This window comes from Pedobacter folensis (assembly GCF_056490665.1).
Genome location: NZ_JBWJIF010000005.1, coordinates 1 through 57,671 on the forward strand (window position 1 = coordinate 1; position 57,671 = coordinate 57,671).

Consider the following 57,671-nt stretch of genomic DNA (forward strand, 5'->3'; position numbering starts at 1 on the left):
CTCTCCCGCAATATTTATTTTAAAATAAATATTGGCTCACTCGCCCTAATGCCATCCTTATCTAAAACCCTTCCTCCGAAGCGGGATGCAAAAGTAGGAAAAATTAATGCTTCTGCAAAGCTTTTCTGCCGATTAACCAAAGGCTTGAGGTAACTCCATGGTTTTCAACAGGAAAAAATGTTGTGACGGGCAAAACTTTTTAAGGAAACAAGTGTTTATTGGTGCCATACCCAGACAATCCTGAAGTTTTCCCCGCACCCAACCACTTGAAACTTCGGAAGTCAGTGCCATATAAACCCGATAGCAGCGGGCATCCCGACGTAAGGTCGGGATAAAGCGGATAGCGGGGACATACCTATATAGTAGCACTAAACCTGCTTTGCTAAAAAACAAGAAACATACACTATATAGTATAGGAGTAGATCAGCGTGGCCTTAATAGACTTTCTATCCATCTATAATTACAGTATAATACTTTACAAACAAATCCGAACAGTTATATATGTTAAAAATTGTTAACTGTTATATGGTACTGAATTGCTTTGCATAGCTTAGCGGCCAATTGTTTTTATTGATGTTATCGTATTATTAATTATCTTTGCAGAATGTTTAAAGTTAAACACTTAATTATTTTAGTATTTGTTGCCGCTTTGGGTATTGCGGGTTGTAAGAGTCGTTTCGAGAAATTGAGAGCGAGTAATGACGTTGCAAAAAAATATCAGGAGGCTCTTCGTTTGTACAATAAACGCGATTACAGCAAAGCATTGGTGCTTTTTGAAGACCTTTCTCAAAAATACCGCGGCCGTGCTGAAGCCGAAGGATTGAACTTTTATTATGCTTATACTTTATATAGATTAAGTGATTATACTACTGCAAGATACCAGTTTAAAAGTTTTGCAGAAACCTATCCAGCCAGTAAAGATGCGGAAGAAGCCCGCTACATGGCCGCTTATTGTTTCTATTTAGAATCTCCAAATTTCTCTTTGGATCAGGAAAATACTTATAAAGCTATTGATGCATTACAATTATTCATTAACTTATATCCTACCAGCGATCGTGCTGCAGCAGCCGGTAAATATATTGCCACGCTAAGGGGTAAGCTAGAGGATAAAGCTTTTGAAAACGCTAAAATGTACTTAACCACCGGACCAAGTAATGTAGATAATTACAGAGCGGCGGTTATTGCCTTAAAAAATGCGCAAAGAGATTACCCGGATATTAAGTATGCTGAGGAAATGGATTTCTTAATGATTAAAGCGCAGTATTTATACGCTAAAAACAGTTATGTTGTTCGTCAGGAAGACCGTTATAATGAAGCGCTTGCTTTATATACTGAATTTACTGAAAACCACCCTGACAGTAAATATACTAAAGACGCAAAAGTACTTAAGGAAGATGTTGAGGCTGGAATTGCGGCTACAAAACAAGAATTGGCATTATATGCTGCTGATCAGGAAAAATACAAGCAGATGCTGATCAGAACCGGAAAGTTAAAAGATACTTCTGCTACAATTAATAAAACGGATATTAAAAACAAGTAATACATGAATACTAACAAACCTGCTGTACCAAATACTACAGTAACCAGAAACGTACACGATTTAGATAAAACTACAGATAACTTATACGAATCTTTAGTGGTGATTGCTAAAAGAGCAAATCAGATTTCGAACAACGTTAAAGAGGAGTTACACGGTAAATTGGCAGAATTTGCTTCAAGCAACGATAATTTAGAAGAAATTTTCGAAAACCGCGAGCAGATTGAAATCAGCAAGCACTACGAGCGCATGCCGAAGCCTGTTTTGGTTGCTATTGATGAATTTTTGAACGAGAAAATTTATCACAGAAATCCTGCTAAAGAACAAAAGTAACTGGCATAGCGCATAGCGTTTAGGGCAAAGCGTTTAGCACTACGCTCTATGCTCCATGCCTTATGTACTCTGCGCATTATGCTAAAAAATAAAAATATAATCCTTGGCGTTTGCGGTAGCATCGCAGCATATAAGTCGGCTTTTTTGGTTCGGCTGCTTGTAAAAGCTGGTGCAAACGTAAAGGTTATTCTTACCCCTGATGGTGCTAATTTCATTACACCACTTACCCTTGCTACGCTTTCTAAAAACCCTGTTTATACCCAATACTTCGAAGAAGAAACTGGCGTATGGAGCAACCATGTTGAGCTGGGCCTATGGGCCGATCTCATGATCATTGCGCCGATCAGTGCCAACACACTGGCTAAACTGGCAACAGGCATCTGCGATAATTTATTAACGGCTGTTTATCTTTCGGCCAAGTGCCCGGTTTATGTAGCCCCGGCTATGGACCTGGACATGTGGAAACACGAAACTACCCAGGGCAATATCGAGCGCATTATTAGCTATGGCAATACCGTTATAGCACCTGCCAATGGCGAACTTGCCAGCGGACTCTGGGGCGAAGGCCGAATGGCCGAACCGGAAGAAATTGTCTCCTTTCTGAACGATACCATTAAAAAATCGATGCCGCTATTTGGCAAAAAAGTAATGGTTACTGCCGGGCCAACTTACGAAGCCATTGATCCGGTACGTTTTATAGGCAATCATTCATCCGGTAAAATGGGTTTTGCCCTTGCTGACGAACTTGCCAGGCTTGGAGCTGATGTTACTTTAGTTGCAGGACCAACCGCACAAAAATCTATACAAACCTTAAAAAGGATTGATGTAATTAGTGCCCAGGATATGTTCAATGCCTGTTCATCGTTATTCCCCGAAACCGATATAACCGTAATGTGTGCCGCCGTAGCCGATTACCGCCCCAAACAAGTTGCCTCTCAAAAAATTAAAAAGCAAGACAAGGGCTTGGTTTTGGAACTGGAAAAAACAACTGACATACTCGCTTCTTTAGGTACAACAAAAAAAGCACACCAGGTTTTGGTGGGTTTTGCCTTAGAAACCAATGATGAGGAGAATTACGCCAAAGGCAAACTAGATAAGAAAAACCTGGATCTGGTGGTTTTAAATTCTTTAAATGATAAGGGTGCCGGTTTTAAATCAGATACCAATAAAATTACTATTTTTAACAAAGCTTTAGAACGCACTGTATTTGAAATGAAATCGAAAACGGATGTGGCTAAAGATATTTGTGCGGCCATTTTAAAAATTGCGAAATGATAAAAAAGATTGTTTGGATATTGTTATTGCTTGGTTTCGGGAAACTGCAGGCGCAGGAGTTAAATGCAAGGGTAACTTTGCTGGCTCCCCAGGTTTCGAACATCAGTAAGCCCACTTTAGATGCTTTGCAAAAAACAATCCGCGATTTTTTAAACAATAACAAGTTTAGCAACGAAAGTTATAAACCCCAGGAACGGATTGAATGTAGTTTTGTCATTACCATCAACTCATGGGATGGTGGCTCTGGATATACCGCCGAAGCACAGATTCAAAGCAGTCGCCCGGTTTTTAACAGCTCTTACAACAGCACTTTGTTAAACATGAGCGATAAGAATTTCGATTTTAACTTTAACGATGGTTCTACAATCGATTTTTCTGATCAGAATTACATTTCCAATATCAGTGCCCTCCTCACCTATTATGCTTATACCATTATCGGAATGGATAAAGATAGCTTCAGCAAAATGGGTGGAACACCTTACTATAAAAAAGCACAGAACATCATTAACCTGGCGCAAGCTTCGGGCAATACCGGCTGGAAAGCAGCTGATGGTTTACGCAATCGCTTTTGGTTTAACGAAAACGTTTTGAATCCTATTTTTAGCGAACTGCGCAATTTCATCTACAGCTACCATTTAAGTGGCCTGGATCAGCTTACTGATAATGATAAAGGCCTTACGCAAATTGTTGCTGCCCTGCCTGCCCTCCAGCAAATGGATAAGCAGAAACTGGGTTCAATTTTCCCTAATGTTTACTTTGCATCAAAGGCCGAAGAAGTAACCAATGTACTTTCTAAACTAAACGGTCAGGAACGCATGAAAGCTTACAATATGCTTGCAGAAATCGATCCGGCGAATATTGGCAAATACGAGGGGCTGAAGAAAAATTAGTTTTTTGGGTCAACTGTTTAATTGTTTAAATCGGTTAATCGTAAAATAACTTTCAGTTACCAGTTCTCAACGTTAACACTTAAGTAGTTTCTTTATTTGTGGTGATTAATTGTTTAGAAAAGCAATCTCAGCATTTCAATTAAAGCCAGTCCTGCTTTTGTTCATACCTGCCCGATGGTTCAGCCGGGCGCCTACAGACCTTACACACGGGCCGATATCCACATCAATCAGGTTTATTAACGTAAATCAGTTTTTCATAGCTGGGGTTTTCTTTTCCAAAGCTAGTCATGCCACATTTTCCCTTACCCTGCATCCTGTATCGCAGTAACCGATTAACCAGTTTTACAATTAACCTTCATAGGCATGCCACATTTTCCCTTACCCTGCATCCTGTATCGCAGTTAACCGATTAACCACTTTTAACAATTAACCTTCTTCGCAGATGCAACATTCTACCTGCTCATGCGTCTTATAGCACAGTTAACCGGTTAAGCAGTTCAAACAGTTAAGCCAAAAGTTAAAAATTTGTTAAAATATTTTGATCTTACGAATATCTTCGTACATTTGAATACGAAATAATTCGTACAACTTGTAACATATGACTAATCATAACATCAAACCAACAGAAGGTGAAATGGAAATCCTCCAGGTGCTTTGGCAAAAGGGGAATGCAACGGTAAGAGAAGTTCATGAGGCATTAAATAAAAAAGACTCCGGGTATACCACAACTTTAAAACTGATGCAGATTCTACACGAAAAAGGAATGGTAGAAAGAGATACCAATCAAAAAACGCACATCTATAAAGCACTTGTAAGTCAGGATAAAACTGAAAAACAATTGGTAAATAAAATGATCGATAACGTATTTAACGGATCGGCAGCGAGATTGGTGATGCAGGCTTTGGGTAACCACAGTGCAAGTGCAGATGAGATTGACGAAATAAAAAAATATTTAGATAGCCTAAAGTAAGGTTAGTGTTGAAGGTTGAAAGGTGTAGGGTTTAGATCCCTAATTAACAGTAACATTTTCGGATTGTCCCCGTATAAAAAATTAAAACCACCGTTATGGAAACTTTATTACAACAGTTCATCAAAGCATTTGGCTGGAGCATTTTAAACTCACTCTGGCAAAGCGCCATTATTTATGGCGTCCTATTTATCGTAATGTTAAGCATTCCGAAGCTGGCGGCAAAACATAAGCACAACCTTGCTTTTGGTGCCATCATTTTAATGTTTATTGGCTTTGGCTATAATTTCATTCATCAGTTAACATTGAATATTAATAGCCAGGCACCGGCTATCAATGCTCAAAATATTCAGGTTTACCAATATTTTAACAACCTACCGCCAAGTTTTAGCAGCAAGGCAGAGCAATATTTCCCTGTTGTAGTGATATTTTACGCGATTGGTATTTTGCTTCAGTTATTCGTTATTGTTAAAGGTTATGGTCAGCTTTCAAAACTGAAAAAAGAAAGTTTAAGTGCTGTTCCAGATAGCTGGAAAGCCATTTTCGAGCAGGTAACCGCTCATCTTAAAATCAATAAAGTTACCCAGTTCCATTTGTCTTCCATTGTTAATGTGCCTTTGGTTATCGGTTATTTAAAACCAGTGGTATTATTTCCATTGGCGCTGGTAAACCAGTTAGATAACGATCAGGTTGAAGCCATATTAATCCATGAGTTATCGCATATCAGAAGAAATGACTTCTTATTGAACCTGATTAAAACAGCCATAGAAACATTGTTATTCTATAACCCATTTGTGTGGATGGCCGGTAGATTTATACATATTGAGCGCGAGCATGCCTGCGATGACCTGGTATTAAAAATTACCGGAAAACCACTCAACTATGCCCATGCCCTACTTAAACTCGAACTGTTAAAAGACAAAAACAGTCCGGCTTATGCACTGGCAGCAACAGGCAAAACCCAGAATTTATATCAACGCATTAAAAGAATAACCAACATGAAAACAAATTATTTAAACGCCAAACAACAAATGGCAGCCTTAACTTTAGGGGTAGCCTGCTTGTTTTCTATTGCCTGGATCAACCCAACAGAAAAGAAAAAAGAAACTAAAAAAACGCCTAAAATTGAAGTTTTGAGTATCATCGATCACCACGACGTGAAAACCATGGTTTGCACTGATACCACCAAGAAACGTAAAATTAAAATTGTAACGATCGATGCAGATGGTAAAAAAACCGAATACAACTCAGTAAAAGATATGCCTGATAGCCTAAGAAAAGATTTTTACAGAGATGAACTTTTTGCAGGAAAAAACATCTACAGACTGCATGCCGATAGTAGCTTTAGATTTAAGTTCAACGATTCGTCATTGTTGTCGAAAATACATAAAGAATACAATTCACCGGAAGCACAGGCCAAATGGAAAAAATTTGGCGAAGAGATGGCCCAAAAATACAATTCGCCAGAAGCACAAGCCAAATGGAAAAAATTTGGTGAAGATATTGCCAAACAATACAATTCGCCGGAAGCACAAGCCAAATGGAAAAAATTTGGAGAGGAGATGCAAAAGAAAATGAACTCTCCTGAAGCCCAGGCAAAATGGAAAAAAATGGGTGAAGATATGGCTAAAGAATTCGGTTCGCCAGAGGCACAAGCCAAATGGAAAAAAATGGGCGAAGATATGGCCGCTAAAGTGAATTCACCAGAGTTTAGGGCTCAAATAGAGAATATTAGGGCACATGCTTTAAAATCTGGGGAGATTGCAAGATTATCTGCATTGAGTAGGTTAAATTCAGATTCGCTATTTAAAGGAAACAGACATATGCTTACCGGTCCGGATGGTGCAGTATTCTATTTCGATAATAATAGTAAGGTAAAACAGACCGAAGAATATAAAAAACTGAAAGAAAAATTCGATAACGAAGTGAAGGAACTGAAAGAGAAAATGGAGAAGAAAGAGAAAAAGGAGAAAGTAGAAGGTGGAAATAAAGGCGCACAAATAAGCCCGGCTGTTATGCTTTATAACAATCAGGATTTTACCAGTGCTGTTAAAGCCCTGAACACCCTAAACGCTGTAGTAACGTATAAAAAATCTGATTTTACCCATGCTGATCAGTTGGCCCTAAAAAGTTATGTTCAGGCAGCCAACTTAAAAATTGTTGATGATCATACCATTAACATTTCGATAAAATAAACACCATATAAACCAAACAATTGATGAACAGCGAAGATTATTCTTCGCTGTTTTTGTTTTGTATTCACCTGTTGAATAAATTTTGATATTTTTGCTTAGCTATGCTACAAAAACTTTCTATACGTAATTACGCATTAATTGATAGTCTCGATATCGAATTTGATAAAGGCTTAAATATTATAACAGGTGAAACTGGCGCTGGTAAATCCATCATTTTAGGGGCATTATCGCTAATTTTAGGCCAGCGGGCAGAAAGCAAATATTTTTTTAACCAGGATAAAAAATGTGTTATTGAAGGAAGTTTTGCATTGGCAGATGAAAACCTGAAAGAACTTTTTGAAGAAAATGATTTAGATTTCTCTAATGAAAGTATACTACGCAGAGAGATATCCATTGACGGTAAAACCAGGTCGTTTATTAACGATACGCCCGTTAATTTATCCATTCTTAAACAGATTGGCGAAAAGCTGATCGACATCCACTCCCAGCATGCCACGCAGGAGATTAACGATGCCGATTTTCAACTGCTAATTGTCGATTCACTCGCTAATCATCAGTCCCTCCTGTTTAATTACCGCAGTGGATTTAAAAAATTAAGACAAGATACCAACCTGTTGAAAAAATTGGTGAGTGAAGCAGACGAAGCGAGAAATAAGCAGGATTATGAGCAGTTTCTATTTAACGAGCTCGAGCAGGCAAAATTACAGGAAGGCGAACAACAGGAGCTGGAACAGGAACTAGAACGCTTAACACATGCCGAAACCATAAAAAGAGCTTTACTTACCGCATCAGGTTTAATTAACGAAAGTGAACCTTCTGCTCTGCAAATTTTAAAAGAAGCATCGTTACAGTTGCAGAGTATAGAAAAGTTCGACCCGGCAATTAATGTGCTGTACGAACGTTTACGCTCATCGATTATCGAAATAAAAGACATTACCGATGAGGTTTCTGGCATTGAAGAAAATACCATACACAGCGCCGATCGTTTAGAGCTGGTTAATCAACGACTGGATCTTTTTTATTCACTCCAGCAGAAACACCGCGTTGCTGATAATACTGAGTTGCTGGCCGTTCAAAAACAATTGGAAGAGAATCTGAATAAACTCCTATCTTCTGATGAGCATATCGGGAAACTACAACAAGAAATAGAGCAATTGAAAAATGAATTGCACAAACAAGCCGATCAATTAAGTGCCAACCGCAAAAAAGCAATTAAGGTTGTAGAAGAACAAACCAGTATTACCTTGAAAAAAGTGGGCATGTTAAATGCTAAATTGCTTTTAGATCAAAAAGTATTGGGCGAATTGAATAAAGATGGCTTAGATGAAATCAATCTTCTTTTTACGGCCAATGCTGGTCAGGCGCCTGCACCGGTAAATAAAGTAGCATCTGGTGGTGAGTTATCGCGATTAATGTTGGCCATAAAAGCTTTATTGGCCAAACACACTTCGTTACCAACCATTATTTTCGACGAGATTGATACCGGAATTTCTGGCGAAACCGCCTTAAAAGTTGGTGAAGTAATTGCCGATTTAGGACAAAACATGCAGGTAATTTCGATTACACACTTACCACAAATTGCAGCCAAAGGCATTTCGCATTACTTTGTTCATAAAAATGAAGACCGTGGAAAAACGACAACCGGAATTCGCAAACTTAAACAAGAAGAACGTATTGGTGTAATTGCCGAAATGTTAAGTGGCAAAAATCCAGGCGCATCTGCCATGGAAAATGCAAGGGAGTTGCTCGCCTAATTCTTATATTAAGTCATCTCGAGCGGAGTGCAACGTAGTCGAGAGATCTATCTAGTCAGATCTCTCCGTTCCACTGCGTTTCAGTCGAGATGACGACTTTTCTTATGGATCTGTTAATGGTAGGGAAATGTTGTTGTGCTGTCGGATGTTCCCACCTGACTAAGCTTATATCTGTAGAATTTATAAAAGATAAATAGTATATTGATTTGATTCAGTATCAGATCGTAATATCTGACACTATGAAGAAAAGCACCAATAATTTTACAGCTACAGCTTACTAAAACTAAATAATTAGTTTATATTTAATTAATGAAATCTTTTATACTTCTACTTTCATTATTAACCATAGGCAAATTTTGTTTCGCTCAGCAAAGTTATACCCTCTCGGGTATGGTTAAAGATAAACGTGGTGAGGCTTTACCTGGTGCAGGCGTATATGTAAGTGGTTATAAAATTGCAACCATTTCGAACAATGACGGAAGCTATACATTAACCTTAAAACCCGGCAACTATGATATTTTAGTCCAGCTCGTTGGTTATAAAGCTTTAAATAAAAACATTGTGATTGCGGATAAGGCTATAAAAGTCGATCTGGTTTTAGAAGAAAATATAACGCAGTTAAAGGAAGTAACCATTAAACCAGATCCGAACAGGGCTTATTATATTGCCATGTTCAAAGATTTTTTCATTGGTACAACACCCAATGCCGCGCAATGTAAAATGATTAATCCAAATGTGCTGATTATCGATTACGATAATGAGGAGGGGAAACTTACCGTAAAAACAAATCAATTTTTAGTGATCGAGAACCAGGCACTGGGATACCGGATAAAATACCAGGTAAATAATTTTGAGTACAGCAGCCGATCGAAAATTATGTATTATGAGGGCTTCCCTTATTACGAAGACTTGAAAGGATCATCCAGAAAAAAGAAGGTGTGGGAAAAGAAACGTTTAACTGCCTACCTGGGTTCTCCACAGCACTTTTTTAAATCAATTTATCATGGCAAGGCCACTGAAGAGGGTTTTATCATTAATAAATTAATTACCCGGCCAAATCCGGATAAACCTTCAGATAGTACGATAAAGGCAAATATTAAACGTTTAGCAAAGGTGCAGAATGGCTTATTAGGCAAAACGATAACCATAAACAATAACGATTCGCTCAGTTACTGGTTCAGGAAGAAAAACCTCCCCGATGGTATTTCCATTTTAAGCCGTAGCCCGATTGCGCAAGATACCTTAGTGCACATTAAAAATGAGAGCATTAAAAGTATCAACTTTACCGATAAACTCTACATCGTTTACACCAAAGAAAAAGAAGATCCATTATTTGCTAATAAAATAGGTTTATCCATCAGCAGACCTTTAGACATGCCCGACTATCAGGTATCAACCATTACCTTACAGATAAAACCGGTATATTTTTATGAGAATGGTGGCATATACAATCCCCGGTCGATGCTGTATACAGGCTATTGGGCCTGGGAGAAAATAGCCGATAGCGTTCCGATGGATTATTTACCTCCTGCTAATGTAGCGGAAGAAAAGTAGAAATATCATTAATATTTAAGAGAAATAACCACCAGACTGCATTTTTTCTTTTTTTGAAAAGCAAATACACCGCTTTTCGGTTTCAGTAGCCCCGCCCTTTGTTATAGATCCTCGCCCTCATGCTTCAGGCTGTGGGTTTTACACTGCGGTCGGGTTTAGCTGGCTAGGCTGGTATTACTATTTAGATTTTTTGGAACTAAGAAGTACCTGTCTATGTTAAATAAACCCGACAGAGCGGGTAGCCCAACAGTGAAGCGTAGCGTAGCGAGGACTACAAGCGATGGCGGGGCTACCGCTGCCATGGAAAACAGACCTATCGTTTTCAAAGCAAAAAAAATCACTATTCACCTGGCTTATTTTAATATACTTAATATCTAAGAGAGATAACCACCAGACTGCATTTTTCCTTTTTTTGAAAAGCAAATGCACCGCTTTTCGGTTTCAGCAGCCCCGCCCTTCGTTCAAATCCTCGCCCTCATGCTTCGGGCTGTGGGTTTTACACTGCGGTCGGGTTTAGCTGGCTAGGCTGGTAGTAATATTTAGTTTTTTTGGAACCAAGAATCACCTGCCTATGTTAAATAAACGCGACAGAGCGGGTAGCCCGCAGCCCGATTTTTCATCGGGAGAGGACTACAAGCGATGGCGGGGCTACCGTTGCCATAGAAAACAGACCCCTCGTTTTCAAAGAAAAAAAAATCAGTATTCACCAGGCCTATTTTGAATAATGCTCCTCTTAAAGACCATCGCTTAACAGGATGAGCAATTTTACTAAGGCGCCCCCAGCCCGAAATAACGATAGGATCAAATGTTAAATTTGTTAAAAATCTTTTCTGTTTTTAATAAATATTACGCCTTTTGGTTACATTCGTCTCCATGATTAAAAGCCTTTTAGTAGCCCTTTTACTGATGATGTTGGGTACTAATGCCATTGCTCAAAACACCTTCTCGATTAGTGGTTTGGTTAGGGATCAAAAAGATGGATTACCTGGCGCAAGTATCTATTTAAGTGGCTATAAGATTGCAACAGTGGCCGATAACGACGGGCGGTTTAAACTATCCAATCTGAAACCTGGAAGTTACGATCTGCTGGTTCAGCTGGTTGGTTATCTCCCCTACTCTAAAAGTGTAATCATTTCCGATAAATCAGTGCAGGTAGAACTGGTTTTGAAAGAAAATGTTGCGCAGCTGGAAGAAGTTGTAATCAGGGCCGATCCTAACCGTCAGAAATATATCAATCAGTTTAAAGATTTTTTTATCGGGAAAACCCCTAATGCCTTACAGTGCAAAATATTAAATCCACAGGTGTTAAATGTAGATTTCGATATTACTAAAAGTACCCTAACGGTTTCTACCACTGAATTTTTGATTGTAGAGAATAAAGCTTTAGGCTATCGGCTAAAATACATGCTCGATCGTTTCGAATATAATTCCAGAACGCACATTATTTACTATTCTGGGCATCCCTTTTTTGAAGAGTTAAAAGCATCGGCAGCCAAAAAGAAAAAGTATATCGCCGCCAGAGAGGTGGCCTATTATGGTTCGTCGCAACATTTCTTCCGCTCGCTGTATGCCAATAAAACACAGGAAGAGGGATTTATCATTAATAAAATGGTTAAGGTGCCCAACCCTAACCGCTATCCGGAATATTTAATTAATGCCAATTTAGAAAAGATTAAGGCCGTACCTGAGAAAACGGGCATCAGGCAAAATAAAGGTAAAATAGATACCGCACTGCTTGCCTTTTGGACCAAACAAAAAGAAATGCCCCGAACCATTGATAAATTTTCGAGAGCGGAGGTACTTACCGATACCCTGGTGCACTACTTTAACCCGAATTTAAAATACCTGAGTTATACTGATGCGCTACTGATCCAGTATACCAAAGAAAAGGAATCTCTGGCTTATTCTAACACCGGATTTTGGATCTTCAGACCTTTGGATGTACCTGAAAATGAAATTTCTGTGGCCAACCTCACTGGTGAAGGTGTTCGTTTCTATGAAAATGGTGGCATTTACGATTCCCGATCGCTCCTATACGAAGGTTTCTGGGCTTACGAAAAAGTGGCCGATATGGTCCCGATGGATTATGTACCGCTACCGAAGAGCAAGTAATGGAAAATGTGAGATAGATGATGGATGAGGCGATTGATCTAAAAAAAAATGTTGAAAAGTAGCCTTTTTTAGAAAGTTAAATTACTAAAAATATTAGTAATTTTAATCTATGATTGGCGAAGAAGAAAAACAATATTTTAAAGGACGGGGCGCTCAGGTTAATCCACATAACAAATTTTTAAAGGACGTTTATGTAAAGGAACATGATGAAGGCATAGACGATTGGGAGGAAAGCGATCCTAAAACCTCCTTTATTTTTGAAAATTCGAAAACCATTGTGAACAAAGTTGACAGCCCCGATGTTGGCATGGCTTATTCTTTAAACCCCTATCAAGGTTGCGAACATGGTTGTACCTATTGTTATGCCCGCAATTCACACCAATATTGGGGTTATAGCGCAGGGATAGAATTTGAGCGGAAAATAATTGTTAAAAAAGAAGCGCCGGCATTATTTAAAAAATTTTTAGAGAAAAAAGGATGGGATGCCACCACCATTTCCCTTTCTGGCAATACCGATTGCTACCAACCTGCCGAAAGAAAGTTTAAACTTACCAGACAGCTGCTTGAAATTGCATTGGCCTACAAACAGCCTATTGGTATGATTACCAAAAATTCGCTTATTCTTCGCGACCGGGATATTCTGCAAGAAATGGCTAAGCTAAATCTCTGCATGGTTTATGTTTCCATCAATAGCTTAAATGAAGATTTGCGACAGGTAATGGAACCCCGCACCACAACAGCTAAGCAACGCTTAAAGGTGGTAGAAGAACTGAGTAAAGACGGAATCCCTATGGGCGTAATGGTTGCCCCGCTTGTGCCCGGTTTAAGCGACCATGAAATTCCTAAAATTTTAAAAGCCGTAGCCAATGCCGGCGCCATTAAAGCCGGTTACACCGTGGTGAGGCTAAACGGAGCCATTGGACAGATATTTGAAGATTGGTTGCAGAAAAATTTTCCAGACCGTTTTGATAAGGTTTGGCACATGATTCAAAGTTGCCATGGAGGCAATGTAAATGATAGCCGATTCGGAGATAGGATGCGTGGAGATGGAAATATTTCTCAAATGATCAGGGATAATTTCAGGCTGCATTGCCGCTTAAATGGCTTGAATGTAAAAGATATTATTTTAGACCACACTTTGTTCAAAATCCCGAGTAACCAGGTCAGTCTGTTTTAAAGTTTTTATGTGCGCTGGCCCCGATTGATAATACTACCGTGTTGACACATCTTTTTCAAGAATAGTTTAAGCATCACGCTAAGGGAAGTACAGGCTATACCGAAGAACGCCGTCAATTTTGCAATCGGGATCTGTGAGAGGTGGATTTGTAATCCACTATTATAAAACTTAGTTTTAACGCTATGAATATTGCACTAGTAACCTATCTGGATAAAGGCGCTTATGATAGCACCACAGTTGAAAGCGAGGATGATAAACTCTTACATTTCCTGAAAAAAAAGGGATTGAACATTGAAAAAGTAATCTGGAATGATCCGAATATTAACTGGGAAGATTATTCGCTTGCCATTTTAAAATCGCCATGGGACTATTTTGACCTGATTGAAGAATTTTACAGCTGGCTTGATCAACTGGAAGCAAAAAAAGTAAAATTGCTTAACCCTGTTGAGACAGTAAGGTGGAATGCAAATAAACTGTATCTGCAGGAAATCGAAGCCGCAGGCTTAAAGATTACACCTAGTTTTTTTATTCAAAATCAAAAAAGTATAAGTCTTGAGGATTTCTTTGAAAAATTTAATACCGATAAGTTAATTGTAAAACCTTGTGTGAGTGGCGGTGCAAAAAATACATTCAAGGTCACCATTGATAATGTGAAAGAGGTGAATCAAAAGTTAAATCACCTTATTCAATATGAAGATTTTATCATTCAGCCATTTCTATCTGAGATCCTGGAAAGCGGTGAATGGTCTTTCATTTTTTTTAATGGCGGGTATAGTCATTCGTTAATCAAACAGGCAAAACCTGGCGACTTTAGGGTACAACCTGCCCATGGCGGATCTGTTCATCCCCAAAAACCCGGTGAAGAGCTGGTGGCTACTGCACAGCAATATGTAACCTTATTTGCTAAAGATTGCCTTTATGCGCGGGTTGATGGTACTTTTGTTAATGGCGAATTTTTACTGATGGAATTGGAGCTCATCGAACCTTTTTTATTCCTGAATACCAATCCTCAAAATTATGACAGGTATTATCAAGCGTTAAAGGAGTTGGTGTAAAAAAGAGCATTCCCATAAGAAAGTCGTCATCTCGACTGAAACGTAGTCCCGAATGTCTGGAAGAGAGATCTATTATAGATTTCTCGCCTGCGTTGCACTCCGCTCGAAATGACGAAATAATTTATTTAGCTGCAAAATCCTGAACCCAGTAATTATCTGTTTTAGCTGCTCCCATTTCTTTAAAGGCGGCATTCATGATATTTTTGCAGTGATCTTCACTTTTAATCCAGTCGTTAAAAACCTGCACTTCGGTGGTTTGGCCAACAGCAATATTTTCACCGACTGTTGTCCAGTTGTAACCTGTTGCTTTAACCCGGGCACCCACATTATCACCATTGGCAGAGCTATGGGTTAAGCTTTTTATCGATGCGATGTACTTACTGTGGCCAATAGCTGCAGCGCCTAAATTTATGTTCCAGGTGAGTGCAGCAACCGGAGGCATAACAGTTGTTCCACAATTACAACCAGCTAAACGGGTATCGTTTACTAATTTTAGCAAGGCTTCGTTATTAATATTAGTTGTTGTAGAAAGTACAGGCGGGTCATTTGTTCCGGCCGAATCATCAGCTCCTTTTTTACAGGATAATGCGCAACATAGCGCTAAACACACTAAGGGAAAGGCAATTAGTTTCATTAATCAGGATAGTTTAAGGAAAGATACAAGGATTTTCTTTAAAAAGAAATAATTTATACCCTCTTTTTCACACTCCAGAAGCAAGAAATAGCAGGATAAACCTAAAACAAAAAACTCCCGATTTTCATCGGGAGTTTCCTATTTATTTACTGGAAGAATCTTCTTCTTGTTTCGGCTCTTCTTTTTTCTTTTCACCTTTTTTGTGGTTGATCGAAATCAGCTCTGTCGTTTTATCGTAATCAATTTCTAAAACATCACCTTCAGCCAGCTCGCCTTTAAGAATCTCTTCTGCAATTGGATCTTCTAAATATTTCTGGATGGCCCTTTTTAACGGACGGGCACCAAAATTACTGTCAAAACCTTTCTCAGCAATGTATTCTTTAGCATTCTCGGTTAATGCAATTTCATAACCAAGGGTATGAACGCGACCGAATAAAGCTTTTAATTCGATATCGATAATTCTGAAGATTTCATCTTTACCTAAGCTATTGAATACCACTACATCATCAACACGGTTTAAGAACTCAGGAGCAAAAGCACGTTTTAATGCGCTTTCTATTACACCACGACTGTGAGAATCGGCCTGGTTTGTTTTCGCTGCTGTAGAGAAACCAACGCCTTGTCCAAAATCTTTAAGTTGACGGGCACCAATATTAGAAGTCATGATGATGATTGTATTTCTAAAATCAACTTTACGACCCAAACTATCGGTTAACTGTCCTTCATCCAAAACCTGCAATAAGATATTGAATACATCAGGGTGTGCTTTTTCAATCTCATCCAATAAGATTACAGCATAAGGTTTTCTTCTAACTTTTTCAGTTAATTGTCCACCTTCTTCGTAACCTACGTATCCCGGAGGCGCTCCCACTAAACGTGAAACCGCAAATTTCTCCATGTACTCACTCATATCGATCTGGATCAGAGAATCATCACTATCGAACATGAAACGAGCCAGTTCTTTTGCCAGTTCTGTTTTACCTACGCCTGTTGGACCTAAGAAAATAAATGAACCAATTGGCTTTTTAGGATCTTTTAATCCAGCTCTTGTACGTTGGATAGCTTTGGTTAACTTTTTAATCGCATCATCCTGACCGATAATTTTCTCGGCCACTTTATCGTACATGTTCAACAGTTTGGCACTGTCTGTTTGTCCAACACGTTGTACCGGAATACCTGTCATCATCGAAACCACTTCGGCTACATTATCTTCTGAGACTTCGTAACGTTTAGTTTTGGTTTCAGCTTCCCACTCCGCTTTAGCTTTATCTAATTCTTCAATTAAATTTTTCTCTGTATCGCGTAGTTTTGCCGCTTCCTCATATTTCTGGCTACGTACAACTTTGTTTTTCTCTAATTTGATATCTTCAATTTTAGCTTCGATATCAATAATATTCTGCGGAACGTGAATGTTGGTTAAGTGAACACGCGAACCTGCTTCATCTAAAGCATCAATTGCTTTGTCTGGTAAGAAACGATCAGAAATATAACGCGATGTTAAGGTAACACAAGCTAAAATCGCTTCATCAGTATAGGTTACACCGTGGTGTTCTTCGTACTTATCTTTAATACGTGTTAAAATCTCTACTGTTTCATCCGGCGTAGCGGGTTCTACCATCACTTTTTGGAAACGACGGTCTAAAGCACCATCTTTTTCAATATACTGACGGTACTCATCTAAGGTTGTGGCACCAATACATTGAATCTCGCCCCTCGCCAAAGCAGGTTTGAACATATTGGATGCATCTAATGAACCTGATGCACCACCGGCACCAACAATGGTGTGGATCTCATCAATAAATAAAATTACATCAGTAGATTTTTCAAGCTCGTTCATCACGGCTTTCATACGTTCTTCGAACTGGCCACGGTATTTTGTACCGGCCACTAAAGAAGCCAAATCTAATGTCACTACACGCTTGCCAAAAAGCACACGCGAAACTTTACGTTGTACAATGCGTAAGGCCAAACCTTCTGCAATTGCCGACTTACCTACACCTGGCTCTCCAATTAAAATTGGATTGTTCTTTTTTCTACGTGATAAAATCTGCGATACACGTTCAATTTCTTTCTCGCGTCCTACAATTGGGTCTAAGCGACCTTCTTCTGCAGCTTTTGTTAAATCACGACCGAAATTATCCAAAACAGGGGTTTTAGATTTTATATCTGAAACCTTTTTTGGCGTACTAAAGCTTTCCTCTTCGCGATAATCATCATCGCCTCCTGTGGAAGCACTATTTGAGATATCATCTCTGAAACCATTTTTATTCACTTCAACCTCCTGTTTAAAAACATCGTAAGTAACGCCATACTGTAATAAGATTTGTGAGGCGATGTTATCATCATCTCTCAAAACCGATAACAACAAATGTTCGGTGCCAATTAAATCGCTTTTAAATATTTTGGCCTCTAAGTAAGTGATTTTTAAAACTTTTTCTGCCTGTTTTGTTAATGGAATATTGCCTAAGTTTACTGTAACACTCGAAGTACCGCGAACGGCATCTTCAATTGAGCGGCGCAATTTACCGGTATCAACTCCTAACGATCGTAAAATTTTTATAGCCATGCCATCGCCTTCGCGGATGAGGCCCAATAATAAATGCTCGGTTCCGATGTAATCGTGCCCTAAGCGGAGCGCTTCCTCCCTACTAAAAGAGATTACATCTTTAACCTGTGGTGAAAATTTTGCTTCCATAATACCTTTCTTAACAGCTACGTCCCTAAACTATAAAATAACTTTATAAAAACGAACGTACTGTTTTCTTTATTTTATCAACAATTGCGCCATATGGGTGGATAAAGAGGCTTTTGAATGCCTGAGAACCCAAAATTCAATGTAAGATTATCGTTTAGATAAATATTATTTTATTTATATCTATCTACGTAATAAGTGTTATATAGGTTTTAAAGGGACATTTGCCAAAAACATCCGGTTACAGATATTTTATTGTCGGTTTATTGTAAGTATTTTTTCGCCATCAAAAACTGACAATTTGTATCTTTTTACTTAGGCAATTTACAAGTTTTGACAGAAAAATAAAAAGAACGTGACATCATTTAACAATTTCATTAGATAAAAATCAACAAACTAATTTCAATTAGCCATACCTATTATAACGTTAATACGAAGTTAACTGTAATTAGGTTGTTTTTGTTTTTGAAGTCAGTAGTTTATTGTAATTCATTTATCATAAATAATAAGCTGTCCTTTATTCAGAAATCAACATCAATTGCCTTAACCATTTTAACCATATAGTGCTTCGGTAAGCTGCTCTTTATGGTTTGAAGATAACTTCTGCAAAAAATGCAACGGAACATCGGTAACACCAAGTTTATCGCATTGTGAAACGACCTCATTTAAATCGAAATGGCCTGATAGCGATTGATAAAGCTCTCCATCGGCCTGCTCAAATCCCATACTCCAATCTGTAAAACAGCGCCGCTCATATTTACCTATTTGCAGCAAAACAACTGATTCATGACGTTCGTCGTTTACGATTTTGTTAAAAAGCCTGCGGATAATGCGTTCATCTCCTTCAAGCAGTTGCATAAACCTACCTTTACTCTTTGTGATTTGCAAACCTCTTACATATAATAATATCCCGGTAATATTATTCCGGTTATTAAAATCTCTACACTGATTAAGCAAGGCTCTAAGTTCTCCATTATTAAACAAGCTGCTCGCAATGCTTGTATAAATTAAATAAAAAACGGGGGTTAAAAGTTCATTTTCTAATTCCATAGGGTAATTAACGCTAAATTTTCTGTTTTTTCATAAAACGCGCTTATTATCTGATTATTCTCATAAAAAACAAACGAAACCCAACCACAACTGCTAAAATTCGATTAAAAAGCACCAACAAATCTATCATTTATCTGCATTCATGAGTAATCCAAAAGAATGATAAGCATATTTCATCCCATCAAAAAATTCATTTCTTCCTTTTTTTAATCTGCAATTAAGCCGGCAGAGGCAAACGTTTGCGTTTAATAATATCAGAAGTACCAAGCCGCATAGGCTTTATCCCACCCAAAAAAGGCTTAAATAACCATCCATCCCGCTTTACCAGGATATTTCAAGCAAACGTTTGCGCTGCATTCGCGATTTGATATTGCCTTTTATGGTTATAGTTTAGTAATAATCATTTTACAAAAAGTATATTATTAATGAACCTGAGAATAACTTTTAGCCCGCCGTAATCTGATTAATGCTCCTCAACAGAAAAACAATATAACAACAATCTAACCTAAAAAACATGAAGAGATTTCTTTTAATGATTTCCTTTATTGCGTGTATTTTGGCAGTAAAGGCACAAAACCGTACTATTTCAGGTACGGTAACTGACAGTAAAAAACTCCCGCTTCCCGGGATAACCGTAACCGTGCTGGGGACCAAAACGGCTGTACAAACAGATGCAAATGGAAAATATGCCATTAGCGCAGACAATGAAAGTACCCTGGAGTTTAAAGCCCTGGGGTTTACTACCCAAACCATTAAAGTAGGCGCAAATACTTCCGTTAATGTTTCCTTAGTAGATCAAACAACTGAACTGGATGCTGTAACCGTTGTGGGTTATACAGCAAAGAAGAAATCAGAAATTTCGAGTGCCGTAACGACCGTAAGCGGCTCGAAGCTTAACGATGTAACCTCTGTAAACCTCGGAAACCTGTTACAGGGTAAAGCGCCCGGTGTAGTGGCGAGTTCTGCCTCCGGCGATCCAACTGCTGGCTCAACCGTGGTGGTTCGTGGTGTGGGTACGATAAATGCAGGGATTGGTCCGCTCGTTGTAGTTGACGGAAATATTGGCGGAACCTACAACCCTGCCGATGTAGATAATATTACCATATTGAGAGATGCCGCAGCCACAGGTTTATATGGATCGAGAGCGGCCAACGGTGTTATTATTGTAACGACTAAAAAAGGGAAATCAGGAGAAACCCGATTTAGCCTAAACTCGACCATTGGTATTGCAAAAGCGACTACTGGGAACTTTAAGCTAATGGATGCCCAACAACTTTACGATTACCAGAAATCTTTCTTTACCACCCCACCAGCTGCTTCGGTACTAAACACCAATACCGATTGGTGGAATGAGGCATTTAGAACAGCTATGATAAATAACCATACCCTAACCGCATCAGGAGGGAGTGAGAAAACTCAATTTTATATTTCAGGCAATTATTTTAAAGAAGAAGGAACTTTAATCAACAACGATAAAACACAATATAGTTTGAGGGCTAACCTTACTTCGCAGTTAACTAAAAAACTAAAATTAACAGCCTTGTTAAGTGGAATTGTAATTAACGATAACCTTAATCCTGAAAGTGCCGTTTACCAGGCTTATTTAAATATGCCATACGATCCGGCTTACAATGCGGATGGCAGCCCAACTGACCCACGTAATATTCCTTCCTGGAAAGGCAGAGACCGCTCAAATTTTTTACAGAGTTTACAGTACAATTACTCAAAAGCAAGAAGTTTTACCACAACCGGCGATGTAAACCTGGATTATGACCTCCTTAAAAACCTAACCGTTTCCAGTTACAACAGAGCCACCATTGCCAATGGCAGATCGAACAATTATTATGATAGAAGAAGTCAGAGTGGCGCTACAAACCTAGGTACCGCATCTTTAAGCAATACCTTTTCTACTACACTTTTATCATCGAACAGAATTAAGTATAATGTAAATCTAGGTAACCATAACCTAAGTGTTTTAGGTGTTGCAGAAATAGAAACTTATCAATACGATGCCAGTGGAATTACCGCTAAGGGTCTTCCTGCAGGAATGGACGCGATTAGTACGGCCACTGACATTACAAATAAACCCACAGGCACTTACGATGGTTATAGAAATATAAAATACCTGGCACAGGCCGATTACAGTTTCCAAAGCAAGTATTATCTGGTAGCATCTGTTGTAAATGAATATGCCTCCAGATTTGGAAAAAACAATCCGGCCGCAACTTTCTACCAGTTCGGAACCTCGTGGATTTTATCTAACGAAAATTTCTTAAAAGACAATAAAACCATCACCTTCCTTAAGCTAAGAGCCAGTGCAGGTACTACGGGTAACCAAGGTGGTATTGATTACTACCAGTCGTTTGGATTGTATAATTTAAATGCGACCGCCTCTTATAATGGCCAAACTGGTGCTTTCCCTAATCAAATTGTCAACCCGGATTTAACCTGGGAGAAATCAAGAACCTACAATGTGGGCTTAGATTTTGGTTTATTTAAACGCATTGATATTACCGTTGATGCTTACGACAAACGTAACTCTGATTTATTATTTGCAGTACCACTTCCTACAACTGTTGGTTATCAGAATATCAGAAGAAATATTGGTGCCATAAGAAACAGAGGTATTGAGTTTACGATCAACTCTAAAAATATTCAGCAGAAAGACTTTAACTGGGAAACCAGTTTTAACATGTCTTTTAACCGCAACAAAGTTATGGAACTAAACCAGGGTTTATTGGTGGTAAATACCAGTACACAACCCATCGCTTTGGGCCAAGATATGGATGAATGGTACATGCAAAAATGGGCTGGCGTAAATCCGGCTGATGGCAAACCCCTTTGGGAAAAATTAGATGATCCTACAGGTGTAACCAGCACTTACAATCAGGCGACCAGACAATATACAGGTAAATCATCAGCACCAAAATTTAGCGGTGGATTAACCAATACACTGGAATATAAAAACTTTACCCTCTCGGCCTTTTTAAATTTTGTATATGGCAACTGGGTATATAATGATAGCCGTTTCTATTTCGATAACGATGGCGTTTACGAAAGTTATAATCAGCAGGTATTACCTAAAGGTTCGGTAAGGTGGACAACCCCTGGCCAAACCGATGCAACCCATCCTCAGGCTAAATTTGGCGGCAATCTTCAATCGCACCAAAGCTCTACCCGCTTCTTAGAAGATGGAAGTTATTTAAGATTGAGGAATGTAACTGTAGGGTATAACTTACCCACAAACTGGTTAAAAAAGGCTTCGATAAATGCTGCCCGTTTATACGTGAGTGGAGACAACTTGTTTACGGCAACCAAATTTTCAGGCGTAGATCCTGAGGTTGATTTAACCGGAGGTATATCTTCTTTCAGATATCCAACCAGCAGAAGATTTGTTTTTGGCGTTAACCTAACATTCTAACCATTAATAAGATTACCATGAAAATATATCATAATCACATCATAAAAATCGCCATTGCAGCCAGTATTCTTTTTACCGCATCTGCTTGTCGTAAAACTTATCTTCCTTCTGACAGAGTGGAAGATACCGATCTTTTAAATACGATTGACGGTATGCGAACAGCCACCTTAGGTAACTATGCTACCCTAAAATCGCTAAATTATGAAAACAACTACCATTGGTTAGCTGAGCTCCCTTCTGATGAAGTGGCTCAAGGCCAGAACTCTTCAAGCGATGTGACTAACCTGTATAAGTATACACATTTGGTAAATTCTGCCAATGCCACTACTTATTTCCAGCAAGCCTATTATGTGGCATCGGCAACCAATAAAATCATCAGCCGCATTCCAGATGCTTCGTCAGCAGAATTATTGCAGGTAAAAGGAGAAAACCTGTTTCTCAGAGCGATGTTACATTTTAATTTAGTACGGATGTTTGGAAGGCCTTATCAGCAAAATCCGACAACCAATCCTGGAGTTCCAATTTTAAGCGAAACAGTAAGCGAAGCTGATGCTTATGTCATCAAAAGGAGTACCGTAGCTCAGGTTTACGATTTTGTAATTGCCGATCTTTTAAAAGCAGCACAGTTGATAAAGGATGAAAAAGGCAATAGTTTTGCTTCTAAAATGGCTGCTTATGCACTTCTATCGAGGGTTTATCTGTACATGGATAACAATGCCAAAGCAATAGAATATGCCAACCTGGTAATTAGTTCAAATAAATATCAGTTACTTCAAAATGCCGAATACCAGACCTATTTTAGGGTGGCACCCGAAACCAACAAGGAAAGCATTTTTGCCATCAAACACACCAAAACTGAAAACTACGATTATTCGGCTATTGGTTCGTTATACTATAGCGGCGATGCCAATGGTAATGCGCTGGGTCAGGGAGAAAGCGGATGGGGAGAAATATATGCTTCTGTAAAGTATTATAATTTCCTTAATAAATATCCTCAGGATAAAAGAAAAAGCTTTATTTCGCCGCTAATCGTAAATGGTGTACAACAGTTAAACACAAAATTAACACCGGCTGCGCCTATCTATTACGTGAATAAAAATAACCTGCAGGAAGGTGTGATCAACTTAACATCGCCGGTATACCTTCGTTTGGCAGAAATGTACCTGAACAGAGCAGAAGCTAATGCCAAACTGAACAACACACAACTGGCATTAGATGATGTGAATGTAATTAGAACCCGTGCCGGAATTCCGACATATACGTTAGCTGATGTGACACCAGCACATAGTATTTTAGATATTGTATTGGAAGAAAGATGGCTAGAATTAGCTTTTGAATGTCAGCGGGCTTATGATCTGTTTAGGAATAACCGTCCGGTAGTAAGAGATTATCCTGGTACACATTCTACCATTAATGGCTCAGTTAATCAAACCATTAACCCAACTGATGCGCGGGTAATTTATTTTATTCCACAAACTGAAAGAGATAAAAATCCTAATTTATCTCAAAACCCTTAGCAAGGGCAAATCATATGATCAAAATGCAAAAGCCTTTCAATCCTGAAAGGCTTTTGTTTTAACTAATGTTTACGGTATCTACTAAGAATTAATCCGCTGGTTAAATGTAAAACTTTTGTATTTCGTTATACAACATGATTTATTTTATGAGCGAATAATGATAATTACATTAAAACGAGATTAGAATTGTAGTTTATTCGTTCATTAGGCATTGATTTATTAGTTAGCGTGATGCAGAAAACCATTCCCTGTTTACCTGTGCTTCTGTGGCTAAAAGTTTATTAAAGTATAATCATAAAGCACTTTGTAATGGGCTTGTTGTTCTTATCTTTGTAAGCAATTTTGGCTTTGCCATTATTTGGTTGGGTAAAATCAGTCTGTAAGAAAAACGGTTGACCTTCCTTTAATATCATAGCATTAAACTACTTTAAAAACAATACATTATAATGTCAGACGAGAAAATCATATTTTCAATGGCAGGTGTAAATAAAATTTACCCTCCACAAAAACAGGTTTTAAAAAATATTTACCTTTCTTTCTTTTACGGTGCCAAAATCGGGGTTATCGGCTTAAACGGTTCTGGTAAGTCATCACTTTTAAAAATTATTGCCGGTTTAGATAAGTCTTATCAGGGCGAAGTGGTTTTCTCACCAGGCTATTCAGTGGGTTATTTAGCTCAGGAGCCGATCTTAGATCCGGAAAAAACCGTTCGCGAAGTAGTTGAAGAAGGCGTTGCCGAAGTAACGGCTATTTTAAAAGAATACGAAGAGGTAAACGAAGCTTTCGGCTTAGAAGAAAACTACTCCGATCCCGATGCCATGGATAAACTGATGGCCAGACAAGGCGAACTTCAGGATAAAATTGATGCTTTAGGTGCCTGGGAAATCGATTCGAAATTAGAAAGAGCCATGGATGCCTTACGTTGTCCTGATCCTGACACTAAAATCGGTGTATTATCAGGTGGTGAGCGCCGTCGTGTGGCCATGTGTCGTTTATTGCTTCAACACCCTGATGTTTTACTATTGGATGAGCCTACCAACCACCTGGATGCCGAAAGTATCGATTGGTTAGAGCAGTTCTTACAAAATTACGAAGGAACTGTTATTGCCGTTACCCACGATAGGTATTTCTTAGACAACGTTGCCGGATGGATTTTAGAGTTAGACCGCGGTGAAGGTATTCCATGGAAAGGAAATTACAGCAGCTGGTTAGATCAAAAAGCAAAACGTTTATCACAAGAGGAGAAAACAGAAAGCAAACGCCAGAAAACTTTAGAGCGTGAATTAGAATGGGTACGTATGGCGCCCAAAGCACGTCATGCAAAATCTAAAGCACGTTTAGCCAACTACGATAAATTAGCTTCAGAAGACGGCAGAGAAAGAGAAGATAAATTAGAGCTTTTCATCCCTGCAGGACCTCGTTTGGGTAATGTGGTGATTGAAGCAACAAACGTTACCAAAGCTTATGGCGATAAAGTATTATTTGATAATTTAAATTTCTCGCTTCCTCCCGCAGGTATTGTGGGCATTATTGGCCCCAATGGAGCGGGTAAAACCACTTTATTCCGTTTAATTACCGGACAGGAAGAAGCTGATGCCGGCACTTTCCGTGTAGGTGAAACGGTAGAACTGGGTTATGTAGATCAGATGCACAACGATTTAGATGCCGATAAAACCGTTTACGAAAACATTACTGATGGATTAGACAATATCCAGTTGGGAACGAAAGCCGTTAACGGACGTGCGTATGTTTCAAAGTTCAACTTTAATGGCGGCGATCAGCAGAAAAAAGTTGGCATTCTATCCGGTGGTGAGCGTAACCGCGTACACCTGGCCATTACCCTGAAAAAAGGAGCAAACGTATTATTGCTGGATGAGCCAACCAACGATATCGACGTAAACACTTTACGTGCGCTGGAAGAAGCTTTAGAAAACTTTGGTGGCTGTGCCGTTGTAATCAGTCACGATAGGTGGTTCTTAGATAGGATTTGTACACACATCCTGGCTTTCGAAGGTAACTCTGAAGTTTATTTCTTTGAAGGTAACTACTCAGATTACGAAGAAAACCGTAAAAAACGTTTGGGTGATGTTACCCCAAAACGCATCAGATATAAAAAACTTAACTAATGCAAAGTCCCGATGAAAATCGGGACTTTTTTGTTTGAGGCGCAATTTGGAAGTATTTTAGCACAAATTCGGGATTGGAAAAAGATAATTTCAAAAGTAAGAGGCTGTCTTAATTTAATTTTCTTTCAAAAATGTCACGTTGAGCCTGTCGAAACGCTTACGATAAATCTATGTAGGTCCTTCGACAGGCTCAGGATGACAATTTTTTTCATAATCTATGCAGGTTGAAAAGGCGCAGGTCTTTGATTTTCCTTCGCTTTGCGTTTCCCTCTAAAAAAGAAGTACAGGTTGATAAAGAGCATTAAACCGAGATAAATTGCAAAGCCACCAATCTTAGAACTTAATGCTTCAATTAAGTTGCGGTAATCATTAGTGTAAATCGTAATCTTCATAATCATGAGTGCAAAACCTATATTCAACAGGTAAAAACCCGTTTCGAAAAGTTTGTTCGTTGCATTGGCAATCTCTTCTCTTCCTTTAAAAATATCTAACATATATACCTTACTGTTTTTAAACAGCGTTTTTGAAACATAAAAAGTCAAAAAAAGTGCAACTGGTAAATAAACTGCATAGCCGATTAAAATTTTGGTCGTTTCCATAATTGAAAATTTTAGATTGTTATTTTATTAATTTATGAATGGTATTGGTAAGCAAATAGATATTTAAATAATGGAGAACAGATAGGATGCTAACAATGGTGGCCACTTTTACAGCCATCACTTCTATTAATTGCTGCAGGGAAGTAATCGTCTCCCACCCCACCAACGTCATGGCACAGTACCCGATATTCACCAGGTAATAAGAAACCAGCAGTGATTTATTGATTTGCTGACAGAGATCCAAATGGTCGGGAATAAGTTCAGCCACAAAGATATTTCCGTTCCGGTAGCAGATTTTGCCAACCACTACAATAATAAATACGATAACGGTAATAAAGATGCCATATCCGAGTATATTGTAATCCATAACCAGTAGTTTTTATTATTTAACTTTCAGGAAAAACTGAAAGAATAAAAGCAAAAAAAACAGACTCCAAAGCCCTTTCTTAACTGTTTTATCTTTCATGTTCCCTTTCACGATGTAAAGCTAAATAAACATTATTAAACTTTCAAATATTATTGAAAGTTTATAAACAAAAAAATATATTATAAAACCTTCTATCTTGAGCGATGATTTTATAGTATAGCACTATATTAATGACAAGGAAATTTGAAAAAGAACCGCCATTAAGCATCGTTATCCGATGGCTTTTTCAGCCGACAATCTGCCCCCGACCTTTCCTATCGTGCAGACACATCTCTAATTTACATTTGTTTTTAGCGTCGTTGGCTAGATCAATCAGCATACTGATACCGAAGCTTCTGTATCAGCACCTTTCCTGTTATTGAGAATTCCCTGATTCTAAAATAAATATTAAATATTGACATCAATATTTATTTATTTTTCCGCTCTATGCCGCGGTGGCATGGTACTTTGGAGCGCCAAAGTACCCAAAACGCTTTGTCAATCCAGCAATGAGCCTTTTTGCACAATCCCATTCACATCAAAAAAACAGCGGCACTTTGTTTTGTGTTCAATATTTTTTTTAAAATTAAATCATCGTTATGAACACAAAACCACTGCGTTTCAGGTTTGTTAATGCCAATTGACCTAGACAGCACCTGTTTTTTTGATTTTTCCGGCTCTTGGGATTGACGGCGTACTTCGTTAAAATCAGTGCTTTTATTAAAGTTGGCTAGCATTATGCATAAACTATTCTTAAAAAAAGATGTGCATTCAAGATAGGACCTTACAGGGAAGCAATGACGACCCTTCTATTGAAGTTTATCAATGATAGCGCGATTTAAGGGCTTTATCGATCTAATGCCGATTCCTCAAAGCCTTTTTTACCGCAACATCCGTCACTTCTTCCATTATTTTATAACCTGCCAGGTTTGGATGAACGCCATCAACGGTGAGTTCGGCACGCTGCCCTCTCCTTTCGTCTACCAGAGGTGTCCAATAATCTAAAATGGTATAATTTCTTGCTTCAGCGTAGGCCACAATCTTTTCGTTTAAGTTCACGATGCTATCGGCTGCTTTAACGCTTCTGTTCCATGGATATTCGTAAACAGGCAGGTATTTACAGAGTATCACTTTAATATGGTGCAACCTTGCCAGTTCGGCCATCGATTTAATGTTATCCATAATTTTATCGTTGGTAACATGGCCGGTATTGCCCGCAATATCATTACTCCCGGCCAAAATAATCACCACTTTTGGTTTAAGGTTAATTACATCCTGCCGAAAACGGATAAGCAGTTGTGGTGAAATCTGTCCGCTGATCCCCCTATCCAAATAAGGATTATGATTAAAATATTCAGGATCTTTCTGTTTCCAGAATTCGAATATCGAGCTCCCTAAAAAAACAACCCTTTTTTCTTTTCTGCCCGGCGGCGGTAAAAGTTCATTTTCTTTCTGATACTTGCTTAGCGCAGCCCAGTCATCAGCAAAATTCTCTTTTTTCGGTTTATTACTTAACGAATCTGTCTTCAGCTGTGCAAATGAAACATTTACAAAGACTATTAAAAACAGGATCAGGATTTTACTTTTCATGGGATAATCGGTTTGTACGAAACGCTAAACTAATTAATTCCCGATTAATTAAATTCAACTCCACTTAAATTTACATTAGTTCTGTTTCTTTTGTTTCCAAACTGGCTCAGATTATAACCTAAGGTTGCCTGCACAAAGCGGCTGATAAAGCGTGTCCTGTTTTCAGATATGGAATTATTGCTAATACTGGTACTAAAGAGGGCTCCCTGATTAAACAGATCGTTGGCCTGAATAGAAAAGAGGAGTTTATTATCCTTCAAAAAGGAGGTATTTAATCCCATGTTCACCAATAAAGGGTTACCGGAATATAGATTGTATCCAAAATTTAAACTTTTAGAGGCTGATGCATTTACCCTAAAACGTTTATTGGGAATCCAGCTGGCACTGCCATTTAAAGCCAGCACCTGGATATTCTTAATATTCTGGTTCATTACAGAATAGGTATTTGAACTAAAGCTATACGAAACGCTGGTATTAAAAGAATATTTTTTCTCATTCAGGTTAAACCTAAAAGCGTTCGAAACGTTAATTCCACTACTCCGGTTTAATACATTTTCGGTATAAAAAACATTACGGCTATAGGCAATATTTCCATTGACAGAGAGCGATAGTTTATTGGTTAACAACCTTTTATTTAAGGAATAATTACCACCCACATTATAAATACCATTTACATTCTCATAGGTCGTTTGCTGTTTTAAACTGTTGAGCGTATCTCTCAGAAAAACCGTATTACTCACGACGCTATTAAAAGCAAAAGTTCCTGATAAACCTGCCATAATACTCAATCCCGATTTAAGGCCAAATTGATTGTAGCTTAAATCGGCGGTATGGCTCGATGTTGCCTTCAGGTCTGGATTACCGATAATCAGGTTCTGTACATCGTTATTATTTCTAACGGGTTGCAGTTTATTAAAGTCGGGCGAACTCGTGTAACCATTGTAGCCAAAACTCAAATTCCCGTTGTCTTTAATCTGATAACTTAAATTGGCAGAGGGCGAAAAATTTAACTGGTAGTTTTTTAGCTCCTGCCCCGTATTCTGGTATTTCCCGATAATGATGCTGGGCGAAAAATTAAGTCCTAAATTATAACTGATCCGCTTTGCATTGGTATTAAAGCCAATACCGAAATTCTGATTAATAAAATTAGATACATAATCCTGCCCCAACGAATCGACAACAAAATCGTTCCCCACCGGATTAGTTACCGTTGTAGTTTGCAAATTTTGGCTCCTGCTTACTGAAAAACGGTAAGATAAATTAATAAAACTATATCCTGTACTGTCGTTTGGCTTTTTTAATGAATTGGAAAACTGGAAATTACCCCCAAAATTAGAATTCGAGGTATTATTATCAACCAATCTGTTTAGCAATGAATCTTTAACCAGTATGTTAGTGGTTTCGTTGTAGTACCTGATAATGTCGTTAATTCTACTGTTCGAATTTCCTTCGCTTGTGCCAAAATTAAATCCCATAGATAGCGAGCGCTTATTATTAGCCAGCCGGCGAGACCAATTGATGCTTCCATTAACATTAGGATTGCTATTCCGCGAACCTGAATTGGACAGAAGATCCTGTTTGATAAACCCTGTTTTATTGGAAGTTGAAAACGCATCGTTACGGGTATTGGCCAAAGCCCCACTAAGCGAAATATTGAAATAATTCTTCTTTGTGGCGCCATTTAAACCCAAGTTGATGTTATTATTTAGCGATTTGGAATTATTTGCACTTTCTCTCAAATCGAATATGGTTCCCTGCGGATTAAACGTTTCGAGGTAATTGCTCTGAATGGATTTATTAATTCCATTACTAAAATGATAAGCACCGTTAAAGCTAAATTCCTTCGAAATTTTGTCCCTGATATTACCGTTTAAACCTCCGTTGTTCATTTTGGTAAACTCGTTATTGGTTATCCCATAACGGCTTCCAAAACCAATCTGCTTCGTTTTTTTCCATATACTCCCGTTACCGCCGAGGTTATGTGCATTATTGGTGGCAGAACTCATATTTACGCCGCCAAAAACACCTTTATCCATACCGGGTTTAGTAACCAGGTTTAACATTTTTTGTGGCGTACCCACTTTTATGCCGGTAAAATTAGCTTCGTCTCCATAATCATCAATTACCTGAAGTTTAGCAATAATATCGGCAGGCAACTGCCTGATGTAATCTTCTACGTTACTGGTAAAAAAATCTTCACCATTTACCCGCAGCTTGGTCATTTTTTTACCCATTGCCGTAACAGCACCTTTTTCGTCGACCTCAACGCCCTGTAGTTGTTTGAGCAGATCCTCCACCTTATCATTTTCTCTGATGGTGTAGGCAGCAGCATTATACTCAATGGTATCTTTTTTGATTTTAATGGGATCTACCTTTACTTTAACCTCTACATCTTCGAGACGGATGGTTTCCATTTTGAGCATAATGGGTTCTAAAACGGCGTTTTTTTTCGACGACTCGATTTCGTAGATCGAGGCAAATGGCTTGTAACCCAATGCAGAAATGCTAAGATAGAACTTATTGCGGCTTACTTTCGCGAATGCAAAATTCCCTTTCCCGTCAGAATTTGAGCGGAGGGTATCTTTATCGGTAATCAATCGGATGCTTACACCTTCAATAGGCTTTTTCAAAGAATCGATTACGTTACCACTTATTTTAAACTGAGACTGAGCGAGAGCGTTAACAGAAAGCGTGATCAGTATAAAAAATAATAAAAAGCATAAATTATTGCTTTTTCTCATCCCTCGGACCTCTTTTGTAAATCACAAGACCATTTAAAAAATTACGCAGAATCTGATCGCCACAAGGTTTAAAATTTTCATGGTCTTCATTTCTGAAAATATCGCCTAGTTCTGCCTTGGTAACTTTAAATCCAACAAGGTCGCAAATGGTGATTATATCTTCTGTTTTTAATGATAAGGCTACTCTTAGTTTTTTTAATATATCGTTGTTGCTCATTTTTAATGTTTGAATTAGAGATTGATTAAGTGATGATTGAGTGATTGATTTAGAGAATTAGCGCATGATTGAATTAAAGCATTAATGAATGACTGAGCTATTAAATAAACGGTTGAATAAATAAATTATTGAATGACAACAAAAATAAATCTAGAACTTTAGTTCCCATTTTATCAATGAACCAATGAACCAATGAACCAATGAACCAATGAACCAATGAACCAATGAACCAATGAACCAATGACCAATGAACTAATGAACCAATGACTAATGAACTAATGAACCAACCTAACTGGCCACTTCTAATTTAAGTTTTTTCCCTTTAATTTTTTCGCCACTTAGTGTTTTCAATAGTTGCTCTACTTTGTTTCTTTTAACGGCTACATAACTGGTCGTATCTTTCACTTCAATCAGTCCAAGATCTTCTTTTGTTAAGTTACCTTTCTGCAAAAATAAACCTACAATATCAATTTTGTTAATTTTATCCTTCTTGCCATGTGCAAGATATAAAGTTACCCAATCGCTGGCTTCTGGTAATTTATATTGCTCAGACAAAACTTCTTCTTCAATATCATCCGGTAAATATTTATAGTGTTCTTCTGTCGTTAAAATGGCATAAGCCGTTCCTTTTGCGTGCATCCTGGCCGTTCTGCCATTGCGATGAATATAGGCATCTTCGGTGTAGGGCAATTGATAATGTACAATATGTTCTACTTCTGGAATATCGAGACCACGGGCTGCCAAATCTGTCGTGATTAAAATCCGGTGGCTGCCATTTCTAAATTTAAGTAATGCCTTTTCACGATCGAACTGCTCCATCCCTCCGTGAAAAACATCATGTCCTAAACCATTTTCGAAAAGTAAATCACTTATCCGGTCTACCGTTTCCCTGTGGTTACAGAAAACCAAGGTGTTTTTACTCCCTATTTTACTCAGTAATCTGAAAAGGTAATCTAGCTTATCGGCTGCAGGCGCTGTTATTTTTTTGAGTTTCAGATCTGGTTTTGCTTCGATATTTTTTGAAAAATCGACTTCAACAGGCGCATTCAGCTTTACAAAGGTTGGAATTTCTTCCATTTTGGTTGCAGAAGTAAGTATACGCTGTTTTAACGAAAGTAGCGAACCAATGATGTATGACATGTCATTTTCAAAACCAAATTCCAGTGCTTTATCAAATTCATCTAAAACCAAGGTTTCGATAAAAGATTCGTCAAAGTTTTGATGCTCTAAATGATAAGCGATCCTGCCAGGTGTTCCAATTAAGACGGCAGGAGGATGTGCTAGATTATTTTTTTCGATGCGTACAGCGTGGCCACCATAACAGCAGTTTACTTTAAACGAAGTACCCATTTGTTTAAAAACCTGCTCTATCTGTAGGGCAAGTTCTCTTGATGGAACCAAAACCAGGGCCTGCACTCCTTTTACGCCGGCTTTTAGGTTAGAAAGTAATGGCAATAAAAAGGCCAACGTTTTCCCTGAACCCGTTGGCGCAATCAATATTACATCTTTACCAGTCTTAGCTGCTTTTACAGAAGACTCCTGCATTTCATTAAGTGCAGCGATGTTTAATTTTTTTAAGGCATTTTCTATCATTCGGCCATAAAGGTAATCATTTCTCTTTATGCCCGGATACAGCCTTAGTTACGGTCTGAAAAATCTTTCCCTAAGTTTCCTAAGGGTAGAAAAGTTTAATCTTTTCTCAAGCAACATTAACATGTTACCGCGTTTAGACATTGATGATAGCACCTTTTCGTTAACAGCATCAACCGAAGATAAAATCTTGTCAGCCAGTTCATCTGCAAATTTATTCGCCCTGCTATTTTGTAATAACTGAAGCTCTTGAATTAATTCTGCTTTCATAATTAAGAATTTTTAATGAATGTACAAATATTAACGGAGCGGATAATAATTTGTTTCAATAAATAATAAGATCATACAAACAATTATCACTAACTTGTTGATAACTAACTTTTTGTTAGCAAATAAACAATCTACGCTTAACACATATTTAATTTTTAGCGCTTATTTTTATAAAAACCTGATTGCCATTTGTACCAAAGGGGATTCCTTTGGAATTAACCTCAAAAAACACAATGTATGACGTGGAAAAAATTTAGTGGTGAAATTATTCAATCTTCGATCCTCGAAGAAGTAGAAAAAGCAATTATCAGAGAAAGCGAAAACGGTTTCAAGCTTAAAGTTTGTATTGGCACCGACTCGCAGGTAAAAGGTGCGGTAACGGATTTTGCAACCGTAATTGTGCTGTTACGAGAACATCATGGTGGTTTTATGTACATTCACCAGGAAAAAAGCACACAGCAGGTAAGCATTAAAGAAAGAATGTTGATGGAAGTGCAAAAATCTATCGAAACAGCTTACTCCATCTGCGATTTACTAGACATTTATGATGTAGCGCTCGAAGTACATGCCGATATCAACACCAGTCCATCATTTAAATCGAATAAAGCACTTAATGATGCCATGGGTTATATTTTAAGTATGGGCTTTATTTTTAAGGCTAAACCAGAAGCATTTGCCAGTTCTACCTGTGCCGATAAAATGGTGCATTAGGTAGTTAGCCGGAAAGTCTTGGGTTAGAGGTTCGAAGGTGAGTACCGTCATTTCGAGCACCGCCGAGAAATCTATAGGTCACGTTGATGATCAATATCCCTCATAGATCCCTCCATTCCGCTGCACTTCAGTCGGGATGACGAAACTCGTTGCGCTCCAACTCTGCGATCGCTGTGCCTTCATTCTGCGAACTTGAGGTTAAACCTAAACTATCTTCAACAAAACCCCATCTTCGTTGTTGTGCTTTTAAAACAAAAACTTGAAAACATATAGATTAGAATTTACCCAAAAACTACCTGTTGATCTGGATACAGCATGGGACTTTTTTTCTTCGCCCATGAACCTGGCAGAAATTACACCACAGGATATGACCTTTGATGTTACCTCACCAAACATGGTCAATACTAAAATGTACCCTGGCCTGATCATTACCTATAAGGTTTCGCCCTTGCTTGGCATTAAATTAAACTGGGTGACGGAGATTACACACGTTAAGGACAAGGAATACTTTATCGACGAGCAGCGCTTTGGCCCTTTTGCATTCTGGCATCACCAGCATCATTTCGAAAAGGTAGAAGGTGGTGTATTGATGCACGATATTTTGCATTACAGCATCGGCTGGGGACCTATTGGCTTAATGGCGAATGCCATCATCGTGAATAATAAAATCAACGAAATTTTTAAATTCCGCTCTCAGAAAGTGCAAGAATTATTTGGGAAATTTTAACGCAGGCCAGCTACCATTTTTTAGTTGAAATGGTTTCTGCCTTCTTTTTGGCTTTCTCTACCCTATTCGTGGCTAAATACTTCTTAAAGTCATCGCCAAATTTTTCGATTTTGTTATAAGCACTGTTTAAAATATCCTTCCATGCGCCAGCACCAAGTTTGCCAGGTGTACGCTCTAAAGGCACGCCAATTTTTGTAGTCGCTACAAAATTTCCATAACGGTCCCTCTGGTACGGGATAAACAACATATCCGTCAACCAGAATCTGTATTTCCCGTTACGCGCCTCAAAAACGAAATGATAACTCACTTCACCACTCGGATGACCAGCAACTAAAATTGTCTTATCAATTACCATTGTTCCTTTAGCTAAAATAGAAGAATCGGTAATACTTTCCTGCGTTATCGATTTTTTATAAGCTACATTAATGAAAGATTTGGCCCTTTGCAGCAAAGTATCTTTGCTTACCAATTGCGAATCTACCACCTTATAATAGATAAATTTACCGTTATCATCTTTCGAAAACTGTTTCTGTTGTGCGGATAATTGAATTGAAAGAAGAGCAAATGTTATAAAAAGAAGCTGTTTCATTTGAAATCGGTTAATAGATAAATCTAACGCTTTAAAGATAAGAAAAAGCCGTCCCGATTTTACATCGGAACGGCCTGATAATAACATTTTTATTTCCTTAAAAAGCGTAAACAGCTGCTAAAGAGAACTGACCACCATTTGGTGCTGCAGCGCCACCTTCTTTAAAGAAAGGTTTGTCGCTGTTATGGTCTAATCTTACCTCTGGGATAAAAGTTAAACCACCAGATTTAATGTTTGCGGTAAGGGTTACGGCTGTAAAAGCTGTAGCAGGAACTGCACCGGCTGCTTTAAATTTGAAGTATTCGCCTCTCAAACCTAAAGTTACCGCATCTAATATGGCGTACTGAGGATATAAAGCTGCGCCAGCATAACTTCCTGGTACCGAACTGTCTTTAATATCGTAATTAGCTGCATTTAAACCTAATTTAAACTTTTCAGTAATCTGATATGCAGTTGTTAAATCCACAATAGTTCCGTATCCACCAAAACCAGCGCCTGATAAAGCATTGATGTAAGCGGTCCAGCCTTCTACCGGTGCAACCATTAACTGGCCACCAATAGCTGAAACACCACGAGATGCACTGTACACATTCCAATCGTTAAATAAACCAGCCATTAAACTTACTTTATCGCTGAATTTATAAGTGGCTTTGATACCGGCATTCTGGAATGGACCATTGGTAAATAAATATGAAGTAGAGTAGTTGAAGTTTCCAACCGGAGAAATCACCTCATATCCGATAAAGGTACCCATGTAACCAGCAGTCATGCTAAATTCATCTGTAAACTCGTAGTTAACATATAAATTCTGGATATTAAATGAAGAACCGGCAGCAGCGGCATCAGGGATAGATTGCGATTGTCCTCTTGGGCCAAAAGAAAGTTCTCCAACAAATGAGGCCTTGCCAGTTTTTTTCTTCAAAGCAATATCGATCATCCCCAGCGATACTGAGTTATGATCAGTTACAAATGATGTTTTTGCATTTAATGGATTCTTGGCAAAATCATATTTAAAGTACGTATCTACCGATCCTGAAATTTCAAGTGGTGACGTCGTGGTTTCCTGGGCCAGGGCACACGTCGTGCTGGCCATTGCGAAAATAGCGGTTAAAAGTTTCTTCATGTTTGAGCTTATTTTGAGTTTAGATATTATAAAATCCTTAAGAAATTGGTTCTGTTAACGGACTGTTTCTTTCGATATAGATCGCTCTTTCTTCTACTAACAAGGTACCTTGTGAGTATTTCTCATCGTGTTGAGAAGCATCAAGACCTAATTCTTCTTCTTCTTCAGAAACCCTGATTGGATTGATAAGATTTACCAGTTTGAAAATAACGAATGATACCACGAAACTGAAAATGATTACGATTACAGCACCTTTTAATTGTGTAATAAAGAAAGCCGGGTTACCATAAAACAATCCATCAGCACCTGCAGCATTTACGGTTTTTGTAGCAAAAACACCAGTTAACAACATACCAACGATACCACCCACACCATGACAAGGGAAAACATCTAAAGTATCATCCAGGCTGGTTTTTTGTTTCCATGAAACCACAAGGTTAGAAATAACTGCGGCAATGGCACCAATGAATATACTTGCTGAAATACTTACAAAACCTGCACCCGGCGTAATGGCTACTAAACCAACTACCGCTCCGATACAAAAACCTAAAACTGAAGGTTTTTTACCTCTTGCCACATCAAAGAACATCCACGATAAACCTGCAGCACCTGCAGCTGTATTGGTTGTTAAAAATGCTGAAACAGCTAAGCTATTTGCACCTAATGCAGAACCTGCGTTAAAACCGAACCAACCGAACCATAATAAACCAGTACCAATTAATACATAAGGGATATTAGCTGGTGGAACTTCTTTATGCTCTAAGTGAGATTTTCTACGTTTTAAAACCAATGCACCTGCTAAAGCGGCCATACCTGCAGAAATGTGTACCACTGTACCCCCTGCAAAGTCTAACACACCCATTTTAAACAAGAAACCTTGTGGGTGCCATGTCCAGTGTGCTAATGGCGAATAAACGAATATTGCGAATAACACAATAAACAAAATGTATGAAGTAAAACGGATACGTTCTGCAACAGCACCAACTACTAAACCTGGTGTAATGATGGCGAACATTAACTGAAACACCGCAAATAAAGAAAGCGGAATGGTTAAGTCTGCTCCTCCCTGAAGGTGTGGTGCTCCAGAATTTACACCTTTAAAGAAAAGGAATGTTGAAGGGTTTCCGATAAAACCGCCAATGGTATCACCAAAGGCTAAACTAAATCCAACTACTGTCCATAAAACTGTAATTACTCCTGCGGCTACAACACTTTTAATCATGGTAGACAATACATTTTTACGATGAACCATTCCACCATAAAAGAATGCAAGACCAGGAGTCATTAAAAATACTAAAGCTGCGGCGATTAATATGAATGCAATATCAGGTGCACTATACTTGCCTTCATCAAAATTAGGAAGAAGTGGAATAAATAGAGCGAAAATTGCGACAATCATCAATATCGCAAAAGGCGCGTACTGTTTAAAGGAGAATTTACTCATAGTTTTTAGTTTAATTTGTTTGTATTGTTTAAATATTTAAAATATGCTTGATTTATTTTGATAAAAATACGACATAATGTAGTTTTTACACTATTAAGTTTAAATATTTTAATAAAAACAAGTAATTTTTATAAAACACGCCAAAAAATTACCTCAAAATTAAAAATAACAAAAAATCAGAGCAGTTTTAATGCAAGTTTTTAATAAAAACAAAACACGGTATTATTAGTATTTTGCATAATTTTACCTAAAATTTATAAAAAATTAGTTAAAAAAATCACTATAAACACAAAAAACCCATGAAATTTCATGGGTTTTTACGAAAAACATTAAAAATTATGTGTTTTTAAGAAAAATAAGAAGACCCTTGAACTATACCTCTTTTTTCAATTTCTTTATCCATATAGGTTTGAATTGCCGATTTGTTAAGCCCCCAGTTAGGTGCAATTAACAAATCCCAGTCAGAAATCCCAAAAAGACGCTGAATAACAATATCCGGACGTAAAAGCGGGATTAGTTCGCAAAGCAGATCGGTATACTCCTCAAGTGAGAATAACTTAAATGGCTCTTTTTTGTATTTAGCCCCCATGATCGATCCTTCTACTACATGAAGGTGGTGGAATTTAACGAACTTAATCTGAGGAAAACGGTTAATTTCGTGGATATAACCATGCATTTGTTCTCTGGTTTCCCAGGGGAAGCCAAAAATGGTATGCACACACAGATCGAGCTTACTATCTTTTAACAATTCTACCGCAGCCACAAACTCGCCATGACTACAGCCCCTGTTAATCTGATCAAGGGTCTCATCATATATAGATTCCATCCCCATTTCCAAATCTACATCAAAGCGATCGGTATAACTTTCTAATAAAGCTACCTTTTCGGCATCGATACAATCAGGACGGGTACCCACGGCAAAACCCACAATATCTTCGGTATTAATCGATAAAGCCTCGTCGTACATCATCTTTAAATAATGTACCGGTGCATAAGTATTGGTGTTCGGCTGAAAATAAACAATATACTTATCTGCTTTATAAGAAGTTTTTGCCCTTAACATGCCCTCAGCAAGCTGATCTTTAATATTTGGATTTTTACGCGAAGGCTCAGGCGTGAAAGAATCTACATTACAATAAGTACATCCACCGTAACCTTTGCTGCCATCGCGATTGGGGCAGGTAAAACCACCATCTACAATTACCTTAAACACACGTTGCCCTTTATACTTTTCGCGCAAATGCGTACCGTAATTTTTATACCCCTTGATCCCTGAATCTACAAGTGTTCCCATTATTTGCAAAAATACGGTTTTTGTTCGAGACACGAGGTTAGATTTGAGAGATTATAGAATTAGGGTTTAGGGTTTAGGGTTTAGGGTTTAGGGTTTAGGGAAAACAATTCCGAATGGCTAAGTTTTAAAAAACATTAATTTCTTTTTAGAAAAGCAAATCTTGTGTTTCATGGCAATGTTAGTCCCGCCACGTGCTCATACCTGCCCGTTCGTTCAGGCGGGCGCCTGCAGGCCTTAGGCGCAAGGCCTGTATCCGCCATGTCGGGTTTAAATCAATGAGTTCCCTGCTCAAAACCAGGCAAACTAAACCCGATGGTAGCGTGCACGGAGAGCAACGAAGTAAAGCGGACAGCGGGGCTTTCGGAACCGATTGACACCGAACACTGATTTTCTAATGTAAAACGAGACTTTAGATATGAGATTTAATAGGTAGTCACGAAGAAAAACAAAAAAGCAAATGGCAATGCGATAATTTTTGGCGTAAAAAAACCTCGCAAGCTTTAAAACCTGCGAGGCTTCTGAGTAAATTCTTCATTTCGCACCGTCATCCTGAACTTGTTTCAGGATCTATCCTATCATTATGATGTTGAATTAAATTCAGCAAGACAGCCTTGCCTAATCCTGCTGTTCTTTTTTATTGATAAAAAAGTAGACTGGTACACCCAGCAAAACAATCACCAGTCCGGGCCAGGTATATTGTTGTTTATAAATTAAGAGTAAAATGCAAAATGCTGCCCCGATCAATAAGTAAATAATCGGTGTAATTGGATATAACCAGGTTTTATAGGGCCTCTCAAGCTTAGGTTGTTTTATCCTTAAATAAATCACGCCAAAAACAGTAATCATATAAAAAAGCACAATCACAAAGGAGATCATATCTAACAGGTTACCATATTGTCCGCTTAAACATAAAGCAGATGCCCAAATGCCCTGCATCCACAGCGATTTTTCAGGAACTCCATTTTTGTTATTTTTAAGTGCTGCTTTAAAAAACATTCCATCTTTTGCCATGGTTTGAAAAACCCTTGCACCGGCTAATACGATTCCATTAACACAACCAAAAGTAGAAATCATCACCAGCAAGGCAATTACAATGGTGCCAATCCCACTGCCAAAAATTTGCTCTGAAGCGGCAACAGCAACCCGGTCGTTAAGGGCAAAAGCAATGCTATCTCTGTTTAGGGTATTGAGATAGATAAAATTAACCAATAAATAGAGAATCATAACTGCTGAGGTACCCAAAACCATAGAACGTACCACATTTTTTTTTGGGTTTTCGATTTCTCCTGAAACAAAAGTTACATTTTCCCAGGCCACACTTGAAAATACCGAACCAACCATTGCTGCTGCAATCCCCCCCATTATTGTCATACCGGAAATGGATTCCCAGCCAGATTTCAGGAAATTCCCGCTTGCATCTGTTTTAAGATTATTAAAAGCACTCGATCCAAAACCCAAATTTTCAGCCCAAAAGCTGTTCTTTACCAGGAAGAAGCCTAAAATAATTAAACCAATTAAAGCCACAATTTTAGATCCTGTAAAAATATTCTGTAAGATTTTACCACTTTCAACACCTTTTGTGTTGATATAAGTTAAAAGCAGAATAACACCAATAGCCAAAATCTGTATCCAGGTAATTTTATAGCCGCCGCTTTGAAAAATTGGAGCTGCATCGTTTAACGCAGGGATTAGATAGGCTGTAAATTTACCAAAAGCAACAGCTACAGCTGCAATAGTTCCGGTTTGAATGACCGTAAACAAGCCCCAGCCATAAAGAAATCCCATCATTTTACCGAAAATCTCTTTCAGGTAAGTATACTGCCCACCTGCTTTAGGAAACATAGAAGAAAGTTCGCCATAAGAAATTGCGGCTGCAACCGTCATCACTCCGGTTATCACCCATACCACAATCAACCAATAGCCAGAACCTAAGTTCCGCATGATATCGGCACTAACAATAAAGATACCGCTTCCGATCATTGAGCCCATTACCAGCATTGTCGCATCAAAGAGGCTTAATTTTCTTTTAGAAGGCCCATCTTCTTTTTCAATTTTCATTTTTAGTTGAGTTTAGTTTGTGGCTAATTTATTTAAAAAAAAGAAATTAGGCGTGCTTACCCTGTATTATTTTAATGCTGCGAATTTTTATTTGCGCTGATCATGAAAATTTTAATCACAAGAAAAATATTTTATTATCTTGCTAGATATAAGTACGTAGTTTGGAGAGAGACGTTTGGCGCTTAGTGTTTGAGATAAACTAAACAATTAACCGATTTATACAGTTCACCAATAAACAACATAATAACCAAATATAAAACCAATTATTAACTATGGATTTTTTACAAAACAATTTAATTTACTGTATCCCGGCCCTGGGCCTTGTCGGGATTATAGTTATGATGATTAAAAGTGCCTGGGTAAACAAGCAGGATGCAGGTGATAAAAACATGCAGGAACTTGCCGGCTATATAGCCGATGGCGCTATGGCCTTTTTAAAAGCCGAATGGAGAGTATTGAGCATTTTTGCTGTTTTTACGGCTGCGCTTCTGGCCTACTCGGGAACCATTACCGAAATTAAAGGTGTACCGATGCATTCGAGCTGGATTATCTCTATCTCTTTTATTATAGGAGCGGTATTTTCTGCAACTGCAGGTTATATCGGAATGAAATCGGCCACTAAAGCGAATGTTAGAACCACACAGGCTGCCAGAACCAGTTTAAAACAAGCATTAAAAGTTTCGTTTACCGGCGGTACCGTAATGGGCTTAGGTGTAGCTGGCCTTGCTGTTTTAGGTTTGGGCGGCTTATTTATTGTGTTTTTAAAACATTTTAACGTTGTATCTGTAAACAGCGTTGAAATGAAAACGGCTATAGAAGTTTTAACCGGTTTTTCTTTAGGTGCAGAATCTATTGCTTTATTTGCCCGTGTTGGTGGTGGTATTTACACCAAAGCTGCCGATGTTGGTGCAGATTTAGTGGGTAAAGTTGAAGCCGGGATTCCTGAAGATGATGTACGCAACCCGGCAACCATTGCCGATAACGTGGGTGATAATGTGGGTGATGTTGCCGGTATGGGCGCCGATTTATTTGGCTCATATGTGGCAACCATATTGGCCACCATGGTTTTAGGACAGGAAATTGATGTAAAAGACAATTTTGGAGGCATGTCTCCTATTCTCTTGCCAATGGTGATCTGCGGATTGGGTATTATATTTTCGATTATCGGAACCTGGTTTGTAACCATAAAAGATGAAAAATCGAACGTACAAACCGCTTTAAATTTAGGCAACTGGTCATCAATCATAATTACGGCAGTTGCTTCATTTTTTATTGTGAAATGGATGTTACCAGAAACCCTTAACCTACGTGGTTATGAGTTTTCGAGTATAAATGTATTCTACGCCATTATTGTGGGTTTGGTAGTGGGTACCATTATGAGTCTGGTTACCGAGTATTTTACGGCAATGGGCAAAGGACCTGTAAATTCCATTATCCAGCAATCGTCAACAGGGCATGCAACCAATATTATTGCAGGTTTAGCGGTTGGAATGAAATCGACCGTGATTCCGATTTTGGTATTGGCCGGAGGGATTATGTTATCTTATCATTTTGCGGGTTTATATGGCGTGGCAATTGCCGCAGCAGGTATGATGGCCACTACGGCAATGCAATTGGCTATTGATGCTTTCGGACCGATTGCCGATAATGCAGGCGGTATTGCCGAAATGAGTCAGTTGCCACCAGAAGTACGTGAGCGTACCGATAATTTAGACGCGGTTGGAAATACCACTGCTGCCACGGGTAAAGGATTCGCGATTGCATCTGCAGCATTAACCTCTCTGGCATTATTTGCCGCTTTTGTAGGTATTGCAGGCATTACAGCAATCGATATTTATAAAGCTCCGGTTCTTGCCGGTTTGTTTGTTGGAGGCATGATCCCTTTTATCTTTTCGGCGCTTTGTATCCAGGCAGTGGGTAAAGCCGCTATGGACATGGTGCAGGAAGTTCGCCGCCAGTTTAGAGAAATTCCGGGCATTATGGAATATAAGGCCAAACCAGAATATGAAAAATGTGTAGCCATTTCTACCAAAGCCTCTATCCGCGAAATGATGATGCCAGGTGCTATCGCCTTAATTACGCCGATTATTGTTGGTTTTACTTTCGGTCCTGAAGTTTTGGGCGGATTATTAGCAGGAGTAACGGTTACGGGTGTATTAATGGGTATCTTCCAAAGTAATGCAGGTGGCGCCTGGGATAATGCCAAAAAATCTTTCGAGCAGGGTGTAATGATTAATGGCGAAATGCACTACAAAAAATCAGAACCACATAAAGCTTCTGTAACTGGCGATACTGTTGGAGACCCTTTTAAAGATACTTCGGGGCCTTCAATGAACATTTTAATCAAATTAATGTCTATTGTTTCACTAGTTATTGCTCCATACATCGCAGTTAAGGCAATTGCAGGCGAACACAAGCTAGAAGTTCGAAAAGAAATCAGAATTGAGCAAAAAACGGATAGTTTAGGACATAATATTGCCGATACTTTAACAAACACTACCGATACCTTAAGCCGTTAGTTGTAAAATCATAGATATAATAAAAGTAAAAGGGATTTTTAACCAAAATCCCTTTTACTTTTCCGTAATTTTTAATTACGTTTGGGGCTGAATTAATCTAAACAAAAACTATAATATGGGTTTATTTACTAAAAAGCCAATGCATCTATTGCTTGAAGAAGCAGGTGATTCAGGCAAAGGCTTAAAGCGCACACTTAGTGCAGGTGCATTAGTTGCATTAGGTGTTGGGGCTATTATTGGTGCCGGGCTATTTGTTCGTACGGCTGCTGCAGCCGCTCAAAATGCTGGTCCATCAGTTACAATCGGTTTTATAATAGCGGCAATAGGCTGTGCTTTGGCAGGCTTATGTTACGCTGAGCTCTCTTCTTCTATTCCAATCTCTGGTAGTGCATATACTTATACTTATGCCACCATGGGCGAGTTAATGGCCTGGGTTATTGGCTGGGATTTAGTGTTAGAATATGCTGTTGGTGCTGCTACCGTAGGTATTGCCTGGAGTGAATATCTGAATAAACTACTGGTCGAAGTATTACATACCTCACCCATACCCTACGAGTGGTGCCACTCGCCTTTCCAATCGCATCCTGATGGCACCGTAAATGGAATCATGAACCTTCCTGCTTTGTTTATTGTAGGTTTGTTAAGTTTACTTTTAATTAAAGGAACATCAGAATCTGCTTTTGTAAACGGTTTAATCGTAATTACCAAAGTGGGTATCGTGATCTTAATTATTGTTTTAGGATGGGGTTTTATAAACGAATCTAATCACCATCCATATATTCCGGCTGCTACCACTTATGTAGATCATGCAGGTATTAGCCATAGCTTTGGAGGTTTCTGGGGTGTTATTGGTGCTGCCGGAACGGTGTTCTTCGCCTTTATCGGTTTTGATGCCGTAAGTACTGCCGCTCAGGAAACTAAAAACCCTAAAACTGCAATGCCAATTGGTATTTTAGGATCATTAGCCGTTTGTACGGTATTATATATCTTATTCGCACACGTTTTAACAGGAATTGCACCAGTTGAGTTTTTCAGAACCAAAGGTGGTGAAGCATCTGTAGTAGCTGCAATCAGCGAATACATGACCGGATATTCATGGTTATCTAAATTAGTAACCGTAGCTATTTTAGCAGGTTTCTCTTCTGTAATTCTGGTGATGTTATTGGGCCAAAGCCGTGTATTTTATTCGATGAGTAAAGATGGTTTATTACCTAAAATGTTCAGTGATTTACACCCGAAATTTAAAACACCTTATAAAGCAAATTTAGTGATCCTGATTATTGTAGGTTTATTTGCTGCATTTATCCCTGGTGACGTTGTAGGTGATATGACCAGTATCGGTACCTTATTTGCATTTATGCTGGTTTGCGTGGCGGTAATTATCTTAAGAAAAACTGATCCGGATCTTCCTCGTCAGTTTAAAACACCTTGGGTACCTTTAATTCCAATTTTGGGTGTTGTTGCCTGTGGTTTAATGATCCTTGGTTTAGGCTGGACAAACTGGTTAAGGTTATTTGGCTGGTTAGCACTAGGATTTATCATTTACTTCGGATACAGTAAAAAGAATTCACATTTGAAAGACGTTAAATAAGTTATATTTTCAAAAAAATAAAAGCCCCGGCCAAAAGTCGGGGCTTTTTTATGTTAAATAATTGTTAATAAAGCTACCTTTGCAAAAAATTGATAACATGTGCCGCAATTCTGCCAAAATTAAAAGCGTTTATTTCTCCTTAACCATTGTTTTACTATTCATTTCCACTACAGGATATGCTCAAAGAACAATTAATGATGTAATGGATTCTACCACGGTAAACCATTTGCTCATTATTTCGAAGAAATATGGATCCTTATCTTTTAGTGGTTATTTACAACCACAGTTTCAATTGGCGCAATCGAACGGCACTCAAGCAGAATATCAGGGTGGTAACTTTGGCGAATATACCAATAACCGTTTTAGGCTAAGAAGAGGGCGTTTAAGAGCAGATTATATGATGTTAACCGATGATGGAAGTCCTTCTACCTATTTTGTGCTTCAGTTTGATGGTACAGAGCAAGGTGTAGCCATTCGGGATTTCTGGGGGCGTTACTATGAGAATAAATGGAAAATACTGGCGGTAACTTTAGGGCTTTCAGGACGACCGTTTGGGAATGAACTGCAATTATCTTCTTCAGTAAGGGAAGCGCCAGAGCGTGGTCGGATGTCGCAGATTTTAATGAAAACAGAACGTGATCTGGGGGTTACCTTTACTTTAAATCCACGGTGGAAAAACGCCAGATTGAAAAATTTTGTTTTCGATTTTGGTATTTACAATGGACAAGGCTTAGCTGGTAGCGGAGAATTTGATAACAGCAAAGATTTTATCTTCAGGTTAAGCCACAAAACCTATGCCTTTAAAAACTTCACTATTGCCGGTGGCATCAGTACTTTACAGGGTGGCTTAAATCACCGTTTGCCCGTAAGTTATAAAATGGATAGAATCAACGATCAATGGAAAATGGTCAAGGATTCGTCAACTTCAACCATCAATAAAGTTGCCCCACGAAGGTATTATGGTGCCGATATTCAGCTTGCTACCAAAACGAAGAGCTGGAAATCGGAGTTAAGGGCAGAAGTGGTATCAGGTTTGCAAACAGGTACTTCAACCACATCAACTACACCGGGATCCTATCCTGTTGATAGTAAATCAATAGCGCTACCATATTATACCCGTACCTTTAATGGTGCCTATCTTACTTTTGTACAAACCTTAAATAGTACCGATAATCAGCTGATTTTAAAATACGACTGGTATGACCCGAATTCAAAGGTAAAAGGACTTGATATATCCAGCGCCCAGGGACTTTCTCCGGCCGATGTCCGTTTTGATACTTTTGGCTTTGGTTTCCTACACCACTTTAACCCACATTTTAAAGCGGTGCTTTATTACGATATCATTAAAAATGAATCGACCCAAATTCAGGGCTACACCACTGATAGAAAAGACAATGTACTCACCTTAAGAACACAATTCTATTTCTAATAAATAATGGCACAATTGAGGAATTGATACAAATTCCGCTACCTTTGCTTAAAATTGTCCCGCTATGAAATTCGATTTTATGACGTTCAACTTAAGCCAGATCCTGTCTACAACGATGGTGCTCTTTGCTATTATCGATATTTTGGGAGCCATTCCAGTTGTGATCGAGCTACGCAGAAAAGCCGGGCATATCGAATCAGAAAAAGCATCCCTTGTGGCTGCAGGTTTAATGATCCTCTTTTTGTTTGTTGGAGAGTCGCTGTTAAAAGTAATCGGACTGGATGTAGAATCTTTCGCCATTGCGGGTTCATTTGTGATCTTTTTTATTGCGATGGAAATGGTACTGGGATTAACCATTTTTAAAGAAGAAGCGCCTGAAACCGTGTCTATTGTTCCATTGGCCTTTCCTTTAATTGCAGGAGCGGGTACAATGACCACTTTACTCTCCTTAAAAACAGAATACCATACCCAGAATATCTTAGTGGGCATTATACTCAATATGTTGTTTGTTTACTTTGTATTGAAAAACACCAACAGGCTGGAAAAACTTTTCGGAAAATCAGGTTTAAATATCTTACGCAAAGCCTTTGGCGTAATTTTATTGGCTATCGCGATTAAATTGTTCAGGAATAATACAGGGCTTTAAGGATAGAAGAGCTGAGATGGAAGATGTAGCTTCGTTTTTTACATTACCTGTAATGACGATCGCGCTATTAAATGACAATGCTTCAATCAATTTGTAACAATAATTGCGTATATTCATCTAACAATAAAGCTCAATATAATGAACAGCTTTGAAGAATATACCTTAATTATTGGAGCCATAGCCGTTTTAATCGAAGCGGTAAAATACTTCAAAAAGAATTTCAAATCCTGGTTTGAACATACGTAGCGTGGGTCGTCATCTCGAATGAAGCGCAGCGAAATGGAGAGATCTATCGGGTTAGATTTAGCTTCGCTGAGCCTTAGATTTCTCGACTGCGTTGCACTTCGCTCGAAATGACGGTATTTCGAAGAAAAATTAATCGAACTTAGTTTAAACACCCCGGGCTTAAAATCCCATAATCCTTTAATCTTGGCTAATCCTGTCTCTTCTTGATCAACCTCGCCACAAACATAGTATCAGCGTTATTTTCATAACCCTTTATTAACTCCATCTTTTCCAGCTCCAATGGAAGCTGATCAAGCATATGCTGAACAACGGCCTCGTTTTCAGCTTCAAAAGCTGAGCAAGTGATATAAACCAGGGGTTTACCTGGCTTTAAATATTTTACAATGTTTTGTACAATACCTTTTTGAATGGTAGCAAACTGATTAATTTTCCTTTCCTCGAAAAACGTGAGCATTTCGGGAGTTCTTCCCCATGTTCCAGAACCCGTACAAGGGGCATCCAGAATGATTCCGTCAAAGGCATAGTGATGCAATATCTGGTCGTTATTCTGCAGAAGATCGATTTCTTTTTTATGGTATTTTTTGATCCCGGCTAAACGGAAACGTTCATCTAAGTTTAAGAGTACACTTTCTCTCAGGTCAGAGACCAAAAGCTCGATAACAGGCTCCAAACTATGCAACAGCAATGTCTTTCCTCCGGATGCCGCACAGCAATCCCACCATTTATCCCATTTGTTTGGTTTAAAATAATTGCCGGTATGTTGCGATGATAAATCCTGAACCTGATAACTGCCTTCCTTTAAAACGGTTTCGAGCTTGGTTCCATTGGGTAAGGCCAAAGCAGTTTCAGAAATGGCTTTAACCGTTATGTTTTCATCTGCTAATGTTGCCACAATAGCTAAAGATTCTTCGGCCGCTACCCTGATAAACAAATCTGGCTGTTTAAAGAACGAAGCAAAAAATGCCTCTTTATCGATATCGTCAGAAAGCGCTGCATGAAAAGGATATACCTCTTTTATATCAAAGTCATGGTATTTGGCTTTAATCAGGTTTAATTTCTCCGCTAAAGGCAAAGCAATACTTTCCACCAGATCAGGGAGATTTTTCTCTACAACAAGACTTAACGTATCATGGCATAAGAAATCGGCAATGCTTAAACGTTCTTCCAGCGGAAGTGCCGGTAAAGTTTTACCTAACCTATAAAAGCTATAAATATGTCGCGTAGCCCACCTCCTATCGGATGAACCCATTTGCTTATGTTGCTTAAAATAGCCGGGCAGAAAACGATGCAAGGGCAAACTTCCATCATAATTATTTAAAATCTGTTCAAAGGCTCTTAACTGATGATCTGCTCTCATGCAATAATTAAAATGGAAGAAAAAATGATAGAATTACTCAACTAGGTTTAACGCAAAGTTTTTAAACTTCAGCAACATTAAACTGGTGTTAATATAGCCTAATTTTTCATCATGGATAAATGAAAAGTTATTATGAAGGCCTTTATATTTATCTTTTACCAGGTATTCTCTATAATCCTCTCCGTAATTGCTTAATAACTTACCAAAGTAGTAGCCAACATCAAATCCCTTAAATGCATATTCACCAGGTTCAAATCCGTATCTGTAGCGGTATTTTTTAATAAAGGCAATAACCGCGCTGCTTTTATAATCTATTTTATAAGAAGAGCTGATAATGGTATTTAGGTCTTGTAGTTTATCCGTCGGGTAGTTTTGTTTTACCCAGTTAGGATGACCGAATAGATTAATGCTATAACCACCTGCAGGAAGATGTTTTAATTTATACAATTTTTCTACGGTTGGCAATATAAAAGTCCTGTCGGATGAGGTAAGCACCACCACATATTCTTTACCTTTGATCATTCTCGTTTCAAAAGCATAGGCCGAAGCATACTCCTGTACCACAAACTTGGCATTGGCTTGAAAATAGCTCCTGATCGGTGCAGCAAATTGTTCGTCTTCTGTTTTCTTAGGATTAATCAGCACCACTATCGTATTGGCAGGATTATAGTTTTTAGCGATGTATGTAGCAATCTTTTTTCCATGCAAACCAATATTATTTACAATGGAGATCAGATTTGGGTTATTAAACTCAGCCGGTTCGGAAGCAGCCAAAGGCGATACGATAACGGCATTATTTTCTTTAGCATAATTGGAGATAAATTTTAACCCATCTGGAAAAACCGGTCCAATAATTAAATTGCTTTGTTTAAAACGTTCATTTTTATATAAGACAGAGATGTGTGCATTATCATCCTGGGTATCAAAAACGTTGAGTTTAAAATTTAAACCCTGAGTGGCAGCAGAATCCAATCCCAGTTTAAAGCCCTGATAAAAATCGATAGGCATGGCATATTTCTCGATATCGGCTTTTGTAGCTGTTTTTAAATTCAGCTCATCCAATTTAAAGGGAACAAGCAATGATACACTGGCCTGCGAAAACTTTTTGATCGGCTTTTTCTCTGCCGGTTTCTCTTTTTCAACCGGTTTACTCGTTTCGGGTTTAGGTGTTCTAATTTTAGGCGAACAAGCACCCAAAATCAATGTAAACAAAACTGGCAACCAATAAACCTTCCTGAAATTCATACCTATCATTTTTAACAAAATATGCTAGCAAAGTTTATTCCACCTTGCTAGCATAATCATATTATTTGTATATCGACTCCTGACTAAAGACTCAGGACTCCGAACTAAACTTATTCCCACTCAATAGTTGCAGGTGGTTTAGAACTGATATCATATACCACTCTATTGATTCCTTTAACTTTATTGATGATTTCGTTAGAAATTTTAGCCAATACCGGATAAGGTAAATGACACCAATCAGCAGTCATCCCATCAAGCGATTCAACCGCTCTTAAGGCAATTACATTTTCGTAAGTACGTTCATCGCCCATTACCCCAACAGATCTTACTGGTAAAAAGATCGCACCTGCCTGCCATACTTTATCGTAAAGGCCTGCTTCCTTAAGGTTATCGATATAAATTTTATCGGCATCCTGTAAGATAGCAACTTTTTCAGGGGTAACCTCTCCGATAATGCGGATACCTAAACCTGGCCCAGGGAATGGGTGACGACCTAAAATAAACGATTCTAATCCTAAAGTGGTACCTACTCTTCTTACTTCATCTTTAAACAAAGTTTTAAGTGGCTCTACTACTTTAAGTTTCATAAAATCTGGCAAACCACCCACATTGTGATGCGATTTAATGGTTGCCGATGGGCCTTTAACCGAAACGGATTCGATAATATCCGGGTAAATTGTACCTTGGGCCAGCCACTTTACATCTTGAATAAGATGAGATTCTTCATCGAAAACTTCGATAAACACGCGGCCAATAATTTTACGTTTGGTTTCCGGATCTTCTACACCAGCTAACTGACCTAAGAATTTATCCTTTGCATCAACACCTTTAATGTTTAGTCCGAAATCTTTGTATTGCTCTAAAACACTTTCATATTCGTTTTTACGCAATAAACCATTATCAACAAAAATACAGTGAAGGTTTGTGCCAATGGCTTTATGCAAAAGCACTGCAGCAACACTACTGTCAACACCTCCTGAAAGGGCCAGAACAACTTTATCATCACCTACAGTAGCTTTAATATCAGCAATGGTGGTTTCAACGAATGCAGCAGAAGTCCAGTCCTGGCTGCATCCGCAAATATCAACCAGGAAGTTTTCTAAAAGGATTTTTCCATCAATACTGTGTGTTACCTCAGGGTGAAACTGGATGGCGTAAGTATCTGAATCTTTAATGTGATAAGCGGCCACTTTTACACTATCGGTACTGGCAATCAATTCAAAGTTTTCAGGAATATCAGTAATGGTATCGCCATGACTCATCCAAACTTGCGAATCGATGTTGATTCCTTTAAATAATTTATTTTCCTGGTTTACAAAATTCAAATTAGCGCGGCCATATTCGCGGGTTGAAGATGGTTGAACGGCACCACCTGAATGTTGGGCAATATATTGTGCACCATAACAAACAGCCAATAATGGATATTTTAAATGGTATTTCGATAAATCGATTTGAGGTGCATCTTCCTGACGGACAGAGTAAGGACTACCCGAAAAAATAACACCTTTTACATCAGGCGTAACCTCAGGAAGATTGTTATATGGATATATTTCACAGTAAATATTTAGTTCGCGAACCCTACGAGCGATGAGTTGTGTAAATTGCGAACCAAAATCGACGATAATGATTTTTTCTTGCATCCGCAAAGGTACCAATTAGATATGAGATTTAAAGCCGGAGATTTGAGATTTTTGAAGGAAAAAGCTAAGCGCTTGGTGCGTGGCGTTTGGCGTGATTAGACACTGAAAAATAAACTAACTGAAATTGAGCTTAGACGCGGGCATCAATTAACCGATTTAAACAATTAACCGTATTACAGTCCGGAGTCGGTAGTCCGGAGTCCGAAGTCAATTAACCGATTAAATAATTCATTTCTATGTAATTGGTCGTTACCTATGAACTCATCACAAATGAACTATAATTACCAAACCACCTTTAAACCTGCCGATTGGTATTTATTAATGTTTTCGTCTTTGCTGATTAAGGTTATATCTTTTTGAATAGCTTGCCATATCAACATCCTGTCAAAAGGATCTTTATGCCAGGTAGCATTTAGCTTATAATGACTTGCTGCTAATTCGGGCGAAACGGGCATTAAGTCAAAACCCACATCTTTTGCCTGCCTCATCAATTCATTAGGTTCTAAACCAATGAGATTGAGTTTACCCAGTGCATATTTAAGCGATATTTCCCACAGACTAATGCCGCTAATAAAAATTTCATTTTCGTTATTTTCAATTACAGAAGTTGCCTTATCTGAAAGCCTTTTCGGATCAATTATTGTCCACAAAAACACATGTGTATCTAACAAGTAAATCATAGCCCTAGCAGCTCTTCATCTGTCATTGCAAAATCGTCATTAAAAATCACCTGAGCCTTACCTTCCAGGGGGCCCAATTTCCTTTTAGTTTTACTTTTACCCGATTCGGGAAGAAAGTAGCCAATAACCTCTTTTTTTCTACCATAAGTTACGGCAATACCAATACCCGCTTTAACATCTTCAAGCACCTCAGAAAAGTGAGCTTTAAATTCTCCAACTGACATTGTTTTCATAACTAAAAGTTTTATAATCAAATATAGACAAAACTTGTCAAGTTGTCAAGTTGAAATTGACTTATGTTTTTAGATTTAAACTTCGTTTGCTGATATGCGATTTGCAGCTACTAATGACGAATGAACCAATGAACCTCTATGATTCAATCAAAACGACCTCAACACCAAACTTTCGTAAAAAATCTACACCCTCATCGCTAGGCAAACCTTTATAAGCTGCATACGATTTAGAATAATACACCAATTTAATTCCCGACGACAGAATCAAACGCGCACAGGCAATACAAGGCGATAAGGTGGTGTATAAGGTACAGCCTTCTATCTTCGATCCATTTTTAGAAGCATACAGGATCGCATTTTCCTCAGCATGCAAGGCTAAAGAGCAACTCCCCTTACTATCACGTGCACAGCCATGTTCTGGCCATTCCTCATCACAGTTATGCGTACCGGCTGGCGGACCATTATAACCAATAGAAATAATACGGGTATCTTTTGTGAGTACTGCACCTACATGGGCACGCACGCAGTGCGAACGGGCTGCCAAATCGGTGGCAAGGTTCATAAATATCGAATCGAAACTTGGTTTGTCTGTCATTATCAAAATCAAAAAAGCCACAGAGAGATTAATCCCTGTAGCTGCAAAAATACTTTATTAAAAATTAATGTCCGCCTTCGGCAGTAATATTTTCAACATCGATACCTTGTTTCTTAAGTTCGCCACTCACTTTCCATGCAAAGAAAATTAAATAAGCAAACCCTAAAACAGGAATGATATAAGAATTGTGAATACCAGCACTATCAGCTAATTCTCCCTGAATTGGAGGAATGATCGACCCTCCTAAGATCATCATAATTAAGAATGAAGACCCCTGAGAAGTATATTTCCCTAATCCGGTAATGGCTAATGAGAATATTGATGGCCACATGATAGAACAACATAAACCACCACTAACGAAAGCAAAGATGGCAACATGACCAGTGGTTAGTAAACCAATAATCATAGCTATCGCACCTAAGGTTCCAAAAATAGCCAATGTTTTGGCGGGCTTTTCCTGACCAATAAAAACTGCTAAAATCATTACAGCAATACACAGTGCATAAACATATAAATTACCCACATCTGTACCGGTTGCGTGGTTAACACCTAAAATAATACCGAAAGCCACAAAAGGCACAATAACAGTTAAAACATTTTTGGTCATTTTAGTTAGATTGAAAGCACTAACCGCACCTGCCCATCTACCAATCATCATACTACCCCAGTATAAAGAGATGTAAGGTTTGATATCCGCATCGGCTAAACCTCCAAAATCTGGCAATTTAAGTAAAGCGCCCAAATTACTTTGAATAGTTACTTCTGTACCTACATACATAAAAATAGCTAACATACCCAAAACCAATTGAGGGTATTGCATTGCGCCCCAACTAGCAGCATTTTCCTTTTTTACGAAGTAACCGAATAATAATGCACCTAGAATGATTACAAATGAAGAGTAAACAAAGATAGATGCGCTAATTCCTGTCAAGTTTGCTAAAGGACTAGCAGCTGCAACCATTAAGAAACCTAAAATCATTACAACCAATGGTCCTGTAGGTTTGCTACTTGCTTCAATTTTTTCTGTACTTGTCACATCAGGAAGCTTGGATACACCAAAGAATATTGCAACGCCTAAAAATAGTCCAGCTAAAATATAGTACAAATTATTGATAGAAGAAATTTCCACCACCTTGGCAACAGCATCGTTCGCAGTTCCAAACAAAACAACACTTACGATAACCGGGCCCATCAAACCTCCAAAATTATTAATACCGCCAGCCAGGTTTAAGCGATGCGCACCACTTTCCGGCTCTCCTAAAGCCACTACAAATGGGTTTGCAGCTGTTTGTTGTAATGAAAAGCCTAAAGCAATAACAAAAAATGCAAATAGGATAAACAAAAACGAACCAGAATGTACTGCAGGAATCATAAGAAGGGCACCACCTGCAGAAATAATTAAGCCGGCAATAATTCCTTTTTTATATCCTATTTTGTTTAAAATATCAACTTTTGAGGCCTGTGAAGCAAAATATAAGATTAATGATCCTATAAAATACCCGCCATAAAAGGTAAAGTCTATTAATTGAGATTCGAATTGAGTTAATTTAAAATGAGTTTTACAAAAAGGAATAAAGATGCCATTTGAAGCGGCAACGAATCCCCAAAAAAAGAATACAGTTATAATTGTATATAGCGCTGTACCATAATTTTTAGTTGTGTCTTTTGTCATCGTTTGTTATTTGGTAAATTGTTTTAGTGGCTCTAAACATAAATAAAAAAAATGAAAACCCGTAAATTTTATGCAACCTGTGCAACAAAAATAAATGTTATATGTTTAGGTATAAAATTGCATATTCGCATATTATAAACAATACAATGCATGTTTGAAGCCATATTACTAGGTATAGGAGCAGGGATTATTTCGTCGTTTTTAACAGGGCCGGTATTTTTTGCAATGATCAAAACCAGCATAGAGAGGGGCTTCAAAGCTGGGTTTTCTTTAGCTGTTGGCGTAATCATTAGTGATGTGGTCTTAATTGGCCTGGTTCTTTTTGGCAGCCAGTTTTTCGATTATAAAGCAGAATTTGATAAATATGTAGGCACTATTGGGGGCCTGTTTTTGTTAGCCGTAGGTATATATTACCTGGTTTCTAAAATAACCGTGCATTACAATAGCTCGACTTTACAAAAAGTAAGCAAGCGGGGTTACGTCATAAAAGGATTTTTAATGTGCATCCTTACACCATCTACCTTAATGTTCTGGATTATTGTAAGCGGAATAATCTCGGTTAAGCTGAACAATATGCTGAACGAAAAGTTAGTCTGCTTTTTTATCGCCATGGCTACCCAATTGAGTATTGATGGTGCAAAAAGTTTCTATTCGAGTAAACTCCGTTATAAAATAAAGGAAGATGCACTTAAAAAGCTAAATAAAATCGCAGGTGTAGTCATCATCTTCTTTGCCATTTGGCTCATCGTTAAAACTTACCTGAAGTTCTACGCCTAACACCCCTCTTCCTCCTGCTTAGTTGCACTCAGGTGGCTTAGGTGGTCAAAAATTAAAAAACGGATGTTTTACGCCTTAATCAATTTGTGCCTTTGTGTCTTAGTGGTAAAACAAATCCTCACGATTGCCACCCGGAGCAAAGACCAAAACACTTTTTTTTTGAAAAGCAGGTGCAGTAACACTATTATTGTTAGTCCTGCCAATGCTTCAAGTCCTCACCCGATTCTAATTTAGTGCCGATTCTTTGGTAAAGGATCGGGCTCCGGGCTTTCCGCGAATGTCAGGTTTAGGTGGGAAAAAACAGTAACAACTCCATCAATCTCTTATAAGTATCGTCATTGCGAGAAGGCTTTTTTAGCCGATAAAGCAATCTTTATGGCAAGGATCACCAGCATGAAAGATTGCTTCCCCGAAAGGTCGGGACAGGCTGTCGTTCCTCCTCGCAATGACGATCTTCCTTTTGGAATCGGTCAATGGGGAGTCGAAGGGCACTTCTATAGTGTTGTCCGGGGCAAAAAATAAGCACAAAAAAATAGCCCATATAAATATGGGCTATTTTCTATTCATTCCCCTTTAGGGGATTTAGGAGCCTAATAAGCCCTTTGGTTATTTCCTTCTTTCCAGTTAACAAAAGCTTTATTTACCACTTTATTTCCACCCGGGGTAGGATAATTGCCTGAGAAATACCAGTCTCCCTTGTTTTTCGGACAAGCTTCGTGCAAGTTCTCTAAACTTTGGTAAATGACTTCAACCTCAGCAACCGTACCTTTTGGAGTAATAATCTGTGCAATTTTAGCCGAAATTTCTTCAGGCGTAAATGGTTTGTAAATATCCTTAACGTGGTTTACAATTTCCTCTTTAGGTAAAAGTAACGAAGCTTTACATTTGGTATAAACATCTTCAATTACCTGCCACATGCCACGCTCCGTTAACAACTGAATAGCCGCATCGAAAGCAACAAACTGCCCCATCCTGCTCATATCGATACCATAACAATCAGGGTAACGAATCTGAGGTGCAGAAGAGACAATAATAATTTTCTTAGGGTGTAAACGGTCGACAATTTTAATGATACTTTGCTTCAACGTAGTACCGCGTACAATAGAATCATCGAGTGCAACTAAAGTATCCTGGTGATTATTGATAATACCATAGGTAGTATCATAAACGTGCGCCACCATTTCGCTACGGTCTGCATCCTGAGTAATAAATGTTCTCAGTTTTACATCCTTAACCGCAAGCTTCTCCACACGCGGTGCTAAAGACAACAGGTCTTCGAGCTGCTGATCGGTTAGTGTTTCTTTTTTATGTAAAAGTATATCTTTCTGGTGCCTGCGTACATATTGCTGAACACCATCAACCATTCCAAAGAAAGCAACCTCTGCCGTATTTG

Annotated in this window: 45 protein-coding genes and 1 pseudogene (1 of these 46 running past the window's edge); 22 read left to right on the forward strand and 24 right to left on the reverse strand. The window is 38.4% G+C overall.

Features of this window, described 5'->3' with window-relative positions:
* The first annotated feature begins 604 nt into the window (after positions 1-604).
* The 5 genes from AC04QZ_RS22605 (at position 605) to AC04QZ_RS22625 (ending at position 5,005) form a co-directional block, all read left to right on the forward strand.
* Positions 605-1,540, forward strand: a complete 936-nt coding sequence (locus tag AC04QZ_RS22605; RefSeq protein WP_086547399.1) for an outer membrane protein assembly factor BamD — start codon at positions 605-607, stop codon at positions 1,538-1,540.
* Positions 1,541-1,543: 3 nt separating this feature from the next.
* On the forward strand, positions 1,544-1,870 hold the full coding sequence (locus tag AC04QZ_RS22610; RefSeq protein WP_025145617.1) for a DNA-directed RNA polymerase subunit omega: 327 nt from the start codon (positions 1,544-1,546) through the stop codon (positions 1,868-1,870).
* Positions 1,871-1,948: 78 nt separating this feature from the next.
* The gene (gene coaBC, locus AC04QZ_RS22615) at positions 1,949-3,145 is read left to right on the forward strand and encodes a bifunctional phosphopantothenoylcysteine decarboxylase/phosphopantothenate--cysteine ligase CoaBC (protein ID WP_478359569.1); all 1,197 of its coding nucleotides are present in this window, start codon (positions 1,949-1,951) and stop codon (positions 3,143-3,145) included.
* On the forward strand, positions 3,142-4,035 hold the full coding sequence (gene porD / locus AC04QZ_RS22620; protein ID WP_086547400.1) for a type IX secretion system protein PorD: 894 nt from the start codon (positions 3,142-3,144) through the stop codon (positions 4,033-4,035). The genes coaBC and porD overlap by 4 nt, the downstream gene beginning before the upstream one ends.
* 598 nt (positions 4,036-4,633) lie before the next feature.
* Positions 4,634-5,005: a BlaI/MecI/CopY family transcriptional regulator gene (locus AC04QZ_RS22625; RefSeq protein WP_029279745.1), complete on the forward strand. Its 372-nt coding sequence runs from the start codon at positions 4,634-4,636 to the stop codon at positions 5,003-5,005.
* Positions 5,006-5,007: 2 nt separating this feature from the next.
* On the opposite strand, the pseudogene AC04QZ_RS22630 reads toward AC04QZ_RS22625, so the two are convergent.
* Positions 5,008-5,094: pseudogene (locus AC04QZ_RS22630) on the reverse strand (hypothetical protein); the annotation flags it as partial.
* A 6-nt stretch (positions 5,095-5,100) separates the two neighbouring features.
* Here AC04QZ_RS22630 and AC04QZ_RS22635 point away from each other — a divergent pair.
* The 7 genes from AC04QZ_RS22635 (at position 5,101) to AC04QZ_RS22665 (ending at position 14,849) form a co-directional block, all read left to right on the forward strand.
* Positions 5,101-7,197: a M56 family metallopeptidase gene (locus AC04QZ_RS22635; RefSeq protein ID WP_478359570.1), complete on the forward strand. Its 2,097-nt coding sequence runs from the start codon at positions 5,101-5,103 to the stop codon at positions 7,195-7,197.
* 101 nt (positions 7,198-7,298) lie between these two features.
* On the forward strand, positions 7,299-8,951 hold the full coding sequence (gene recN / locus AC04QZ_RS22640) for a DNA repair protein RecN (protein ID WP_478359571.1): 1,653 nt from the start codon (positions 7,299-7,301) through the stop codon (positions 8,949-8,951).
* Positions 8,952-9,260: 309 nt separating this feature from the next.
* Positions 9,261-10,505, forward strand: coding sequence for a carboxypeptidase-like regulatory domain-containing protein (locus AC04QZ_RS22645; protein ID WP_478359572.1), 1,245 nt, complete (start codon positions 9,261-9,263; stop codon positions 10,503-10,505).
* A gap of 213 nt (positions 10,506-10,718) precedes the next feature.
* Positions 10,719-10,883: a hypothetical protein gene (locus AC04QZ_RS22650; RefSeq protein WP_478359573.1), complete on the forward strand. Its 165-nt coding sequence runs from the start codon at positions 10,719-10,721 to the stop codon at positions 10,881-10,883.
* 495 nt (positions 10,884-11,378) lie between these two features.
* On the forward strand, positions 11,379-12,617 hold the full coding sequence (locus AC04QZ_RS22655) for a carboxypeptidase-like regulatory domain-containing protein (RefSeq protein WP_478359574.1): 1,239 nt from the start codon (positions 11,379-11,381) through the stop codon (positions 12,615-12,617).
* A gap of 109 nt (positions 12,618-12,726) precedes the next feature.
* Positions 12,727-13,794, forward strand: coding sequence for a PA0069 family radical SAM protein (locus tag AC04QZ_RS22660; RefSeq protein ID WP_478359575.1), 1,068 nt, complete (start codon positions 12,727-12,729; stop codon positions 13,792-13,794).
* A gap of 182 nt (positions 13,795-13,976) precedes the next feature.
* Positions 13,977-14,849, forward strand: coding sequence for an ATP-grasp domain-containing protein (locus AC04QZ_RS22665; RefSeq protein WP_478359576.1), 873 nt, complete (start codon positions 13,977-13,979; stop codon positions 14,847-14,849).
* 121 nt (positions 14,850-14,970) lie between these two features.
* On the opposite strand, the gene AC04QZ_RS22670 is transcribed toward AC04QZ_RS22665, so the two are convergent.
* From AC04QZ_RS22670 to AC04QZ_RS22680, 3 genes are all read right to left on the reverse strand, one after another.
* Positions 14,971-15,483: a CAP domain-containing protein gene (locus tag AC04QZ_RS22670; protein ID WP_086547407.1), complete on the reverse strand. Its 513-nt coding sequence runs from the start codon at positions 15,481-15,483 to the stop codon at positions 14,971-14,973.
* Positions 15,484-15,625: 142 nt separating this feature from the next.
* The gene (locus AC04QZ_RS22675) at positions 15,626-18,178 is read right to left on the reverse strand and encodes an ATP-dependent Clp protease ATP-binding subunit (RefSeq protein ID WP_029274130.1); all 2,553 of its coding nucleotides are present in this window, start codon (positions 18,176-18,178) and stop codon (positions 15,626-15,628) included.
* Between the two features lie 549 nt (positions 18,179-18,727).
* A complete protein-coding gene (locus AC04QZ_RS22680) occupies positions 18,728-19,225 on the reverse strand; it encodes a BLUF domain-containing protein (protein ID WP_478359577.1) in 498 nt (165 codons plus the stop codon).
* Between the two features lie 514 nt (positions 19,226-19,739).
* On the opposite strand from AC04QZ_RS22680, the gene AC04QZ_RS22685 reads away from it, so the two are divergent.
* The 3 genes from AC04QZ_RS22685 (at position 19,740) to ettA (ending at position 26,289) form a co-directional block, all read left to right on the forward strand.
* Positions 19,740-22,646 (forward strand): SusC/RagA family TonB-linked outer membrane protein, encoded by a 2,907-nt coding sequence (locus AC04QZ_RS22685; RefSeq protein WP_478359578.1) that lies wholly within the window; start codon positions 19,740-19,742, stop codon positions 22,644-22,646.
* A gap of 17 nt (positions 22,647-22,663) precedes the next feature.
* Positions 22,664-24,163 carry a RagB/SusD family nutrient uptake outer membrane protein gene (locus tag AC04QZ_RS22690; RefSeq protein WP_478359579.1) on the forward strand — a complete coding sequence of 500 codons (1,500 nt, stop codon included), beginning with the start codon at positions 22,664-22,666 and terminating at the stop codon, positions 24,161-24,163.
* A 446-nt stretch (positions 24,164-24,609) separates the two neighbouring features.
* Positions 24,610-26,289, forward strand: a complete 1,680-nt coding sequence (ettA, locus tag AC04QZ_RS22695; RefSeq protein ID WP_057932811.1) for an energy-dependent translational throttle protein EttA — start codon at positions 24,610-24,612, stop codon at positions 26,287-26,289.
* A 215-nt stretch (positions 26,290-26,504) separates the two neighbouring features.
* On the opposite strand, the gene AC04QZ_RS22700 is transcribed toward ettA, so the two are convergent.
* The 7 genes from AC04QZ_RS22700 to AC04QZ_RS22730 all read right to left on the reverse strand — a co-directional run bounded on the left by AC04QZ_RS22700 (position 26,505) and on the right by AC04QZ_RS22730 (position 33,702).
* Positions 26,505-26,888: a hypothetical protein gene (locus AC04QZ_RS22700; protein ID WP_478359580.1), complete on the reverse strand. Its 384-nt coding sequence runs from the start codon at positions 26,886-26,888 to the stop codon at positions 26,505-26,507.
* 19 nt (positions 26,889-26,907) lie between these two features.
* A complete protein-coding gene (locus tag AC04QZ_RS22705) occupies positions 26,908-27,255 on the reverse strand; it encodes a hypothetical protein (RefSeq protein WP_478359581.1) in 348 nt (115 codons plus the stop codon).
* Between the two features lie 894 nt (positions 27,256-28,149).
* A complete protein-coding gene (locus AC04QZ_RS22710) occupies positions 28,150-28,884 on the reverse strand; it encodes a GDSL-type esterase/lipase family protein (protein ID WP_478359582.1) in 735 nt (244 codons plus the stop codon).
* Positions 28,885-28,928: 44 nt separating this feature from the next.
* Positions 28,929-31,625 carry an outer membrane beta-barrel protein gene (locus AC04QZ_RS22715; RefSeq protein ID WP_478359583.1) on the reverse strand — a complete coding sequence of 899 codons (2,697 nt, stop codon included), beginning with the start codon at positions 31,623-31,625 and terminating at the stop codon, positions 28,929-28,931.
* Positions 31,609-31,842 (reverse strand): DUF1456 family protein, encoded by a 234-nt coding sequence (locus AC04QZ_RS22720; RefSeq protein ID WP_029274124.1) that lies wholly within the window; start codon positions 31,840-31,842, stop codon positions 31,609-31,611. Before AC04QZ_RS22720 ends, AC04QZ_RS22715 begins: the two co-directional genes overlap by 17 nt.
* Positions 31,843-32,130: 288 nt before the next feature.
* Positions 32,131-33,435 (reverse strand): DEAD/DEAH box helicase, encoded by a 1,305-nt coding sequence (locus AC04QZ_RS22725; protein ID WP_478359584.1) that lies wholly within the window; start codon positions 33,433-33,435, stop codon positions 32,131-32,133.
* Positions 33,436-33,483: 48 nt separating this feature from the next.
* Positions 33,484-33,702 (reverse strand): hypothetical protein, encoded by a 219-nt coding sequence (locus AC04QZ_RS22730; protein ID WP_086547418.1) that lies wholly within the window; start codon positions 33,700-33,702, stop codon positions 33,484-33,486.
* Between the two features lie 237 nt (positions 33,703-33,939).
* On the opposite strand from AC04QZ_RS22730, the gene AC04QZ_RS22735 reads away from it, so the two are divergent.
* Together AC04QZ_RS22735 and AC04QZ_RS22740 are read left to right on the forward strand one after the other, a co-directional pair.
* Positions 33,940-34,413: a ribonuclease H-like YkuK family protein gene (locus AC04QZ_RS22735; RefSeq protein WP_086547419.1), complete on the forward strand. Its 474-nt coding sequence runs from the start codon at positions 33,940-33,942 to the stop codon at positions 34,411-34,413.
* Between the two features lie 259 nt (positions 34,414-34,672).
* Positions 34,673-35,140, forward strand: a complete 468-nt coding sequence (locus AC04QZ_RS22740; protein ID WP_478359585.1) for an SRPBCC family protein — start codon at positions 34,673-34,675, stop codon at positions 35,138-35,140.
* Positions 35,141-35,150: 10 nt separating this feature from the next.
* On the opposite strand, the gene AC04QZ_RS22745 is transcribed toward AC04QZ_RS22740, so the two are convergent.
* The 5 genes from AC04QZ_RS22745 to AC04QZ_RS22765 form a co-directional block, all read right to left on the reverse strand.
* Entirely contained in the window at positions 35,151-35,729 is a 579-nt protein-coding gene (locus tag AC04QZ_RS22745; RefSeq protein WP_478359586.1) for a DUF4468 domain-containing protein, read from the reverse strand.
* A gap of 97 nt (positions 35,730-35,826) precedes the next feature.
* Complete coding sequence (locus tag AC04QZ_RS22750) at positions 35,827-36,852, reverse strand: porin (protein WP_478359587.1); 1,026 nt, start codon at positions 36,850-36,852, stop codon at positions 35,827-35,829.
* Between the two features lie 37 nt (positions 36,853-36,889).
* Complete coding sequence (locus AC04QZ_RS22755; RefSeq protein WP_086547422.1) at positions 36,890-38,296, reverse strand: ammonium transporter; 1,407 nt, start codon at positions 38,294-38,296, stop codon at positions 36,890-36,892.
* Between the two features lie 346 nt (positions 38,297-38,642).
* On the reverse strand, positions 38,643-39,590 hold the full coding sequence (gene mnmL / locus AC04QZ_RS22760; RefSeq protein ID WP_478359588.1) for a tRNA modification radical SAM protein MnmL/YtqA: 948 nt from the start codon (positions 39,588-39,590) through the stop codon (positions 38,643-38,645).
* Between the two features lie 615 nt (positions 39,591-40,205).
* Positions 40,206-41,648 carry an APC family permease gene (locus AC04QZ_RS22765; protein WP_478359589.1) on the reverse strand — a complete coding sequence of 481 codons (1,443 nt, stop codon included), beginning with the start codon at positions 41,646-41,648 and terminating at the stop codon, positions 40,206-40,208.
* A gap of 272 nt (positions 41,649-41,920) precedes the next feature.
* On the opposite strand from AC04QZ_RS22765, the gene AC04QZ_RS22770 reads away from it, so the two are divergent.
* The 4 genes from AC04QZ_RS22770 (at position 41,921) to AC04QZ_RS22785 (ending at position 47,833) form a co-directional block, all read left to right on the forward strand.
* Positions 41,921-44,167 (forward strand): sodium-translocating pyrophosphatase, encoded by a 2,247-nt coding sequence (locus AC04QZ_RS22770; protein WP_478359590.1) that lies wholly within the window; start codon positions 41,921-41,923, stop codon positions 44,165-44,167.
* Between the two features lie 115 nt (positions 44,168-44,282).
* The gene (locus tag AC04QZ_RS22775; protein ID WP_086547427.1) at positions 44,283-45,758 is read left to right on the forward strand and encodes an amino acid permease; all 1,476 of its coding nucleotides are present in this window, start codon (positions 44,283-44,285) and stop codon (positions 45,756-45,758) included.
* A gap of 97 nt (positions 45,759-45,855) precedes the next feature.
* Positions 45,856-47,187: a porin gene (locus AC04QZ_RS22780; RefSeq protein ID WP_478359591.1), complete on the forward strand. Its 1,332-nt coding sequence runs from the start codon at positions 45,856-45,858 to the stop codon at positions 47,185-47,187.
* A 79-nt stretch (positions 47,188-47,266) separates the two neighbouring features.
* Positions 47,267-47,833 carry a MarC family protein gene (locus AC04QZ_RS22785; RefSeq protein ID WP_086549389.1) on the forward strand — a complete coding sequence of 189 codons (567 nt, stop codon included), beginning with the start codon at positions 47,267-47,269 and terminating at the stop codon, positions 47,831-47,833.
* Positions 47,834-48,266: 433 nt separating this feature from the next.
* Here the strand turns inward: AC04QZ_RS22785 and AC04QZ_RS22790 are convergent, their stop codons facing one another.
* The 7 genes from AC04QZ_RS22790 to AC04QZ_RS22820 all read right to left on the reverse strand — a co-directional run bounded on the left by AC04QZ_RS22790 (position 48,267) and on the right by AC04QZ_RS22820 (position 55,501).
* Positions 48,267-49,436, reverse strand: a complete 1,170-nt coding sequence (locus AC04QZ_RS22790; RefSeq protein WP_478359592.1) for an RsmB/NOP family class I SAM-dependent RNA methyltransferase — start codon at positions 49,434-49,436, stop codon at positions 48,267-48,269.
* Positions 49,437-49,469: 33 nt separating this feature from the next.
* Entirely contained in the window at positions 49,470-50,681 is a 1,212-nt protein-coding gene (locus tag AC04QZ_RS22795; RefSeq protein ID WP_478359593.1) for an ABC transporter substrate-binding protein, read from the reverse strand.
* A gap of 110 nt (positions 50,682-50,791) precedes the next feature.
* On the reverse strand, positions 50,792-52,321 hold the full coding sequence (gene guaA / locus AC04QZ_RS22800; protein ID WP_478359594.1) for a glutamine-hydrolyzing GMP synthase: 1,530 nt from the start codon (positions 52,319-52,321) through the stop codon (positions 50,792-50,794).
* A 281-nt stretch (positions 52,322-52,602) separates the two neighbouring features.
* Positions 52,603-53,001, reverse strand: coding sequence for a type II toxin-antitoxin system VapC family toxin (locus AC04QZ_RS22805; RefSeq protein ID WP_478359595.1), 399 nt, complete (start codon positions 52,999-53,001; stop codon positions 52,603-52,605).
* Positions 52,998-53,234: a type II toxin-antitoxin system Phd/YefM family antitoxin gene (locus AC04QZ_RS22810; RefSeq protein ID WP_478359596.1), complete on the reverse strand. Its 237-nt coding sequence runs from the start codon at positions 53,232-53,234 to the stop codon at positions 52,998-53,000. Before AC04QZ_RS22810 ends, AC04QZ_RS22805 begins: the two co-directional genes overlap by 4 nt.
* A gap of 136 nt (positions 53,235-53,370) precedes the next feature.
* Positions 53,371-53,829, reverse strand: a complete 459-nt coding sequence (locus AC04QZ_RS22815; RefSeq protein WP_086547433.1) for a deoxycytidylate deaminase — start codon at positions 53,827-53,829, stop codon at positions 53,371-53,373.
* 64 nt (positions 53,830-53,893) lie between these two features.
* The gene (locus AC04QZ_RS22820; RefSeq protein ID WP_086547434.1) at positions 53,894-55,501 is read right to left on the reverse strand and encodes an MFS transporter; all 1,608 of its coding nucleotides are present in this window, start codon (positions 55,499-55,501) and stop codon (positions 53,894-53,896) included.
* Positions 55,502-55,651: 150 nt separating this feature from the next.
* Between AC04QZ_RS22820 and AC04QZ_RS22825 the strand changes: the two genes are divergently transcribed.
* Positions 55,652-56,278, forward strand: coding sequence for a LysE family translocator (locus AC04QZ_RS22825; RefSeq protein WP_086547435.1), 627 nt, complete (start codon positions 55,652-55,654; stop codon positions 56,276-56,278).
* Positions 56,279-56,868: 590 nt separating this feature from the next.
* On the opposite strand, the gene AC04QZ_RS22830 is transcribed toward AC04QZ_RS22825, so the two are convergent.
* On the reverse strand, positions 56,869-57,671 hold the end of the coding sequence (locus tag AC04QZ_RS22830; RefSeq protein ID WP_086547436.1) for an amidophosphoribosyltransferase. Its footprint extends 1,099 nt past the window's final position; 803 of the gene's 1,902 nt are visible here — the last part of the coding sequence; its start codon lies beyond the right edge, outside the window — the gene reads right to left on this strand; it ends in the stop codon at positions 56,869-56,871.

Bases quoted from the DNA above. Each gene is read 5' to 3' on its own strand.
- AC04QZ_RS22605 (WP_086547399.1), top strand. From the start codon at position 605: ATGTTTAAAGTTAAACACTTAATTATTTTAGTATTTGTTGCCGCTTTG.
- AC04QZ_RS22670 (WP_086547407.1), bottom strand. From the start codon at position 15,483: ATGAAACTAATTGCCTTTCCCTTAGTGTGTTTAGCGCTATGTTGCGCA.
- AC04QZ_RS22775 (WP_086547427.1), top strand. From the start codon at position 44,283: ATGGGTTTATTTACTAAAAAGCCAATGCATCTATTGCTTGAAGAAGCA.
- mnmL (WP_478359588.1), bottom strand. From the start codon at position 39,590: ATGGGAACACTTGTAGATTCAGGGATCAAGGGGTATAAAAATTACGGT.
- AC04QZ_RS22610 (WP_025145617.1), top strand. From the start codon at position 1,544: ATGAATACTAACAAACCTGCTGTACCAAATACTACAGTAACCAGAAAC.
- ettA (WP_057932811.1), top strand. From the start codon at position 24,610: ATGTCAGACGAGAAAATCATATTTTCAATGGCAGGTGTAAATAAAATT.
- porD (WP_086547400.1), top strand. From the start codon at position 3,142: ATGATAAAAAAGATTGTTTGGATATTGTTATTGCTTGGTTTCGGGAAA.
- AC04QZ_RS22650 (WP_478359573.1), top strand. From the start codon at position 10,719: ATGTTAAATAAACCCGACAGAGCGGGTAGCCCAACAGTGAAGCGTAGC.
- AC04QZ_RS22715 (WP_478359583.1), bottom strand. From the start codon at position 31,625: ATGAGAAAAAGCAATAATTTATGCTTTTTATTATTTTTTATACTGATC.
- AC04QZ_RS22720 (WP_029274124.1), bottom strand. From the start codon at position 31,842: ATGAGCAACAACGATATATTAAAAAAACTAAGAGTAGCCTTATCATTA.
- AC04QZ_RS22790 (WP_478359592.1), bottom strand. From the start codon at position 49,436: ATGAGAGCAGATCATCAGTTAAGAGCCTTTGAACAGATTTTAAATAAT.
- AC04QZ_RS22750 (WP_478359587.1), bottom strand. From the start codon at position 36,852: ATGAAGAAACTTTTAACCGCTATTTTCGCAATGGCCAGCACGACGTGT.
- AC04QZ_RS22690 (WP_478359579.1), top strand. From the start codon at position 22,664: ATGAAAATATATCATAATCACATCATAAAAATCGCCATTGCAGCCAGT.
- guaA (WP_478359594.1), bottom strand. From the start codon at position 52,321: ATGCAAGAAAAAATCATTATCGTCGATTTTGGTTCGCAATTTACACAA.
- AC04QZ_RS22675 (WP_029274130.1), bottom strand. From the start codon at position 18,178: ATGGAAGCAAAATTTTCACCACAGGTTAAAGATGTAATCTCTTTTAGT.
- AC04QZ_RS22625 (WP_029279745.1), top strand. From the start codon at position 4,634: ATGACTAATCATAACATCAAACCAACAGAAGGTGAAATGGAAATCCTC.
- AC04QZ_RS22680 (WP_478359577.1), bottom strand. From the start codon at position 19,225: ATGGAATTAGAAAATGAACTTTTAACCCCCGTTTTTTATTTAATTTAT.
- coaBC (WP_478359569.1), top strand. From the start codon at position 1,949: ATGCTAAAAAATAAAAATATAATCCTTGGCGTTTGCGGTAGCATCGCA.
- recN (WP_478359571.1), top strand. From the start codon at position 7,299: ATGCTACAAAAACTTTCTATACGTAATTACGCATTAATTGATAGTCTC.
- AC04QZ_RS22825 (WP_086547435.1), top strand. From the start codon at position 55,652: ATGTTTGAAGCCATATTACTAGGTATAGGAGCAGGGATTATTTCGTCG.
- AC04QZ_RS22765 (WP_478359589.1), bottom strand. From the start codon at position 41,648: ATGAAAATTGAAAAAGAAGATGGGCCTTCTAAAAGAAAATTAAGCCTC.
- AC04QZ_RS22725 (WP_478359584.1), bottom strand. From the start codon at position 33,435: ATGATAGAAAATGCCTTAAAAAAATTAAACATCGCTGCACTTAATGAA.
- AC04QZ_RS22745 (WP_478359586.1), bottom strand. From the start codon at position 35,729: ATGAAACAGCTTCTTTTTATAACATTTGCTCTTCTTTCAATTCAATTA.
- AC04QZ_RS22645 (WP_478359572.1), top strand. From the start codon at position 9,261: ATGAAATCTTTTATACTTCTACTTTCATTATTAACCATAGGCAAATTT.
- AC04QZ_RS22755 (WP_086547422.1), bottom strand. From the start codon at position 38,296: ATGAGTAAATTCTCCTTTAAACAGTACGCGCCTTTTGCGATATTGATG.
- AC04QZ_RS22815 (WP_086547433.1), bottom strand. From the start codon at position 53,829: ATGACAGACAAACCAAGTTTCGATTCGATATTTATGAACCTTGCCACC.
- AC04QZ_RS22810 (WP_478359596.1), bottom strand. From the start codon at position 53,234: ATGAAAACAATGTCAGTTGGAGAATTTAAAGCTCACTTTTCTGAGGTG.
- AC04QZ_RS22665 (WP_478359576.1), top strand. From the start codon at position 13,977: ATGAATATTGCACTAGTAACCTATCTGGATAAAGGCGCTTATGATAGC.
- AC04QZ_RS22820 (WP_086547434.1), bottom strand. From the start codon at position 55,501: ATGACAAAAGACACAACTAAAAATTATGGTACAGCGCTATATACAATT.
- AC04QZ_RS22735 (WP_086547419.1), top strand. From the start codon at position 33,940: ATGACGTGGAAAAAATTTAGTGGTGAAATTATTCAATCTTCGATCCTC.
- AC04QZ_RS22780 (WP_478359591.1), top strand. From the start codon at position 45,856: ATGTGCCGCAATTCTGCCAAAATTAAAAGCGTTTATTTCTCCTTAACC.
- AC04QZ_RS22710 (WP_478359582.1), bottom strand. From the start codon at position 28,884: ATGAAAAGTAAAATCCTGATCCTGTTTTTAATAGTCTTTGTAAATGTT.
- AC04QZ_RS22795 (WP_478359593.1), bottom strand. From the start codon at position 50,681: ATGAATTTCAGGAAGGTTTATTGGTTGCCAGTTTTGTTTACATTGATT.
- AC04QZ_RS22700 (WP_478359580.1), bottom strand. From the start codon at position 26,888: ATGGAAACGACCAAAATTTTAATCGGCTATGCAGTTTATTTACCAGTT.
- AC04QZ_RS22705 (WP_478359581.1), bottom strand. From the start codon at position 27,255: ATGGATTACAATATACTCGGATATGGCATCTTTATTACCGTTATCGTA.
- AC04QZ_RS22635 (WP_478359570.1), top strand. From the start codon at position 5,101: ATGGAAACTTTATTACAACAGTTCATCAAAGCATTTGGCTGGAGCATT.
- AC04QZ_RS22805 (WP_478359595.1), bottom strand. From the start codon at position 53,001: ATGATTTACTTGTTAGATACACATGTGTTTTTGTGGACAATAATTGAT.
- AC04QZ_RS22770 (WP_478359590.1), top strand. From the start codon at position 41,921: ATGGATTTTTTACAAAACAATTTAATTTACTGTATCCCGGCCCTGGGC.
- AC04QZ_RS22685 (WP_478359578.1), top strand. From the start codon at position 19,740: ATGAAGAGATTTCTTTTAATGATTTCCTTTATTGCGTGTATTTTGGCA.
- AC04QZ_RS22730 (WP_086547418.1), bottom strand. From the start codon at position 33,702: ATGAAAGCAGAATTAATTCAAGAGCTTCAGTTATTACAAAATAGCAGG.
- AC04QZ_RS22785 (WP_086549389.1), top strand. From the start codon at position 47,267: ATGACGTTCAACTTAAGCCAGATCCTGTCTACAACGATGGTGCTCTTT.
- AC04QZ_RS22660 (WP_478359575.1), top strand. From the start codon at position 12,727: ATGATTGGCGAAGAAGAAAAACAATATTTTAAAGGACGGGGCGCTCAG.
- AC04QZ_RS22655 (WP_478359574.1), top strand. From the start codon at position 11,379: ATGATTAAAAGCCTTTTAGTAGCCCTTTTACTGATGATGTTGGGTACT.